Annotated in this window: 49 protein-coding genes and 1 pseudogene (1 of these 50 running past the window's edge); 20 read left to right on the top strand and 30 right to left on the bottom strand. The window is 63.4% G+C overall.

Annotation, left to right across the window (positions count from 1 at the left end):
- From JMY28_RS27480 to JMY28_RS27465, 4 genes are all read left to right on the top strand, one after another.
- A protein-coding gene (locus JMY28_RS27480) for a putative bifunctional diguanylate cyclase/phosphodiesterase (protein WP_201699053.1) crosses the window boundary here: on the top strand, nt 1-999 show its 3' portion. 954 nt of this gene lie to the left of the window's left edge; only the last 999 of its 1953 coding nucleotides appear in the window; its start codon lies beyond the left edge, outside the window; the stop codon is at nt 997-999.
- A 43-nt stretch (nt 1000-1042) separates the two neighbouring features.
- Nucleotides 1043-1912 (top strand): flagellar motor stator protein MotA, encoded by an 870-nt coding sequence (gene motA / locus JMY28_RS27475; RefSeq protein WP_201699052.1) that lies wholly within the window; start codon nt 1043-1045, stop codon nt 1910-1912.
- Between the two features lie 10 nt (nt 1913-1922).
- Complete coding sequence (motB, locus tag JMY28_RS27470; RefSeq protein WP_201699051.1) at nt 1923-2861, top strand: flagellar motor protein MotB; 939 nt, start codon at nt 1923-1925, stop codon at nt 2859-2861.
- A gap of 154 nt (nt 2862-3015) precedes the next feature.
- Nucleotides 3016-3474 (top strand): PRC-barrel domain-containing protein, encoded by a 459-nt coding sequence (locus tag JMY28_RS27465; RefSeq protein WP_236597067.1) that lies wholly within the window; start codon nt 3016-3018, stop codon nt 3472-3474.
- An 81-nt stretch (nt 3475-3555) separates the two neighbouring features.
- Here JMY28_RS27465 and JMY28_RS27460 read toward each other — a convergent pair whose 3' ends face one another.
- On the bottom strand, nt 3556-4680 hold the full coding sequence (locus tag JMY28_RS27460; RefSeq protein ID WP_201699050.1) for an aromatic ring-hydroxylating dioxygenase subunit alpha: 1125 nt from the start codon (nt 4678-4680) through the stop codon (nt 3556-3558).
- Nucleotides 4681-4818: 138 nt separating this feature from the next.
- On the opposite strand from JMY28_RS27460, the gene JMY28_RS27455 reads away from it, so the two are divergent.
- Together JMY28_RS27455 and JMY28_RS27450 are read left to right on the top strand one after the other, a co-directional pair.
- Nucleotides 4819-5670 carry an intradiol ring-cleavage dioxygenase gene (locus JMY28_RS27455; RefSeq protein ID WP_201699049.1) on the top strand — a complete coding sequence of 284 codons (852 nt, stop codon included), beginning with the start codon at nt 4819-4821 and terminating at the stop codon, nt 5668-5670.
- 371 nt (nt 5671-6041) lie between these two features.
- A complete protein-coding gene (locus tag JMY28_RS27450) occupies nt 6042-6311 on the top strand; it encodes a hypothetical protein (protein ID WP_201699048.1) in 270 nt (89 codons plus the stop codon).
- A gap of 21 nt (nt 6312-6332) precedes the next feature.
- Here the strand turns inward: JMY28_RS27450 and JMY28_RS27445 are convergent, their stop codons facing one another.
- Nucleotides 6333-7295 carry a 2-hydroxyacid dehydrogenase gene (locus JMY28_RS27445; RefSeq protein WP_201699047.1) on the bottom strand — a complete coding sequence of 321 codons (963 nt, stop codon included), beginning with the start codon at nt 7293-7295 and terminating at the stop codon, nt 6333-6335.
- A gap of 283 nt (nt 7296-7578) precedes the next feature.
- Here JMY28_RS27445 and JMY28_RS27440 point away from each other — a divergent pair, with 283 nt between their 5' ends.
- The 5 genes from JMY28_RS27440 to JMY28_RS27420 all read left to right on the top strand — a co-directional run bounded on the left by JMY28_RS27440 (nt 7579) and on the right by JMY28_RS27420 (nt 12890).
- The gene (locus JMY28_RS27440) at nt 7579-8337 is read left to right on the top strand and encodes an SDR family oxidoreductase (RefSeq protein WP_201699046.1); all 759 of its coding nucleotides are present in this window, start codon (nt 7579-7581) and stop codon (nt 8335-8337) included.
- A gap of 71 nt (nt 8338-8408) precedes the next feature.
- Complete coding sequence (locus tag JMY28_RS27435; protein WP_201699045.1) at nt 8409-9728, top strand: MFS transporter; 1320 nt, start codon at nt 8409-8411, stop codon at nt 9726-9728.
- Nucleotides 9729-9757: 29 nt separating this feature from the next.
- Nucleotides 9758-10150: a VOC family protein gene (locus JMY28_RS27430; RefSeq protein WP_201699044.1), complete on the top strand. Its 393-nt coding sequence runs from the start codon at nt 9758-9760 to the stop codon at nt 10148-10150.
- 59 nt (nt 10151-10209) lie between these two features.
- Entirely contained in the window at nt 10210-11472 is a 1263-nt protein-coding gene (locus JMY28_RS27425) for a citrate synthase (RefSeq protein WP_201699043.1), read from the top strand.
- 254 nt (nt 11473-11726) lie between these two features.
- Nucleotides 11727-12890 carry a DegT/DnrJ/EryC1/StrS family aminotransferase gene (locus tag JMY28_RS27420; protein ID WP_407945547.1) on the top strand — a complete coding sequence of 388 codons (1164 nt, stop codon included), beginning with the start codon at nt 11727-11729 and terminating at the stop codon, nt 12888-12890.
- A 28-nt stretch (nt 12891-12918) separates the two neighbouring features.
- On the opposite strand, the gene JMY28_RS39450 is transcribed toward JMY28_RS27420, so the two are convergent.
- The 4 genes from JMY28_RS39450 to JMY28_RS27400 all read right to left on the bottom strand — a co-directional run bounded on the left by JMY28_RS39450 (nt 12919) and on the right by JMY28_RS27400 (nt 18479).
- Nucleotides 12919-14451 carry a methyl-accepting chemotaxis protein gene (locus JMY28_RS39450; RefSeq protein WP_201699042.1) on the bottom strand — a complete coding sequence of 511 codons (1533 nt, stop codon included), beginning with the start codon at nt 14449-14451 and terminating at the stop codon, nt 12919-12921.
- A 194-nt stretch (nt 14452-14645) separates the two neighbouring features.
- Nucleotides 14646-15782 (bottom strand): lactonase family protein, encoded by a 1137-nt coding sequence (locus JMY28_RS27410; protein ID WP_201699041.1) that lies wholly within the window; start codon nt 15780-15782, stop codon nt 14646-14648.
- 363 nt (nt 15783-16145) lie between these two features.
- Entirely contained in the window at nt 16146-17078 is a 933-nt protein-coding gene (locus JMY28_RS27405; RefSeq protein ID WP_201699040.1) for a helix-turn-helix domain-containing protein, read from the bottom strand.
- A 375-nt stretch (nt 17079-17453) separates the two neighbouring features.
- Nucleotides 17454-18479: a porin gene (locus JMY28_RS27400; protein WP_201699039.1), complete on the bottom strand. Its 1026-nt coding sequence runs from the start codon at nt 18477-18479 to the stop codon at nt 17454-17456.
- An 812-nt stretch (nt 18480-19291) separates the two neighbouring features.
- Between JMY28_RS27400 and JMY28_RS27395 the strand changes: the two genes are divergently transcribed.
- The 3 genes from JMY28_RS27395 (at nt 19292) to JMY28_RS27385 (ending at nt 23282) form a co-directional block, all read left to right on the top strand.
- Nucleotides 19292-20248 carry a hypothetical protein gene (locus JMY28_RS27395; protein WP_201699038.1) on the top strand — a complete coding sequence of 319 codons (957 nt, stop codon included), beginning with the start codon at nt 19292-19294 and terminating at the stop codon, nt 20246-20248.
- Between the two features lie 197 nt (nt 20249-20445).
- On the top strand, nt 20446-21882 hold the full coding sequence (locus JMY28_RS27390) for an aldehyde dehydrogenase (NADP(+)) (protein ID WP_201699037.1): 1437 nt from the start codon (nt 20446-20448) through the stop codon (nt 21880-21882).
- Between the two features lie 125 nt (nt 21883-22007).
- Nucleotides 22008-23282: an MFS transporter gene (locus tag JMY28_RS27385; RefSeq protein ID WP_201699036.1), complete on the top strand. Its 1275-nt coding sequence runs from the start codon at nt 22008-22010 to the stop codon at nt 23280-23282.
- A gap of 56 nt (nt 23283-23338) precedes the next feature.
- On the opposite strand, the gene JMY28_RS27380 is transcribed toward JMY28_RS27385, so the two are convergent.
- The 9 genes from JMY28_RS27380 to JMY28_RS27340 form a co-directional block, all read right to left on the bottom strand.
- Nucleotides 23339-25240 (bottom strand): hypothetical protein, encoded by a 1902-nt coding sequence (locus JMY28_RS27380; protein WP_236597066.1) that lies wholly within the window; start codon nt 25238-25240, stop codon nt 23339-23341.
- A gap of 116 nt (nt 25241-25356) precedes the next feature.
- On the bottom strand, nt 25357-26250 hold the full coding sequence (locus JMY28_RS27375) for a type 2 periplasmic-binding domain-containing protein (protein ID WP_201699035.1): 894 nt from the start codon (nt 26248-26250) through the stop codon (nt 25357-25359).
- Between the two features lie 55 nt (nt 26251-26305).
- The gene (locus tag JMY28_RS27370) at nt 26306-27850 is read right to left on the bottom strand and encodes an acetolactate synthase large subunit (RefSeq protein ID WP_201699034.1); all 1545 of its coding nucleotides are present in this window, start codon (nt 27848-27850) and stop codon (nt 26306-26308) included.
- A complete protein-coding gene (locus tag JMY28_RS27365) occupies nt 27851-28708 on the bottom strand; it encodes an HpcH/HpaI aldolase family protein (protein ID WP_201699033.1) in 858 nt (285 codons plus the stop codon).
- A 35-nt stretch (nt 28709-28743) separates the two neighbouring features.
- A complete protein-coding gene (locus JMY28_RS27360; protein WP_201699032.1) occupies nt 28744-29727 on the bottom strand; it encodes a DODA-type extradiol aromatic ring-opening family dioxygenase in 984 nt (327 codons plus the stop codon).
- A gap of 209 nt (nt 29728-29936) precedes the next feature.
- Nucleotides 29937-31217, bottom strand: coding sequence for an MFS transporter (locus tag JMY28_RS27355; protein ID WP_201699031.1), 1281 nt, complete (start codon nt 31215-31217; stop codon nt 29937-29939).
- A gap of 86 nt (nt 31218-31303) precedes the next feature.
- Nucleotides 31304-32155, bottom strand: coding sequence for an amidohydrolase family protein (locus JMY28_RS27350; protein ID WP_201699030.1), 852 nt, complete (start codon nt 32153-32155; stop codon nt 31304-31306).
- A gap of 57 nt (nt 32156-32212) precedes the next feature.
- Entirely contained in the window at nt 32213-33238 is a 1026-nt protein-coding gene (locus JMY28_RS27345; protein WP_201699029.1) for an amidohydrolase family protein, read from the bottom strand.
- A 16-nt stretch (nt 33239-33254) separates the two neighbouring features.
- Nucleotides 33255-34232 carry a PhnD/SsuA/transferrin family substrate-binding protein gene (locus JMY28_RS27340; protein WP_201699028.1) on the bottom strand — a complete coding sequence of 326 codons (978 nt, stop codon included), beginning with the start codon at nt 34230-34232 and terminating at the stop codon, nt 33255-33257.
- Nucleotides 34233-34565: 333 nt separating this feature from the next.
- On the opposite strand from JMY28_RS27340, the gene JMY28_RS39565 reads away from it, so the two are divergent.
- Entirely contained in the window at nt 34566-34865 is a 300-nt protein-coding gene (locus JMY28_RS39565; protein ID WP_407945550.1) for a Tar ligand binding domain-containing protein, read from the top strand.
- A pseudogene (locus JMY28_RS27335) lies at nt 34838-35827 on the top strand (methyl-accepting chemotaxis protein); the annotation flags it as partial. The gene JMY28_RS39565 and the pseudogene JMY28_RS27335, both read left to right, overlap by 28 nt.
- A gap of 54 nt (nt 35828-35881) precedes the next feature.
- Here the strand turns inward: JMY28_RS27335 and JMY28_RS27330 are convergent.
- The 3 genes from JMY28_RS27330 to JMY28_RS27320 all read right to left on the bottom strand — a co-directional run bounded on the left by JMY28_RS27330 (nt 35882) and on the right by JMY28_RS27320 (nt 39103).
- A complete protein-coding gene (locus JMY28_RS27330) occupies nt 35882-37435 on the bottom strand; it encodes a hypothetical protein (RefSeq protein WP_201699026.1) in 1554 nt (517 codons plus the stop codon).
- A 179-nt stretch (nt 37436-37614) separates the two neighbouring features.
- Complete coding sequence (locus JMY28_RS27325) at nt 37615-37914, bottom strand: hypothetical protein (RefSeq protein ID WP_201699025.1); 300 nt, start codon at nt 37912-37914, stop codon at nt 37615-37617.
- Between the two features lie 160 nt (nt 37915-38074).
- Nucleotides 38075-39103 (bottom strand): helix-turn-helix domain-containing protein, encoded by a 1029-nt coding sequence (locus JMY28_RS27320; protein ID WP_201699024.1) that lies wholly within the window; start codon nt 39101-39103, stop codon nt 38075-38077.
- A gap of 222 nt (nt 39104-39325) precedes the next feature.
- On the opposite strand from JMY28_RS27320, the gene JMY28_RS27315 reads away from it, so the two are divergent.
- The gene (locus tag JMY28_RS27315) at nt 39326-40462 is read left to right on the top strand and encodes a peptidyl-alpha-hydroxyglycine alpha-amidating lyase family protein (protein ID WP_201699023.1); all 1137 of its coding nucleotides are present in this window, start codon (nt 39326-39328) and stop codon (nt 40460-40462) included.
- 21 nt (nt 40463-40483) lie between these two features.
- Here the strand turns inward: JMY28_RS27315 and JMY28_RS27310 are convergent, their stop codons facing one another.
- The gene (locus JMY28_RS27310; RefSeq protein WP_201699022.1) at nt 40484-41239 is read right to left on the bottom strand and encodes a DeoR/GlpR family DNA-binding transcription regulator; all 756 of its coding nucleotides are present in this window, start codon (nt 41237-41239) and stop codon (nt 40484-40486) included.
- 91 nt (nt 41240-41330) lie between these two features.
- On the opposite strand from JMY28_RS27310, the gene JMY28_RS27305 reads away from it, so the two are divergent.
- Together JMY28_RS27305 and JMY28_RS27300 are read left to right on the top strand one after the other, a co-directional pair.
- Nucleotides 41331-41918 carry an NUDIX domain-containing protein gene (locus JMY28_RS27305; RefSeq protein ID WP_201699021.1) on the top strand — a complete coding sequence of 196 codons (588 nt, stop codon included), beginning with the start codon at nt 41331-41333 and terminating at the stop codon, nt 41916-41918.
- 35 nt (nt 41919-41953) lie between these two features.
- Entirely contained in the window at nt 41954-42250 is a 297-nt protein-coding gene (locus JMY28_RS27300; RefSeq protein WP_201699020.1) for a YciI family protein, read from the top strand.
- Between the two features lie 20 nt (nt 42251-42270).
- On the opposite strand, the gene JMY28_RS27295 is transcribed toward JMY28_RS27300, so the two are convergent.
- From JMY28_RS27295 to JMY28_RS27265, 7 genes are all read right to left on the bottom strand, one after another.
- Complete coding sequence (locus JMY28_RS27295; RefSeq protein ID WP_201699019.1) at nt 42271-43074, bottom strand: FRG domain-containing protein; 804 nt, start codon at nt 43072-43074, stop codon at nt 42271-42273.
- 123 nt (nt 43075-43197) lie between these two features.
- Complete coding sequence (locus JMY28_RS27290) at nt 43198-43713, bottom strand: pyridoxamine 5'-phosphate oxidase family protein (RefSeq protein WP_201699018.1); 516 nt, start codon at nt 43711-43713, stop codon at nt 43198-43200.
- Nucleotides 43714-43808: 95 nt separating this feature from the next.
- Nucleotides 43809-44660, bottom strand: a complete 852-nt coding sequence (locus JMY28_RS27285) for a carbohydrate ABC transporter permease (protein WP_028202354.1) — start codon at nt 44658-44660, stop codon at nt 43809-43811.
- 21 nt (nt 44661-44681) lie between these two features.
- Nucleotides 44682-45656: a carbohydrate ABC transporter permease gene (locus JMY28_RS27280; RefSeq protein WP_407945546.1), complete on the bottom strand. Its 975-nt coding sequence runs from the start codon at nt 45654-45656 to the stop codon at nt 44682-44684.
- Between the two features lie 127 nt (nt 45657-45783).
- Complete coding sequence (locus tag JMY28_RS27275; protein ID WP_201699017.1) at nt 45784-47046, bottom strand: ABC transporter substrate-binding protein; 1263 nt, start codon at nt 47044-47046, stop codon at nt 45784-45786.
- 64 nt (nt 47047-47110) lie between these two features.
- Nucleotides 47111-49117 carry a beta-galactosidase gene (locus JMY28_RS27270; protein ID WP_201699016.1) on the bottom strand — a complete coding sequence of 669 codons (2007 nt, stop codon included), beginning with the start codon at nt 49115-49117 and terminating at the stop codon, nt 47111-47113.
- A gap of 23 nt (nt 49118-49140) precedes the next feature.
- Nucleotides 49141-50313 (bottom strand): ABC transporter ATP-binding protein, encoded by a 1173-nt coding sequence (locus JMY28_RS27265; RefSeq protein ID WP_201699015.1) that lies wholly within the window; start codon nt 50311-50313, stop codon nt 49141-49143.
- A gap of 189 nt (nt 50314-50502) precedes the next feature.
- Between JMY28_RS27265 and JMY28_RS27260 the strand changes: the two genes are divergently transcribed.
- Complete coding sequence (locus tag JMY28_RS27260) at nt 50503-51534, top strand: LacI family DNA-binding transcriptional regulator (protein WP_201699014.1); 1032 nt, start codon at nt 50503-50505, stop codon at nt 51532-51534.
- Between the two features lie 207 nt (nt 51535-51741).
- On the opposite strand, the gene JMY28_RS27255 is transcribed toward JMY28_RS27260, so the two are convergent.
- The 4 genes from JMY28_RS27255 to JMY28_RS27240 form a co-directional block, all read right to left on the bottom strand.
- Nucleotides 51742-52455, bottom strand: a complete 714-nt coding sequence (locus JMY28_RS27255) for a hypothetical protein (RefSeq protein WP_201699013.1) — start codon at nt 52453-52455, stop codon at nt 51742-51744.
- Nucleotides 52455-53732: an SEL1-like repeat protein gene (locus tag JMY28_RS27250; protein ID WP_201699012.1), complete on the bottom strand. Its 1278-nt coding sequence runs from the start codon at nt 53730-53732 to the stop codon at nt 52455-52457. Before JMY28_RS27250 ends, JMY28_RS27255 begins: the two co-directional genes overlap by 1 nt.
- 3 nt (nt 53733-53735) lie before the next feature.
- A complete protein-coding gene (locus JMY28_RS27245; protein ID WP_201699011.1) occupies nt 53736-55694 on the bottom strand; it encodes a phospholipase D-like domain-containing protein in 1959 nt (652 codons plus the stop codon).
- A 2-nt stretch (nt 55695-55696) separates the two neighbouring features.
- On the bottom strand, nt 55697-57671 hold a 1975-nt coding region (locus JMY28_RS27240; RefSeq protein WP_201699010.1), incomplete at its 5' end, for a DUF2345 domain-containing protein.

Below are 57671 nucleotides of genomic sequence, written 5' to 3'. Positions count from 1 at the left end.
GCCGCCACGCGCGCGCCCATCGACATCGGCAAGCTGCGTATCAACGTGGACGCGAGCATTGGCATCGCGTGCTGCCCGCGCGACGGCGGCGACCCCGACGCGCTTCTGCGCGCCGCCGACATCGCCATGTATCGCGCCAAGTGCGAAGGCAAGGGCACCTACCGCTTCTTCGAGCAGAAGATGGACGACGAACTGCGCCTGCAGGCCTCGCTCGAATCGGACCTGCGACGCGCGCTCGCCGGCGGCGAGATCCGCCCGTTCTACCAGCCGCTCGTGCGCCTCGCCGACGGCCAGACCACGGGCTTCGAGATTCTCGCGCGCTGGCACCACGAGCAGCGCGGCTGGATCTCGCCCGAGGTGTTCGTGCCGCTCATCGAGCAGATGGGCATTTCGCCCGTGTTCACCGCTTCGATATTGCGGCGCGCGTGCCGCGACGCGCTGAGCTGGCCCGCGCGCTACCACCTCGCGCTCAATCTCTCGCCCGCGCAGTTCAAGGACACGCAACTCGCGGCGCTGCTTCTCACGATCCTCGCCGACGAGGGCATGCCGCCCGAGCGCATGGAGATCGAGATCACCGAATCGGCGCTCATGTCCGACTTCGACGCGGCGCGCGCCGTGCTCGCGGACTTCCGCAACGCGGGGCTGCGCATGTCGCTCGACGACTTCGGCACCGGCTATTCGAGCCTGCAGCATCTGCGCGAACTGAAGGTGGACAAGCTGAAGATCGACCGCTCCTTCGTGCTCTCCATGACTTCGTGCAACGAGAGCGCCAAGATTGTCGACGCGATCATTGCGCTCTCCACGAACCTCGGCATGAGCACGGTGGCCGAGGGCGTGGAGACCGCGGAGCTCGCGCGCACGCTGGCGGCCAAGGGCTGTGACTACGCGCAGGGCTATTTCTTCGGCAAAGCGATGGCGGCGCGTGAAATCGACGCCTTGCTGAACGTGGATCGTGCGGCGAACGAGGCGCGTCTGAAGCGTCTCGTCGAGCCGGCCTGAATAGATTGACTGGCATTACTTTGAGAACAAAAAGGTAGACATCATGTTTGTAGCAATTGGCTGGATCGTCGTGCTCGGATCGGTGATCGGGAGCTTCGTGGGCGTGGGGGGACATCTGCCCGCGCTCGTTCAACCGTTCGAACTCCTGTGTATTTTCGGCGCGGCGCTGGGCGCGTTCGTGGTGAGCAACCCCACGGCCACGCTCGGCAAAACGCTCAAGGCGCTGCCCACCTGCTTCAAGGGCGGCGGCTACACGAAGGCGCAATACCTGGAGCTGATCGCCCTTCTCTACGAGCTGCTGCAAAAGGCACGCAAGGAAGGCATGATGGCGCTCGAAGCCGACATCGAGTCGCCCGAGAACAGCCCGATTTTCCAGAAATACGCGCGCGTGCTGTCCGACCATCATCTGCTCGACTTTATCGTCGACTATCTGCGCATGATGTCGAACGGCAATGTGAACCCCATGGAAATGCAGGACCTCATGGACGAAGAACTCGACACGCACCACTCCGAAGTGTCGATTGCGCCCAACGCCATCCAGAAGATGGCCGACGGCCTGCCCGCCTTCGGCATCGTGGCGGCCGTGATGGGCGTGGTGCACACCATGGGCTCGGTGGGCAAGCCGCCTGCCGTGCTCGGCGAGATGATCGCGGGTGCGCTCGTGGGCACGTTCCTCGGCATTCTGCTCGCCTATGGCTTCGTCGGGCCGATTGCCGACCTGCTCAACGCCAAGGGCCGCGCCGCCAGCAAGCCGTTCCAGTGCGTGAAGGCCGTGCTGCTTGCCTCGCTGGCCGGGTATGCGCCGCCCGTGGCGGTGGAGTTCGGCCGCAAGGTGCTGTTCACGTCCGACCGCCCGAGCTTCCAGGAACTCGACGAAGCGGTCCGCGCCACCAAGACGCCGAAGGCCGCTTAGGAGTCCCGACATGGCCGAACGAACTCCAGGCTCGCGCGCCGCGCGCGACACCGAGGGCAGCAAGACCACGGTCGTGGTGCGCCGCGTAAAAAAAGGCGGTCACGAGGGTCACCACGGCGGGGCATGGAAGATCGCTTATGCCGACTTCGTGACCGCGATGATGGCGTTTTTCCTCTTGATGTGGCTGCTCGGCTCGACGTCGCAGTACGACCGCGACGGCATCGAGAAGTACTTCAACACGCCGCTCTCGGCCATGCTCGGCAGCAAACCCAACGCCGCGAATCCCAACCCGAGCGTGGTGCAAGGCGGTGGCCGCGACCTCTCCAGCAAGACGCCCGCCGTGGGCGGTTCGAACGCGCAGCCCACGCTCTCGCACGCCGTGCCCGTGGAAGCGGTCGACAAGTCGCGTCTTTCGCAGCTTAAGGAAAAACTCTCGGCGCTCATCGAACGCAAGCCTGAATTGCGCGCGTACCGCGACCAGATCCGCATGTCGATCACCGACGAAGGCCTGCGCATCGAGCTGGTCGACTCGCTCAAGCGCCCCATGTTCGCAACCGGCAGCGCGAAGCTCGAAGACTACGCGTACGAGATCCTCGTGCAGATCGGCAGCGCGCTCAACGACGTGGACAGCGGCGTGTCGATCGCGGGGCACACGGACTCGGTGCCCTACTCGGGGGGCCTGGCTGGCTATTCGAACTGGGAGCTTTCGAGCGAGCGCGCCAACGCCGCGCGCCGCGCGCTGGTGGCCGGCCATCTGAGCGAGGAGAAATTGCTCCAGGTGCGCGGTCTCGCCGACGTGCTGCCGCTCGATCACGACACGGCGGACAGCCCGCTGAATCGCCGCATCAGCATTCTGGTGATGAACAAGGCCGCCGAGCGCGCGTTCTTCGAGCAGGCGAAACGCTACGACGTCGACCCGCCGCAAAAGGCCGCCTCGCCCGCCTCATGAGGCTTTTGAAGCGGGCTGCCACGGCGCGGTACGCTGCTTGCTGTGTCTCCTGGCAGACGGCCAGAACCGCCGCGGCATCGCCTGCCGCCTGACACGGGAATCGTCGGGAGTCTGGCCGGACTCAATGTTGTTCCCCTCGTATATGGAGACCATCATGCCCACCTTCATTCCTCCGCCCATGCCGACCCGCAATGGCGCGCGCATCGTCGGCAAAGGCCGTGTCAGCGCCGCGGGGCCGGGCCCCGACGTGATGGCCGCGAGCACGCTCGATAGCGACCGCGTGCTGAGTTCGGACGGCCAGGAAGTCGGCAAGATCAAGGAAATCATGCTCGACGTACAGAGCGGCCGCGTGGCCTACGTGGTGATGTCGAGCGGCGGATTTCTCGGCATTGGCGACAAGCTGCTCGCGATCCCCTGGGGCGCGCTCATGCTCGACACGAGCCGCAAGTGCTTCCTGCTCAACGTGTCGTCCGAGCGCGTGAAGGAAGCGCCGGGCTTCGACCGGGACAGCTGGCCCTCCATGGCCGACGCGCACTGGGGCAGCACGTTGCACGCCTATTACGGCGCCGAGCCGTACTGGGCAGCGGTCGAGCCGGTGACGCCGCGCCATTGAGCTTCTTAAGCGTCTGGCACCGGGCTCCGAACGGCAGTCAGGCGTTCGGAGCCGCAAATCGCGTCGAGGGCACGTCGGCGATCAGCGCGGCGACGTCCCGGCGTTCGCGGCCACTTCGGGCGCCTCGGCAGTGCCAGTGGCCTCCAACGCCCAAGCGTTCACCGTGCGCCGCATCGGGCAAGCGATCACCGTGGCCACGTGGCTCGCCTGCGACGCCTCCGGCACGCGCGAGCCGCTCTCCGCCAGCGCCCGCACGCGTTGTCTGAACGCGATCTGCAAGGCATCTGACTTCACCGACACTTCGTTCTGCCAACTCTCGGGCACGCGAACCGGCCGAATGCGCCGGAGCACGGCGTGGTCTTCCTCGAAAATGCGGAGATTGCGCGCGCGAAAACGGCCGTCGAACAGCGCATTGCGCAGAAAGCTGCGGCCCATCATCCAGAACGTCTGCGTGCGCCCCTCGTCCACCGGCACATGCGCCGACGCGATATGGATGCGCCACCCATTGGCCAGCGTCAGTTCGAGCGTCGCGCACGGGCCGCTCAGGTGAAAGCCCGTTTGCGTGACTACGTCGACATATTCGCCCGTGGGCGTGCGGCGCAGCCAGCCCCGGCGCACGGGCCGCCGCATCACGAGCCGCGCGTGGCCGCTCCAGGCGTTGGCGCTTACGTTGACCGCGTCGATTTCGGGGCGCTCGGGCGCGCCGAACGAACTGCCGTGCACGAACGGCGCGTGCGCGAAATCGAGTCCGTTCTCGATCACGCGTTCCCAGTTCGCCTCCCACTCGTAGGTGCCGTACACGACGCGCACGGCCGGGTCGTCGGCCCAGCCGAGATCGGGCAGCGGCGGCCGCTCGGCTTCGGGCAGGTCGCCCACGAACGCCCAGATCCAGCCGTGACGCTCCACCACGGGATAGCTGTCCACGCGCGCTCGCGCCGGAATGCGCGCCTGTGGCTGCGCGGGAATGTGGGTGCAAACGCCGTCACCGCCATAGCGCCAGCCGTGGTACGGGCACTGGACCTCGCCGTTCACACGGCGCCCGGCCGCCAGCGATGCGCCGCGATGCACGCAGATATCGGACAGCAGTTGCGCGCGGCGCTGAGCATCGCGAAAGGCGACGAAGCGGTGGCCGAGCAGCGTGACCGGCAGCAACTGCTCGCGCAAGTCCGCGCCAGCGGCCACGACGTACCAAAGGTTTTTCAGCATGACGGATGGGAGCAGCGAATCGAATGCGCCAATTGGACCAGATTTTGGGTCCCGATGGCGACAGGCGCACAATACGTGCCGTTACGGCCCGACTGCGACGTGGCCCTCACCTGACAACCCTACAGGCAACACCTCCCCATGACCCAGTTCTTCAGCGAAGCCGCCTCCGCCGAGGCCGTCAATGCGCGTATCGGTGAAAACGCCGACGAGCGTCTGCGCGAGGTGATGAGCGCGCTCGTGCGTCACCTGCATGCGTTTGCGAAAGAAGTGCAACTGACCCAGCCGGAATGGGAAACCGCCATCGACTTCCTCACCACGGCCGGGCAGCTCTGCAGCGCCGAGCGCCAGGAGTTCATCCTGCTATCGGACACGCTAGGGTTTTCCATGCTCGTCGACGCCATCAACAACCGCCGCCCGCGCGCCGCCACCGAAAACACGGTGTTCGGCCCATTCCACGTGGCCGGCGCGCCCGAGCGCGAGATGGGCGCATGCATCACCGCCGACGGCCGGGGCGAGCCCTGCCTGTTCGAGGGCCGCGTGCTCGATCTCGAAGGCCGCCCGGTGGAGGGCGCGCGCATCGACGTATGGTCCGACAATGCCGACGGCTACTACGACGTGCAGCAGCCCGGCGTACAGCCCAAGTGGAACAACCGCGGCGTCTTCACGACCGGCGCGGACGGCGCGTACCGCTTCGTCGGCATCAAGCCGGTCTCGTACCCGATCCCGCACGACGGCCCAGTGGGCAAGATGCTCGCAAGCCTCGGCCGTCACCCCTACCGGCCCGCGCACATGCATTTCCTCATCACCGCGCCGGGCTTCCAGAAAGTGGTCACGCATACCTTCGTGGGCGACGATCCGTACCTGCAGTCGGACGCCGTGTTCGGCGTGAAAGCGTCGCTCGTCGCGCCGTACGAGCGCATAGCCGACGGCGTCACGCCGTGGCGCTCCACGTTCGATTTCGTGCTCATGCCGCTCGCGCTGAACGCCTGATCGGCCATATCCGCCTGATCCTCCAATGCGGCGAACTGGACGCGATATCGCGCCCTGCTCGCCGCATTGTCCGCCGCTCCCGGGTCATAGACTGGTCTCGCAGTCGAACGAACAACTGGGAACAACTTGGGGGCGGCGATGCGGGTCACGAACTGGATTCTGGTGCTGGAATGCGCGTATATGGAGTTTTCCAGCTGGCGCGGCAAGAACGTGTATCGCCGCACGGTGGCGTACGACAACGTGGTTTGGTGCTAGACCGAAGCCTCGAGCCATCGACGCAACGGCAATCCTCCACTACAGTCGAAGATTTTGAAGACGCGCGCTAGAGACGCCCGCCTCCCGTCATCGTTGCTGGAATCGAGGATTCGAACATGCTGTTCCCCGCTATTGCCACTGCCGCCTTGCTGATCGTGGTGTATGTCCACGTGAACATTCCGCGCTTCACGGAGCGAGGGCCGAAGCGCATCATCGCCCACGCCACGCTGTTGCTGGCTGGACTGTGCTTCGGCGTGATCGGCGCGATGATGTCCGGTACGATCGCGCCGCCGTGGACGGTGATTGCTTGCGGCATGGGCATCGTGCATCTGCCGACGCTCTGCGTGCTCGTGCTCAAGCGCTTCCGGCATTCGGGGCGCAGCTGATGTAAGCCGCGCCCACCTTCCTCAAACGCGATTCAACGCGGGCCGGCCGTCCAGCACGGCGGCCACATTATCCAGCGCGGTAAAGCCCATCTGGTCACGCGTTTCCACCGTGGCGCTCGCCATGTGCGGCGTGAGGAATACATTGTCGAGGCTGGCAAAGCGCTTGTCGACATTGGGCTCGTTGCGATACACGTCGAGGCCCGCGCCGAACAGGTGCCCCGAGGTCAGGGCGTCGTAAAGCGCATCTTCATCCACGAGGCCGCCGCGCGCCGCGTTGATGAATACCGCCCCCTTCGGCAAGCGCCCAAATTCCTTTTTCGTCATCAAGGGCGCGCCGCCGCCCGGCACGTGCAGCGTCAGCACTTCACAATGCGGCAGCATCTCCTCGAAGCTCGCGTACCAGGTCGCGCCGTTCTCCACGGAAGGCGCAGCACGGTTGATGTCGGTGTAGATCACGCGCATGCCGAAGCCGAGCGCGCGCCGGGCCACCGCCCGGCCAATGCGGCCAAAGCCCACGATGCCCAACGTCTTGCCATTCACGCGCGTGCCCAGCATGTCGGTCATGCCGAACGACTTGCCCCAGCCGCCGCGCATGATCCGTTCGTACTCCGATGCACGCCGGCACGCCGCCAGCACAAGCAACATCGAAAGGTCGGCTGTGCATTCGGTCAAGGCGTCGGGCGCGTTCGTCACCACGATGCCGCGCTCGCGCGCGGCGGCCACATCCAGGTGATCGACGCCCGCACTCGCGTTAGCGATGATTTTCACGCAATCAGGCAGCGCGGCAATGTGTTCCGCCTGCAAGCCCGACTTCTTGCCGACGAGCACCGCCGGCACGGCATGCTGCTTGCAAAAGTCGACCACCGACCACGCGTCCATATCGGCGTCGGTCACGAAGGCATGGAACTCGGCCACGGCGCGTTGCGCCACTGCGGCGGGCACTTTTCGCGCAATCAGAAGCTTCGTGCGTTGATTTTCCGGCATGGTGTTTTCCCCTTTGGGTATGGACGGACGTCGAGAGACTACGAAAGCGTCTGCCGGCCGGTCAATGTTGATTGGGTGAATCAAGTTCTGGCGCGTGCTGTGGCCCTGTATTCGCTTCAGCGCGTGTACGCGCCGCTCTGCGCTTCCCGCGCATCAGGAAAACCCTATCCGGCGCCCGGATATCAAGGGTCCAGATGTTGATTCAACGAATCAAGATTGCTGCGCGCCTCACGCGAATGCAATTCTTTTCCCGTGTTCAATGGAATCGGGAAGAGGACGCGCAATGTCTGCATCGAAAAAGTTCGCCGCCGTAACGGGCGCTGGCTCCGGCATCGGCCGCGCCACCGCCGTGGCGCTCGCCAACGCCGGCTTTGCCGTTGCGCTGATCGGCCGCCGGATCGAGCCGCTGCTGGAGACAAAGGAACTCATCGGCACCGAGGGCGGAGAGGCCCACGCGTTTTCCGCAGACGTGACCCATGCCGAATCGGTCGAACACGCGTTCGCGCAAATCGCCCAGACCTTCGGCCGCCTCGATGTGCTGTTCAACAATGCCGGCCGCAACGCGGGCGCCGTGCCGCTGGAGGACTACGAAGTCGACTTCTGGAACGATGTGGTCGCAACCAATCTCACCGGCGTGTTTCTGTGCGCGCGCGCCGCATACCGGATCATGAAAGCGCAGTCGCCGCAAGGCGGACGCATCATCAACAACGGCTCGATCTCCGCGCATTCGCCGCGCCCCCACACCATCGCCTACTCGGCCACGAAGCACGCCGTGACGGGCATCACCAAATCGATCGCGCTGGACGGCCGCGCATTCAACATCGCGTGCAGCCAGATCGACATCGGCAACGCGGCCACGTCGCTCACCGAGCGCATGAACAAAGGGGTGCTACAGGCAGACGGACGCCTTGCGTCCGAAGCGCGTATGGACGTCACGCACGTCGCGAATGCAGTCGTGCACATGGCGAGCCTGCCGCTCGAAGCCAACGTGCTCAACATGACGATCATGGCGAGCGCCATGCCGTTTGTCGGCCGGGGATAGCGCAACGCCCCGCCCGACTCGAACGCCCAACATAAAAAAAGCAGGCGTCAGAACCGATATTGGAGACACCGATGAAAGCCGTAGAGGAACAAGTTTTGCCCGTGCAAACTCCGCCCTACGCGGAAAGTGCAAAGCGCTCCAGGGTTCGGTACTTCATGCTCTCGATGCTGCTCATGGCGACCGTGCTCAACTTCGTCGACCGCTCGGCATTGGGCATCGTGGCGCCCGGCCTTTCGAAAGATCTCGCGCTCAACAAGATGCAGATGGGCGAGCTGTTCGCGGCGTTCGGCCTCGCCTATTCGATCGCACTCCTGCCGGGCGGCATTCTCACCGACGTGCTCGGCTCGCGCGTGGCCTATGCGCTCTCGCTCGTGGGCTGGTCGATCGCCACGCTCACGCAGGGCCTCGCGAGCGGCTATCACATGCTGCTCGGCTCGCGCCTCACCATGGGCGCGCTCGAAGCCCCGGCTTTCCCCTCGAACACGCGCGCCGTCACGTTGTGGTTTCCCGCGCAGGAACGCGGCTTTGCCACGAGCGTCTACGTGATGGGGCAATACGTGGGCACGCCCCTCTTCACCGGCTTGCTGCTGTGGATTTCCTCGGCCTACGGCTGGCGCACCGTGTTCTTCGTGACGGGCGGCTTCGGCATTCTCTTCAGCATGGTCTGGTATCGCATGTATCGCGATCCGCATGAGCATGGCTCGGTCAACGCCGCGGAACTTCAATACATCAACGAGGGCGCAACGCCTGCCGCGCGCAAGCCGCGCGCTAAGTTCGACTGGCGCATGGCGCTCAAGCTGCTCAGCTATCGCCAGATCCTCGCCATCTGCCTCGGCAAGTTCTGCAACAACACGCTGCTCGTATTCTTCACGACGTGGTTCATGACGTACCTGATCGAAGCGCGTCACATGTCGATGATCAAGGTGGGCATTTTTCAGGCCATGCCCTTCATTGGCGCGACGATCGGCATTCTCTCGGCGGGCTTTCTCTCGGACTTCTTCATCCGGCGCGGCGTGTCGATCTCGGCGGCGCGCAAGGCGCCGCTCATCATCGGCACGCTGCTGGGCGCCTCGATTGTGCTCGTGAATTTCGTCGAGTCGAACGAAGTCGTGATCGCCATTCTCACTGTGGCCTTCTTCGCGCAGGGCATTGGCTCCATGTCGTGGGCCGCCGTTTCCGAAATCGCGCCGCGTCAATACGTGGGCCTCACGAGCAGTATCACGAGCCTGGCTGCCAACATTGCAGGCGTCACCACGCCGCTCATGATCGGCTATATCACGCAACACACCGGGCACTTCTACTGGGCGCTCAACCTCATGGGCGCGATCTGCCTGCTGGGCACGCTCTCGTATTCGCTGCTGCTCGGCAAGCTCTCGCGCATCGAACTCTGACACTCGCACACACACGTGGTGAAAAACGCATGATCGAATTCAAGTGGGACCATCTCCAGCTCTGCTCGGCAAACGCAGAGGCCACCGCCGCATGGTTCGAGCGATGCCTGAATGCTGAAATCGTGCGCAGGCCGGGCCGCGTCGATCTGCGTATCGGCGAGATCAATCTCTTCATCACGCAATTGACGGGCGAGAGCGCCGCGCGGCAAACGCGTGAGGCACGCTCGCAAGGCATCGATCATTTCGGCGTGGTGGTGGACGATCTCGATGCAGCCTTCGCGCATCTCACGCGCCATGAAGCGGAAATCGTCGAACCTGTGAAGCAGATTCGTGCGGGCGTGCGCGCCTGCTTCGTGCGCGCGCCGGGCGAGATTCTCATCGAAGTGCTCGAGCGGCGGCCCGCGGAGATGACTTTTCGCTGAAAAACCGTCAATATTGCCGCTGAATCTCCGCGCTGCCCCGTCTCCCCGTCTGCCCCGCCATGCCAAACTGGATCACCCTGACTGAAGCCGCCCGACAACTCGGCGTACAGGCGCAGACCGTCTACGCATACGCAAGCCGCGGCAATATCGCGGTCATGCCCGATCCGCACGACCCGCGCAAGAGCCTCTACCGCGCCGAAGACGTCGCCAGCCTGTGCCGCAAGAAGCAGGTGGGCCGCAAGCGCGAGGCGCTCGCCGCGGGCACGATCTTCGGCGCCGAGCCGTGCATCTACAGCAGTATCACCACCTTCTCGAAGGGCCGCGCGTATTACCGGGGCCGCGACAGCATCGGCATGGCGCAGACGGCGACGCTCGAGAACGTGGCCACCCTCCTCTGGAACGCGCGCGCGGACGTGACGTTCGAAGCCGCCGACGTGCGCCTGCACGGCGGCGAGCGCGGCCGCGAATGTGCCTTCACTTCGCTCGCGGCCATCGCCGCGCGCGGCCATTCCACGCTTGGGCGCACCGACACGGCCTTGCACGTCGAGGCGGGCCGGCTCGTGGCGGTCATTGCCCATGCGTTCAGCGCGCGCTGTGAGGCATCGGCAAACGCCGCTCCGCCGCCCGTTCACGAGCGCCTCGCGCTAGGCTGGGGCCAGGGCAGCGAGGGTGCGGAACTGATCCGCCGCGCCATGGTGCTCGTGGCCGATCACGAGATCACGAGTTCGGCGTTCGCCGCACGCATTACGGCGTCCACAGGCGCGTCCTTGCCGGGCTGCCTGCTCACGGGGCTCGCCACGCTCTCCGGCCCGCTGCACGGCGACGCATCGGGCCGCGTGCGCGCGGTCTTCGACGACGTGGGCCGGCTCGGCGCGGAGCATGTCGTCGCCCATCATTTGCAGTCGGCCATTCCCATTCCGGGGTTTGGGCACCATCTCTATCCCGACGGCGACCCGCGCGCGGACGCCCTGCTGGAAGTGCTGGACCCACCCGCGGAGCTCGCCGCCTTCATCGAGAAAGTCGTGGCGCTAACGGGGCTCAAACCGAATATCGATGTGGCGCTCGCCACCCTCGCCGCGCAACTGAAGCTGCCGCGCGACGCCTCGTTCGCCCTCTTCGCCACCGCGCGCAGCGTGGGGCTGCTCGCGCATTGCATCGAGCAGCTCAGGGTGGGCAAGGTCATCCGCCCGCGCGGCCGCTACACCGGGCCCGCGCTCGAAGACGCCAACGCCAACGCCGCCGCGAGCGCGGACGAGAACGCCAAAACGCCCGACGCGGCGACGCTCGAAAAGAACCGCCTCTTCAAGTCCGTGGCGCGCTGAGGAACGCGCGAAGCGACAAATCGTCCTTCGAGCGCTCGCCCCTTGCCGCCTGGAATATTTAGCCATCCAAATCGATACTACGCTTTAGCGTATCCGATAAATCGCTACCTGGCTTTGGACGAAAGTGCGATTCGCTTGCACAATTTTCTGCGCGTACGATACGAGCGAAATAATCGATGGCACTGGCTCGCAACGGGTCACGACGTGCTGTATGCTCTGCGCCGCAACTTCGACCAGAAAAGATTAACGTGTCCATGGCCCAGTCAATCCCGCAGTCATCACTTCCGTTCCTGCCGTTCGTGCGCCCCGAAATCGACGAGGAAACCATCCAGGGCGTCGTCGATGTACTGCGCTCAGGGTGGATCACGACCGGCCCGCAGAACCAGGCGTTCGAGGCGGCGCTCTCCGAATACTGCGGCAGCCGTCCCGTGCGCACCTTCAACTCCGGCACGGCCACGCTCGAAATCGGGCTGCGCATTGCAGGCGTCGGTCCCGGCGACGAAGTCATCACGACGCCCGCATCATGGGTCGCGACCAGCAACGTGGTCTACGAAGTGGGTGCGACGCCGGTATTCGCCGACATCGATCCCGTCACCCGCAACATCGACCTGGACAAGCTCGAAGCCGCCATCACGCCGAAGACGAAGGCCATCATTCCGGTCTTTCTCTCGGGCCTGCCCGTCGACATGGATCGGCTTTACGCGATCGCCCGCCAGCACAAGCTGCGCGTGATCGAGGACGCCGCGCAGGCGTTCGGTGCGAGCTGGAACGGCAAGCGCATCGGCGCGATCGGCGACATCGTCTCGTTCAGCTTCCACGCCAACAAGAACCTCACGTCGATCGAAGGCGGCGCGCTCGTCCTCAACGACGAAGCCGAGGCCGTGCTCGCGCAGAAGTACCGCTTGCATGGGATCACGCGCACCGGCTTCGATGGCATGGACTGCGAGGTGCTCGGCGGCAAATACAATCTTTCGGATGTCGCGGCGCGCGTCGGACTCGGCCAGCTCAAGCACATCGAGCGCTTCACCCGCCAGCGCCACGCGCTCGCGCGGGCCTACTTCGCGGGTTTCGAGGGCGGCGCGGCGGTGAAGCTCGGCATGGGCCTGCCGCTCGCCGATTTCACCAACAGCAACTGGCACATGTTCCAGATCACGCTGCCGCTCGAGAAGCTCACGATCGACCGCGCGGGTTTCATGGGCGAGCTCAAGGAGCGCGGCATCGGCTCGGGAGCGCATTACCCAGCCATCCACCTTTTCACGCTGTACCGCGAGCGTGGTTTCAAGGCAGGCATGTTTCCGCACGCGGAGCGCTTTGGTGCGAGCACGGTCACGTTGCCGCTCTTCACGCAGATGACCGAAGCCGATGTGGCGCGCGTGTGCAGCGCGGTGAACGAAATCTGCGCGAAATTCACGAAATAAGCATATCTAAATAACGCGTGGTAACCCCTCAAATACGAAACTTCGTCACCGACTCGACGAGCCACGCCGCCTGCTGCCGCAAACTCTCGGCGGCGGCGGCGCTTTCTTCGACGAGCGCGGCATTCTGCTGAGTTGTCTGATCCATCTGGCCGACGGCTGCCACCACCTGTTCGACGCCAACGCTTTGCTCGGCGCTGGCCCGGCTGATCTCGCCAACGACGATCGTCACGCGATGAATCGCTTCGACGATCCGGCTCATCGTCGCCCCGGCCTCGCCGGCGAGCGATGAGCCCGACTCCACGCGCGCGACGCTGTCCACGATCAGCGCCTGGATTTCCTTCGCGGCCTGGGCGCTGCGCTGAGCGAGGCCGCGCACTTCGCTGGCGACAACCGCAAAGCCGCGGCCCTGCTCTCCCGCGCGCGCCGCTTCCACGGCAGCATTGAGCGCGAGAATATTGGTTTGCGCGGCGATGCCCTCGATGATGCCGATAATGTCCGCGATCTTGCGCGCGCTCCCATCGATGCCTTTCATGGTTTCGACGACCTGATTCACGACCTTGCCCCCCTGCGCCGCGATCGACGACGCTCCAGCGGCCAGCTCGCGCGCCTCGTGCGCGTTTTCGGCGTTCTGCCGTATGGTCGCGCTGAACTGCTCCATCGACGCTGCGGTTTCCTGCAACGCGCTAGCCTGCAATTCCGTGCGTTGGCTGAGATCGGCGTTGCCCGTAGCGATCTGCGTCGAGCCGGTCGCGATCGCCTCGCTGCCATTGCGCACCTGCTCGACGATCCCGGTGAGCGAGGTGGCCATCGTGCGCATCGCGGCCATCAGGCTATCGGTGTCGCCTGGCCGCACATGCAGGTCGATGTCGAGCCTGCCCGTGGCGATCTCACGTGCGGCGGCGCGCGCGTCGTCGGGCTCGCCGCCTAGCTTGCGCGTGATCGTGCGCGAGAACGCGACGGCGCCGGCAATGCCCGCCATCACGGTGAGCGTCATCGCGACGACGCTCGCAAGCATCGCGCGGCGCTGCAGGCTTTTCGCTCGCGCGGCCGCGGCGGCAGTTTGCTCGACGATTCTGGCGCCGGTCTCGCGCAGCAGGATCACCGGCTCGCGATCAAGGCCATCCATCGCGACGTCGCCGACCGCCGTGTCGTAACCCGAAGCCTTGAACCGGTCGATTGCCCGACGGTACGCGACGCCCATTTGCGCATGCAGTTCATTGAAGCGCTCGATCTTCGCGCGCGCCTCGCCAGGTGGCAGTTCGCGCGCGAGCGCCTGGGTCGTGCCCCGGCATGTCGCTTCGAACTTCTGGAACGCGGCCCAGTACTTGTCGAACTGGCCGGTATTCTTCCCGCGCAGCACGATGTCCTTGCCGTTCTGCACCTGGTTCTTGAACGCGACCATCGCCTCGGATACCTGGCGCGCCTGTGCGCCGTCGACGCCGATCAGTCTCGCGTACGCATCTGCCGCGCTGTTCATTTCGGCGATACCGAACACACCCGCCGCCGATGCGGCCAGCAGCGCGGCGCCCAACGCCAGCGGGAGTTGATGGACCAGCTTCATGAATCACCCCTTCGAATGGTGCAGAAAGCGGCGCACCGGCGCCAACGCCATGCGTTTGCCGTGCACCGTGTCTCCTGAGTTTATTTTTCTATTAGGAGTTCGAATAACATTGGATTCGCAGATACGCGAAACGAGACTGCGAATCCGCGTTTCTCGGCACGGGCGGCGCGTCACGCCGCCGGGCTACCCTCACGTCACTTTATGAATGCAATAGCGACCGGAGTCGGCACTTCGGCCGACTGCCCGGTATCCGACACCAGGCCCGTGGCAGTGTCGATGCCGAAGACGTTGACCTTGCCGCTGCGCTGATTGGCGACGAGCAGCCACTTGCCCGACGAATCGATCCCGAAGCCCCACGGCTTCTCGCCGCCCGACGACGTGCGTTGAATTTGCGCAAGCTCGCCCGACGCCTGGTCGACGCGGTACACGATCAGCGCGTTTTCCGCGCGATTCTCGACGTAGACGAAACGCCCGTCGGCGCTCACGGCCACTTCGGCTCCACTCTTCACGCCCTGGAATTCGGGGCTCGTGGTCTCCACCGTTTGCACGAGCGTCAACTGTCCTTGCGAGGCGTCCCAATGCAGCACCATGATCTGCGCGCTCAGTTCGGTCAGCAGATAAACGTACTTGCCGTTCGCGCCGAATGCCAGATGGCGCGGACCGCTGCCCGGCGGCACGACGAACTGGTAGGCGCTCGCGCCGTCCGCGGGCGTCAGCGTGCGCGTGGCGCGATCGAAGCCATACACGAAAACGCGATCCGCACCGAGATCCGGCACGAGCGCGTAGTGGCCCGAAGGATCGACGACAGCGTTGTGTGCATGCGCACTCGCCTGCCGGCGGGTCGGCCCAGAACCTGTCTCCTTGACCGTCGAGGTGCGAGCGCCGAGACTGCCGTCGTGATTCACGGCGACACTCGATACGGAACCGCCGCCATAGTTGGCCGCCAGCAGCGTCATCGAGGGCAGGTCCAGCGAGAGGTTCGTGGTCCCGCTGCCGCCCGTCGCGACTTCGTTGATTCTGGTGAGCGTGCCGCTCTCGCGATCGACGGCATAGGCGCTCACGCTGCCTTCGCGCGAGTTGTCGTCATCGACTGCGTAAAGCACCGGCAGCCGGGGGTTCGTCGTGACCCACGTCGAGCGCGGGCCCGCGCCCACCGGGCCGATCATCGTGAGCTTGCCGCTCGACGTATCGAAGCGCAGCGCCCGCATCTCGCGCTCCTGCGTGCCCACATAGACGAGTTCGGTTTGTGCACCGGCCGCCGGTGTCGTGGCGCTACTGGGCACACTGTGAAAGGCAGTCGATAGCGCGAGCGGAATCAACGCCGCCGTCATGCGGCGCCGCAGGGGAAAACGCTTGGGGAAGCAATGAACCATAGTCGGTGAACGGACGCAATATGAGTGTTATTGTGCGAGCCCCCCGGCACGCGGCCATGCTGCGCGCGGTGAACTGTGGCGGCGAGCGGCGTCTCCTGGCCGCTCACGCGTTCGCGACACCACGATGATGGCGTCAAGGGCGCCCGATGGTGACGGGCGCCGGCAAGGCGAGCGCGCAGACCAAGCGTAGCCGACCCGTGCGCGTGTGTCCCTGCACAAAAGAAGGGTTCGCCAGCACTTTTTTGATGTGCCCCCTTATTGCGCCGCGCATTGGGACGCAATAAGGGTGCAAGCCGGCGGTGGTGGTCGTGGCGGGGTTCGTTACTGCGTCTGGGCCCGGGCCGTGAGACGGAACTGGCTAGGCGTCTGGCCCACTTCCCGGCGGAAAAACCGCGTGAAATAAGCGGCATCCGCGAAACCGAGCCCGAAGGCAATCTGCTCGACCGACATTTCGCCGAAGATGAGATTGCGCTTCGCCTCGGTAATGATGCGCGCACGGATCATCTTCGTGGGGCTCTGCTCCCCCGCCGATGCGCACGCCGCGCGCAGTTGCACGAGGGACACCGCCATCATCGAGGCATAGTCCTGCAGCGCAAGGTCCTCGCGGTAGTGCTGGTCGATCAGCTTGCGAAACCGGTCGACGAGCCGGACATTGTTGTGCGTTTCGCCTTCGCTGCCGGGCTGGTCCAAACGCGCCTCACGCACGAGCATGAGCAGCAGCGTCGTGAGCAAGGCTTCAGTACCGATCACGTGGCCGACTGCATTGGACTCCGACTCATGTTTGAGGCTTTGCATCATGCTGTAGAAGTGCTCGCCGCCGTCGGCCATGTCGCCGAGCGGGATCATGCGCGGCGATGTCCACAGTTGAATGAAGTCTTGCAGTTTCCCGTTCACCTGCGCCAGATAAGCCACCTCGATCGTCACCACCCAGCGGTCCACGTCGATCTCGTAGTCGAGGCCATGCACGCATTCGGTCGGCAACAGCAAAGCGCACGGGGCTTCGAACGGGACTGCGCTGCCTTCGAGATTCATCACCCCGCGGCCACTGCGCACGAAGATGACCTGGCCATAGGCGGGATGCGCGTGCGGCTCGGTGCGCCAGCGGCCCCGGTCGGTCACGTGCCCGACGTGCACGAACCAGTTTTGTCTCTCGGGGCGTTCAACGTACAAGCGGACTTTGGGTACGGTGGTTCGCTTCAATCTAGCCTTGCCGTCGCGCTGGCGTTGATCGTTTGCCATGGCGGTGTGTGTCATAAAGTCTCCTTGGCGGCCGGGTCGGTGCGGTCGCCATTGAAATTCAGAGTTCGCGCCCTGGATTGCTGGCGCGAGTGTCCACCTGAATTTCATTTTTTTCTGGTCGAAGGTACGACGTCTTCGTCCGGTGCATGGAATGCGCAATATATCGCAAGCCAGGGTAAGCGCACAGAAGCACAACGATGATACGCGAACGCAGGGGCGCGTTCAGCACGGTCGACACACCGGAGGGGACGCTCGACCATTGTCGAGACAACAAGACACGCAACAGGCGTCTTGCGCAAAGGCGGAGATTTTTTCATACCTTCGGGCAAGCCGCGACCTGCTGCTTACCCGAACCCGGACGCGGGTGGGCGGCCACCCGCGCCGCCGTCATCAGAACGTGTGGACGAGGCCGAGCACCACACCGCGCGTGTTGGCGCCCGGCGCGCCGGCGATGCCGCCGTACGCGGTTCCGTTGAGCGTGAACTGGGCCTTGTTGCGGTTCTGGATGAAGCCGCCCGACGCATACAGCGTGGTCGCCTTCGAGAAGTAATACTCGTAATTCAAGCCGATCTGCTGAGCGTTGTTGCCATTCCCGGTGCGGTCGTGTGCATAGCCGTAAAGCAGCGCGACCTGACTGGCCGGATCGATGCGGTACGACGTGGAGGCTTCGTAGACGTCGCGCTTGACGCTGTTGTCGGTCTGCCGCTCCGTGTGATACGCGAGATAGAAGCGGGCCGCGCCGACGCCGAGCGACGTGCCGGCATTAAACACCTTCAGCGTCGACGTTCCTGCCGCATTGGCAGCCTGCTCATAGCCGGCGGCCGCGCGGAAAGTCCCGTTCGTATAGCGCACGGCCGCGTTATAGAACTGGAGTCCGTTGCTCGGCTTGGTTGTCGAGTCGCGCATCGCGACCATGAACTGCGCGGTCAGCCCATAAACTGTTGGGGTGAAATATGAAATTGCATTATTGACGCGAACGGTGAGGCTGTTGAAGTTGTTCATCGGCGACGCGATGCTCATGACCGCGAGAGGATCGAGCTCGGGGTTCATGAAAATGTACTGTGGCGTGTTTTGCAAGCCAAAGCGCGTTTCACCGAATGCGCCGGAAAACCCCACCCAGGCCTGGCGATTGAATGCTTCGGCCGCATTCGATGCGGCCCCCGTCACGCCGTTAAAACCCTGTTCGAGCTGGAAATTGACGTGGATGCCACCGCCAATGTCCTCGCTGCCTTTCAAGCCATACCGGCTCGCAAAGAGGCCACCCGAAACCGCGCGCACCACAGAACCTGAACCGGCGTTCTGATATTCGATTCCATTGTCGATGACGCCATACAGCGTGACGGACGACTGTGCATGCGCCACATTGATGCAACACGCGGATGCCACACCCGACAAGGAAATCACTAACCTTTTCATTCTGTCTCCGTGATGAAATTTTATTGGGTTAACCCCGCCTTTAATTGCACGGGTTAGAGAATCCGCACGTTTGCGAATTCAATAAAGTCATCTGATCAATTGTTCGTATACCTTATTGATTGAAACAACCGAAGGAATTAAACAAGCGAATTCGCGAGAGACACTCGCGCCGTCACCCTCGCCGAACGTGGCGTTGCATGCGACAGGCGTCGAGATAAGTCGGCAATAGGGCTTGATAGCACCGTGGGAGACCGGCGCGCGGCGATGGAAAGCCGACTGCATATCCGCGCAGCGGCGCGGTGCCAAAGAAGATACCAACAGCCAGAGGGTTCGTTCCGGTCAACGCTGTCTCCTTTTCCGACCTCGCCTCAAGATGACCAGGGAAGGCCAGAGGGTTCGTTCCGGTCAACGCTGTCTCCTTTTCCGACCTCGCCTCAAGATGACCAGGGAAGAACACTTGGGCCCTGGAGGCACGGTCTGTCTTATGGGTCAAGCGTAGAGGACGATGGCGCGCGCGTCCCTACACAAAATGCAGGTTCGCTTGCATTTTTTCGAGCCCGCGCCGGTTTCGCATACGGCTGCGCCGCCAAAAAAATTTCGGCATGTCAGCAAAAAGTGCCAGCGAATCTCATTTTTGTGTAAAGGCAAGCGTCGACGCGCCACTTAATATTCCTCACCACCGTAACAGCGTTTTCCTGGGCCGGATGGTTCGACCATGCAGCCAGGGCGGGCGGTGCGACCGAAGCGGCAGTCGCCATGCGACTACGCGACCAGGTCGAAGACATCAACATAAATAGAGTCTGGATGGAGACATGAAAAGCCTAACGCTAGCCTTGCGTGCGCCGGCCCTTGGCGCTGCCCTGTTTTGCTGCCTTTCGCAGTTCGCCCACGCCGAGGTCTTTACCGCACCGAACGCTTCCGCGCCGCCGCTGCGCCAGGAAGTCCCGAATGGCGCCGCGCCACCGCAGACCGTCGGCGAAGCCGATGAACCGCCCGCCATCTGGAATGACACGTTCATCGGCTATCGCTGGGGTACGGATTTTCACTACCCGGGCGTTGATTCGTCGGTGATGCAGAACATCGGCTACCTCACGACGATCGGCGGCTTCCGGTTTGGCAGCTACGCGTTCAACGTCGACTATCTCGTGTCCAACGCGGCCAACCCGGAATCGGGCGGTCCGCAAAGCGGCGGCGCACAGGAGGTTTATAGCGTCGGGCGCGTCCAGTTCAGCGCTGGCAAGATCTTCGGTCGCTATCTCGGCTTTGGCCCGATTCGCGACTACGGCTTGACCGTCGGCTATGAGTTCGGCGTGAAGAACGATGCGTACGCCGAGCGTGCGCGCATGCTCGTGGTCGGGCCAACGGTCGAGTTCGCGGTCCCGCATGGCTACTGGAACCTCACGGCCGGACTGCGCACGGAAAGCAATCACAACGGCATCACAGGCGTCGATGTGCGCTTCAATACCGCATGGCACCTGGAGAGTTCGTGGCTCTATCCGTTCCGCGTCGGCCCGGTGCCGCTCATGTTCCGCGGCTTCGCGAGTGTGACCGGACCCAAGGGGCGTGATGGCTTCGGCGTGGAAACCACGACCGAGTTCCTCACCCGCATGGCGCTGCTCGCCGACCTCGGCTCGTTCGCGGGACACCCGCGTGTTCTCTACGCCGGTGTGGGCTACGAGTACTGGTATCACATGTACGGCACGCCGACGCACGCGGCCCCGGGAACCATCACGTCAGTGCCGATGCTCCAGGCTGAAGTTCACTTTTGATTCGTTTGCCTCGCGAAAGCGGCCATGGGCGACCCGTTTTGCGGGTTGCCCATGGCCGCTTGATGCGTTTTAGGGCGTCGCTTTTTTGACTACCTGCACGGCCCTCTGAGGCGCCGTACGCATTGACACGACACATCGCCGCAGCCGGTTTCACTCGTCGCAGAGAAAGCGGGTTGTTCCCTTCATTTGGAGTACTGATGCAGATTCAAGACCATAGCGCCGCGCATATTCACACGACCGTCACGGCAGCAGCAAACATAGCCGACGACTGGGCCCAGTCATCCGCTCACACGCGCGCGACGCTGTTGCGCGCGCTGGCCCGCGCGCTCGACGCTGAGCGCGATGCGCTCGTGCGAACCGCCGATGAGGAAACGTCGCTCGGCAGCGCGCGACTCAATGGCGAAATCGACCGTACGCGCTTTCAGCTGAACGGCTTCGCCGATTACGTCGATGCAGGCCACGCGCTCGCCCTGACCGACGACCCGGCGATTGCCGAGGCGCCGCCCGCCGGGCGTCCTCACCTGAGCCGCGTGCGTATTCCGCTCGGCCCGGTTGCGATGTTCTCCGCCAGCAACTTTCCGTTCGCGTTTTCGGTGCTCGGTGGCGACACCGCATCCGCGCTAGCGGCGGGCTGCCCTGTCGTGGTCAAGGCCCATCCGGGTCACCCGAAGCTCTCGCGCAAGGTGTACGAACTCGCGCGCGCGGTCATCGCCGGGCAAGGACTCCCCGTCGCGCTGTTAGGCATGGTGGAGGGCGCGGGCATCGAGGTGGGCACTGAACTGGTCAATCATCCCGACATCGCGGCCGTGGCGTTCACCGGCTCGTTCAAGGGCGGCGCGGCGCTGTGGCGCCTCGCAAATGCTCGGGCACGGCCGATTCCGTTCTACGGCGAACTGGGCTCGATCAACCCCGTCGTCGCGCTGCCAGCCGCGCTCGCCACTCAGGCGCAAGCGCTCGCGCAAACGCTCGCTGCGTCGATCGAATTCGGCTGCGGCCAGGTGTGCACGAGCCCGGGCCTCGTCGTTCTGTTCGAAGGCGGGCATGCGCAACGCTTCGAAGATACCCTGCGCGACGAACTACGCGAAAAGCGGACACACCGCATGCTCACGCCCGCCATGAAGCGCAACTTCGACGCGGGCGCAACGCGCCTGCTCGGCACGCCCGGCGTGCAGACCCTGCTCGCCGGCAGTGCCGATCACGATGAAACGGCGCCGCCACGCCCCGTGCTCGCGCGCACGAGCGCGAAGCACTTTATCGCCACACCGGCGCTGCACGAAGAGATTTTCGGCCCCGCCTGCCTGATCGTGCGCGTGAGTTCGACCGATGAAATCGTCGACGTACTGGGCGCGATCGGCGGCAGCCTGACTGTGACGCTGTGGGGCGCGGGCGAGGACACGCCCGACGTGCGCCGCGTCGCACGCCGCGCCACGCAGATCGCGGGGCGCGTGCTCTTTAGCGGCGTGCCGACGGGTGTGGCCGTGACACGCAGTCAGCAGCATGGCGGTCCTTGGCCCGCTTCGACGCAACCCTTCACAACCTCGGTCGGCTACGAGGCGCTAGCGCGCTTCCTGCGGCCGGTCGCGCTGCAGAGCGCCCCCGCGTGGCTCAGCGCGCGAGCCGGACAGCCTTGCTGAGCACGCGCGACATGGCATTTGAAACCTGACTAACTGGACGAGCACGGCCGCCGCCAAACCTTCCAACGCAGCCGTGCGGCGACCGCGCTCCGTTCCCGAGATATCGCAAAGGAGGCGCTACGCCAATGGACACCTGTCAAGTCAAGCAGCCAGCAGCCGAGAATCCGTGGAGCATTCTGATACTGCTCTCACTCGGCCTGCTGATTTCGTTTGTCGATCGAACGAGCTTGTCCGCCGCGCTCGCGGACAAAGGTTTCGTGCATGAGTTTTCGCTGTCGAGCGTGCAGCGCGGCTGGCTCAATTCGGCCGTCTTCTGGTCCTATGGACTCGCACAGATGCCCATGGGCTGGCTCGTTGACCGCTACGGCGTGAAGCGGCCCTACTCGATCTGCTTCGTGATCTGGTGCCTCGCGGCAGCGGCCACCGGGCTCGTCACGACGCTTTCCGCGTTGATCGTCATGCGCCTGCTGATCGGTCTCGCCGAAGCCGTCGTCGTGCCCGCGACCTATCGCTACCTCGCGAACAACTTCGAGGAAACCCAGAAAGGCACCGCGCTAGGCATCTTTTCCATCGGCGGCAAGATGGGCCCCGCGCTCGGCGCGCCCATCGCGGCATGGATGATCGTCGCGTATTCGTGGAAGGCGATGTTCGTCGTGACAGGGCTCATCGGCCTCGTCTGGATGGTGCCCTGGCTCCTCATGGTCAGGAACGACTACCCTTCGCGCGACGAGCTGAAGGCGGCCGTGAGGCGCGCTTCGTCCGTCCCGCTCAGAAATCTGCTCGCGAGCCCCGTGGTTTGGGGCGGCCTCATCAACAACTTCTGCTACAGCTATTTCGCGTTCTATTGCATGACCTGGATGCCGGCCTATCTGGTCGAGCAGCGCGGCCTCTCGCTGGAAAAGTCCGGCGTCTATACGTTTTTCAGTTTCGCCGGCATCGCGATCGTCGCCGCGCTCGCAGGTTGGTTGGCAGACCGTATGATTGCGCGCGGCAAAGACGCCGTACTCGTGCGCAAAGCGTTTATCGTCGCTGGATTTATTGGCGGCACGACGGTGCTGCTCGGTGCATACGCACAATCGCCTGGCATGGCGCTCTTCTGGAACGTGCTCTCGCTCTCGCTCCTTGGCCTCGCGACCGCCAACAATCTGGCGCTATGCAAGCTCACGCTGATTCCGAAGCCCGCGGTCGGATTGAACACCGGGCTGCAGCAGGTCGCCACCAGTCTCGCGGGCGGTGTTTCCGCCAGCCTGTCTGGCTGGTTGCTCTATCTTGGCAAAGGCAATTACACATTTGCCATGATGGCCGTCTTCGTGTTCCTGCTGCTGGGGGCGACTAGCACGATGGTGCTGATGCAGCGGAAGTGGGCGCCCAGGGTCATTAACCTTGTTGCTGCCGAATAAAAAAAGCACCGCGCCCAAGCGCGGTGCCTTTGCCGTTTCGCCCTGCCCGGGCGGCGTTACTGCCTGGGAATATAGAGCGGCATCGAATCCTCCCAGAGCGTGTCGGTGATCGCATGCCGATCGCTGCCGTCCACATTCATCACCCAGTTCTGGCCGTCGGGCTGGAACGTATCGTCATAGAGCGAAAGCTCGTCGCGGAAACCATATTCGCCGGAGCTGTACGCAATGCGGCCGTCCCAGGTCCAGGTCGCGTGGGCCTGGTTCGAACCCTGGGGAGTCAGACGCTGCGCGTCCGAACCGTCCGGATTGATCGTATACACATCGTAGTGGAACTTGTTGGGGTCGTTCGGATTGACCTCCTTGCGCGTGAACACGATCTTCTTGCCGTCCGGCGACCAGCCGGGCAGATTGTCCGGCTCGGTGGTCAGGACCGTGGTCTTGTGCGTCTCGACGTCGAGAATTCGCAGCCCCTTGTCCGTATCGCTCCACACGCGGTAGACGATTCTCGTACCTTCCGGCGAATAGCTCGGGAAGCCCGCGTTCTCTTTGCCGTCGGTCAGAATCTCCGGCTTGCCGTTCATGCTGCCGTCGGCCTTGATCCGCATGATCTGGCCCGGCATGTGAGCGCGCGTGAAAAACCAGCCGCCCACGCCGAAGGCCACCCATTGCTTGTCCGGCGACCAGGTCGGCTGGAATGCGCCGGCCAGCCCCGTCTTGATCATCTTCGGATCGAGGCCGCTGGTAGCCGGATCGTAGATATGGCGCGCATCGCTGAAATCGGTATTCGCCACCACGATCGACGAGCCGACCGCCTTTTCCGTGTACACGAGCGACTTGCCGTCGCGCGAGAGTTGCGGGAACACATCGACGAAACGATAGTTCCATTGCGGGTCGAAACTGTAGAGCGGCGTGCCGTTCGGGTGGAACGGCTTACCGTACACCACCTTTTCGTAGACGACCTTCTTGCCGTCGGCGGAGTAATGCGGCGAGCGAATGCCGCTTCCCGCCGTAACACGCGACTCACCACCCGTCGTATAGAGGCCTTCCTGCTCGCCGTTCTTGATGTGATACGCGACGTCGGTCGCGCCCACGTATTGCGGGAACACCTTGAATCCCGGCGTGCTCGTCAGATCCTTGCGCTCGCCGGTGGCCACATCGACCTGCACGATCTGCGAACTGACCTTGCCGATCGCCTCGGGACGGTGCGCCCCCCAGGTCGATTCGACCGGCGTTTCGTAGAACACCACGTTCTTACCGTCCGCCGACCACGACGGCGAGCCCTCGGCGAAGCCTGCGCGCGCGGTAATCTGCTTGAAGCCCGTGCCGTCCGGATGAATCTCGTAGATGCTGCTTTCCTGGGTGCGCTCCCAGCCAACCGGCAGGTTGTGGCCGCGCCAGTCGGTACCGATATCGGACGACAGCGCAATCCACTTGCCATCCGGCGACCACGAAGGCCGGAAGAAACTGTGCGGCTTGCTGGGGTCGAACTTGATATCGCCGGTCACGTTATGCAGCGCGCCGGTCTTGATGTTGAGCGTCCAGATGTTGGTCGTGCCATAGCTGGACTTGCCACGACGCGACGACACGAACGCGATCACATTCGGATCGGCCGGATTGTAGACCGCGCCATCGCTGATGCCGACCCAGTCCGTCAAGCGTTGCAGCCCCGTGCCGTCCACACGCACGCGGTAGAGGCTCGCGTGACCGAGACCGTCGCGCTCCGAGGTGAATACGATCCATTTGCCGTCCGGCGAGAAGGACCCGTGATAGTCGAAACCATCGGACGGGATTAGCCGGCGCTCGTCGCTGCCGTCGGCATTGGCGACATAGAGTTCCGAAGTTGTCGGGCCGATGCGATAAATCAGCAAGTCGCCCTTGGTCGCAGTCTCAGCGCCCGCTCCCGGCACGAACGCGGCGACGGCGGCAAGGGTGAGGCAGGACAGGATGCTCTTTTTCATCTGAAGCGAGGGACGCACAATACTAGTCTCCAATTTTTATTTGCATCACAGCAATCTTTAAACCGCCGGTCCGGCATCGCGGCCGACGCACACTAACATCAACTGATCGACTGCGATCAACCGAGACTGCCGGTTATATCGTCGAATAGTTCATCCACGGAAAGCCGGTGCGGAATGATCTTCTGGTCGAGCGCCCAGTCGACTGCGAGCTGGATGCCCTTGCGGTTCGCTTCGAGCCCGATCGGCGGGAACACGGCCGGCACGCCGCCTTCCGTCTGCGCGCGGCTTTCCACGATCATGCGGTAAATCTCCCGCACGACGTCCGGACGCTCCTTCGACACCCGCTCGTGCACGACGAACATATGGTTGATCGGCACCACGCCTTCGCGCGCGAACCAGTTCTTCGCCGCCGCCTGCGCGTCGGGCACGAGCGTGCGCACGCGCGGGTCCTTCGGCATGTCCTCGCCAAGGAGCGCCGCGGCGAGCTCGCCGTCGAGCATCATCTGCGGAATCGACGAACCTGCGGGCAAACGCCGGCAGTTGTTCGGATCGCTGTATTCGGCGAGGTGGCCGTCGCCGAGCGTCATCCACGTGACCTTGTCGAGATCGACGCCATATTCGTGGCGCAAGATGCCGCGAATCCAGAGCGCCGTCGTCTGGCTATAGGTCCGCACGCCGACCTTCTTGCCCTCGATGTCCTTGGGGTCGAGATGCCCGAAGTCGATATTGAAGCCCGCGCAATGATGCTGGAAGCGGCCGGAGATCGGCGCAGGCAGCAGCACGTAGGGCTTGCCGTAAGCCTTGGCCTGCAAGAACGTGACGATCGCGAGCTCGCCCGCGTCGAAGGCGTTCTCGCGCACCATCGCTTTGAACCCGTTGTGGGCGGGCGTGGGCCCGCAAAAGTCGAGCGTGACGAGATCCGATTTTACCCGGCCGTCCCGCATGGCCTTTGTTACCGCATATTCGGCCAGATTGGTGCGCAGCGTCGGCACCCCGGTCAGCGTAGTCATTGATGCCACTCCTTGTGCATGATTGGCTGCTATTGCTTGCCCTGTTTCATCAGGATTACAGACGAACTTCGATCAGGCACGGACCCGGTTCGCGCACCGAGTCGGCCATCGCCTTGTGGAACGCCTCGGCCGTGTCCACCGCGACCGAGCGCACGCCCATGCTTTTGGCCATTGCCTGCCAGTCGATACGCGGACGATCGATGTCGATCATGGAGAGCGCGCGCTCGCCCGGCGTGCCCGCGCCCATGTTCGCGTACTCGGCCTTGAGAATCGCGTAACTGTTGTTCGCGAAGATGATCGTCGTGACGTTCAGGTTCTCGCGCGCCTGGGTCCACAGCGACTGGATCGTGTACATCGCGCTGCCGTCGCCGACCATGCAGAACACGCGCCGGTCGGGGCACGCGAGCGCAGCACCGGTGGCCACAGGCGTTGCATAGCCGATCGAGCCGCCCATGTTGTTGATGAGGTCGTGGGGCGCGGCGCCCATCGTGTAGCCCATCGTTTCGCGGCCCGTCGTGAGCGATTCGTCGACCACGATGCAGTTCTCGGGCAATGCAGCGGCGAGCGCATGCGCGATGCTCACTGGATTGAGCGCGCCGGTCGGCGCGGCTGTTTCGACGCGCGGCTGCACAAACGGCGCCGTCGCGTTGGCGCCGAGCGCTTCGAGCAGCATCTCGAACGCCAGCGCGCTGTCCTCGTCGGCCTCGACGAGGGGATGCACGAGCGTGCCTTCCTCCTTGAGCAGACTCGGCTTGTCGGGATAACTGAAGAATGCGACTGGCTCGCTCGTCTCGACAGTAATGATGTGCTTGAAGTCCTTCAAGAACGCGCGCGCGGGCGCTACCGCATACGGAATGCGCGCGAGCGGCACGCGCCCGGCACCACGCTCGATGCGCGCCGTGAAGAAGTGCGAGCCCAGGCGCGCGCCAGTGGCAGCCGCCACCTTGCCCGCGCGTTCGAGCGCGAGACCCCGCGTTGCCTTGTTGCCGAGAATGATCAGCGCGGGTTCGCCCGAGCGCAGCACACGCGCCACGTGCTCGACTCGCGCGGCATCGGGCGTCCGGCGCGCGGCCGCTTCGCGCTGCGGCATGACCGTCGTGCCGGCTTCGCGCCACGACGTGTCGCCGGGCAGGATCAGCGTCGCGATCTGGCCCGGATGCTCCGAGGCCTTGTCGACGGCTTTCGCGGCGTCCCATGCGATCGCGCTCGCGGAGTCGGCGCGGCGCACCCAGTGGCTCAGCGGCCGCGCGAGTCCTTCGATATCCGAAGTCAGCGGCGGATCGTACTTCAAATGCGAGGTCGAATGTTCGCCGATGATGTTGACCATGCCCGACGACGCGCGCTTCGCGTTATGGATGTTCGCGAGCCCGTTGGCGAGACCCGGCCCCAGATGCAGCAGCGTGGAGGCCGGCGTGTCCTTCATGCGATACCAGCCGTCCGCGGCGCCCGTCGCCACGCCCTCGAAGAGGCACAGCACGCTACGCATCTTCGGGTTTTCGAGCGCGGCGAGAAAGTGCATTTCCGACGTGCCCGGATTGGCGAAACAGATGTCGACGCCCCGATCGACGAGCGTAGCAACGAGGCTTTCTGCACCGTTCATTTAGTACCCTGCCATCTCGCGCGCGAGGCCCACGACGCCGTAGCTGCGCTGCGGCGCCGACATCAGCATGCGATACCCTTCCTCGATCAGGCGCTTGTGATTCTTGGCCGTCACGTGCGGATGGCCGACCACGACGTTGTGCTTGTGGCAGGTCTCGACGATCTTGCGCATCGCGTCGATCACGATGGGGTTTTCGTAGTCGCGCGGGCAGCCCAGTTCCTGGCTCAGGTCGCCTTCGCCGATCAGGATGAAGCCGATGCCCGGCACATTCGCGAGAATGTCGTCCAGGTTCTCGATCGCCTGGGTGCTCTCGCACATCAGCCCGACGAGAATTTCGCCCTGTGGCGCAAGCGGCCACACATCGGCCTTCTTGTAGTAGTCGGCCATCGTCAAGCCCCAGTAGCGCGAGGCGTTGGCCGGGCCGTCGCCGCGCACGCCCTTCGGTTCGTAGAGCGACGCGCCCTTCGGACGCGCATAACGACACGAGGCCACGGCGTTATAGGCTTGCTCGACCGTTGCGACATGCGGCCAGATCACGCCGTAAGCGCCGCGATCGAGCACCTGCTTGGCAAACGACTGGTTCATTTCCACGCCGTTGGCGGGAATGCGCGCGATCGGCGTCACGCGCGGGGCGACCGAGCCCGACTCGGCAATCTGCTTGCGGCTCAGCATGTATTGCAGCGCGTCGCCGAGCGCAGCCACGTCATAGGGGTTGTGCTCCATCTCGAAGACAATGCCTTCATACGGGGCGTCGCTCATTTCGATGGCGTTTTGCTTGTCGAGCTTCGAGAAGGCGGTGAAGGCCGGCTTGCCGGATTCGAATGCGCGAATGATGCTGTTCAGACGGGTGTCGCTCATAATCTTTTCTCTCGTTGAATTGGGTCGAATCCGGCTCAGTCGGCTTTCCAGTACATGAAGCCCATGCCCTCGCCGGTTCCAGCGGGCGTGCGCCAGCACGGCACGTAGTCGACAAGCGTCATCTCGGCGCCGGTTTGCTGCAGCGCCTTCATCACGCTCGCATAGAGCTTGATTTCCGAGGTGCCCGACTGGTAGGAGCGGTCGTCCACGGCGGCGAGGCCGTCGTAGTCGTACTCGGCCAGCATTTTCATGATGCGGTGATCGAATTCTTCGTCGTTGACGAAATGAGACAGACCGCCTGACGCGAAGATGCCGACACGCACGTCCTCGGGCCACGCCTCTATCGCATCGCGCAGCACTTCGCCGAACTCGATGCAGCGCGGCATGGAGGGCTGTGTCGGCGGATAGAAGCAGTTCATGATGACCGGCACATGCGGCGGCGGATTGTCGCCCATGATCTGGTGATAGACGAAGCTATAGGCGTGCGGCACCACCGGGTACTCGGGCAACGGCTTCATCCACACGTTATCGGGCCACGCGAACAGGTCCGTCAGGTCGAAGCCTTCGTTCTGGAAACGCTCGACCAGATACTTCGCGAGCTTTGGGTGGCACTTGTGCGTGACGTGATGGTCAGGCGCGTAGACTGCGCGCTGCGGCGGCCCGTTGTGGACTTCCTCACCGGTGTAGATTGCGATCGACGGCGAGAAGTCGGTGAAGATTTCCTTCTGGTCTTTGCCGAGGATGATCGCGACATCGATGCGGGCTTCGCGGTAGGCGGCGGCCATCTTGTCGAGCGCCGCACGGCAGCGGGCGGCGCGCGCGGTGCGCTCCTCCATCGTCAGGAAGGGTTCGAACGCCGCCTGGCGATGCGCTTCGAGCTCCGGATAGGTCCACGTGCGATTGCGGAACCACAGTTCCGGGTTGTTCCGGTCCCGCTCGCCGTTCTTTAGCCAGTCCTCAGGCGCCTGCCCGAGCATGCCGCTGTGCGGCACCGCCATTCCGAATACGATCTTCGCCATGTGTGATTTCCAGTCAATTACTACCGGCCGTGCCGGTTGCCTAAAATTGGGTGCGTCCTGAAGCTTGTTGAGAGCGCCGTGACGGGTCGCTTCGACCGCTCACAACGCCTGCTAATTAATTCGGAATACAGATCAAATCGGACAGATGCTTCGATTTCACTCGTCTTCGATTTCCCGATGCGGCCGGTGTCCAGGCCGCATCGGAGTGTTCAGGCCTCCTGAAGCGACGCTTTCGGGTCGGAGACCTTCGGCGCCCATTCCGGACGGAACAGCACCGCGGTCGCCGTCGCACCGATGAGCAGGAAGACGAGAATCACCATCATCGGCAGTACGTAGTTGTGGCTCACGTGCAGCAACCAGCCCGAGAGGCTCGCGGCAACGCCACCCGCAAGGCTCGTCGCGACCTGCTGCACGCCGGTCACGAGGCCGATTGCCTGTTTTGGAATCAGCGTGAGACGCGAGAGCACGAGGTTGTTCGCCGTCGTCAAGCCGAGCAGCGAGAGCGACAGCACGTTCCAGAACAGCGCGCCTTCGAGCGAATGGGCATACGCACCGAGCAGCACCGTGCAACCGCCCACGAAGCCCGCGATCGTGAACGACTTGCGCACGAGGATCGCGTTGTAGCCCGCCGCGACGATCCGGTCTGCCGCCCATCCCGCCACGGCCGCGACGATTGCGATGCCGGCGAAGCTGAAGAACGTATAGACACCCGAGCGCTCGAGCGACAGGCCACGCTGCTCGACCAGATAAGAGGGCATCCATGTCATGCAGTAGAACGTAAAGTAGCCGTAGCAAAAATTCGTGATCATGCCGCCCCAGACAACCGGGCTCGACAGGATGCTCGAGAGCGACACTGTGCGGGCGTTGCTGCTCGCTTTCTTCAGGGCGGCGCGCGACGGGAAGTCGTTACGCACCAGCAGCAGCCACGGCACGAGCCAGAGGAGACCGACCAGCCCCGTCACGATGAACATCATCTGCCACGAATAGTTGACGATGAACCAGGCACCGACCGGCGCGCCGAATGCCGGACCGAACTTGTTGCCCATGGCGAGGATGCCCACGGCGAGCCCGTTCTGGCTTTCGTCGAAGTTGTTGCGAATCCAACGATAGCTCGCCGGAATCACGATCGCCTCGGTCACGCCGACAATCAGGCGCATCAGGATCAGACTTTCGAGCGCCGTGACTGCACCCATCAGCGTCGTGGCAATACACCAGAGCGCAAAGCAGACTGCATAGGGCCATTTCACACCGTAGCGATCCGCTACCCAGCCCATCGGCACCTGGAACACGCCATAGGACCAGAAGAACGCCGCGTTGATCCAGCCGCGATCGACGCTGCTCAGATCGAATCCGTGAATGAAGCCCGGGTCCGCCAGCGCGCTGGAAATGCTCGTGCGGTCGACGAACGAAATCAGGACGCCGAGTGCCAGAAGCGCGAGGACGCTCCATCGGCCTGCCGTCGCATTTCGCTCTGGTTGAGTTGTCTCCATCTGCTTCTTCTTTCTCGATCAAACTCTCTGTTACCCGGCCACCGCGGCACACGCATGCGCCGCGGTGGCTGCCCGGATGTCTCGCCTCAGGCCAGCGCCGGATAAAGCGCGAGCGCCGTCTTGCCGAAGATCCACTCGCGGTCCTGCTCGCTCAAGCTTTGCAGCCCGGCCTGCGCCGTCGCGAGAATCTCCGAGAGCTTGCCCGGCGAGGTCGGGAAATTCGACCCCCATGCCATGCGCTTCGCACCGAACGCCTCGACCACGCGCGGGAAGAACGTCTCTGCGCTCGCCTTCTCCTTCTTCACGTCGCCGAAAATGCGCGGCGTGAGTTTCAGGTAGATGTTCTCGAGCGATGCGAGCTCGAACAGGCTCTGCGCCTTCGCGTACGGCGCGCCGTCCGCGACTTCGGGACGGCCGAGGTGATCCAGAATGATACGCACAGACGGGAAGCGGCGGGCGAGCGTCGTGATCTGCGGCAGGCCGACCGGGCCGGTCTGGATGCACATCGGCAAATCGAGTTCGGCGCACAACTCCCAGGCGGGGAACGAGCGCACGTCGTCGAGCTCGCTCGGATCGAACTCCTTGGTGCTGCCGCCCGTGAACAGACGCAGGCCGGCGAGACCACGCTCGGTCCACTCACGGATGCGCTGCGGCGCATCCGGTTGCAGCACGTCCACCGAGCCGACCGCGACGAGCCGGTGGGCGTACTTCGCGCATCCGTCCACGACATAGCTGTTGTCGAAACCGTAGGTGGTCGACGAATGCACCACCGCGGCCTTGGCGACGCCCGCCTCGTCCATCGCGGCGATCAGCGTTTCGACCGTGGTCGGACGCTCTTTCGACCACTCCGAGCGCTTGCCGAACAGCGGCGCGGGCGGATAGCGCGTTTCGTCGTCCGAGATGATGTGAGGATGAATATCAACGATTTGAGAAGCCATGCGTGCCTCTGTACTTGTATGTTGCTGCGCGGCTCGCGCCGCGCTGGTTAATCACGCTCAGTTGCCGCGCGCCTTCAGGCGGGCGTCGAGGCGCGGATACACGCGGCGTGCGTTGCCCTCGAAGATCTTGTAGCGGTCTTCGTCGGTGAGCGCCGGGCACGCGTCGATATAGCGCTTCGTGTCGTCGAAGTACTGGCCCGTGATCGGGTCCTTGCCGCGCACAGCGCCGATCATTTCGGAGCCGAACAGCACGTTGTCTGACGGGATCACCTTCGTGAGCAACTCGACACCGGGTTGGTGATAAACACACGAGTCGAAGAAAATATTGTTCAGCAGTCCTTCAAGCGGCCGCTCGCGCATTTCCAGCGACATGCCGCGATAGCGGCCCCAGTGATAAGGCACCGCGCCGCCACCGTGCGGAATCACGAGACGCAGCGTCGGGAAGTCCTTGAACAGGTCCGACTGCAGGATCTGCATGAAAACCGAAGTGTCCGCATTCAGATAATGCGCGCCCGTGCCGTGAAAGCACGGATTGCACGAGGCGGCCACATGGATCATCGCGGGCACGTCGAGATCGACGAGCGCTTCGTAAAGCGGATACCACTCGCGATCGGTCACCGGCGTGCCGGTCCAGAAGCCGCCCGACGGGTCCGGATTGAGGTTGCAGCCGACGAAGCCCATCTCCTCCACACAGCGGCGCAGCTCGGCCACGCTGTTCTTCGGCGCGACGCCCGGCGACTGCGGCAACTGGCACACCGGCGCGAAGTTATCCGGGTAGAGCTCGGTCACGCGGTACACGAGGTTGTTCGACACTTCGGCCCATTCCAGGCTCGTGCGTTCGTTGCCGAGGTGATGGCTCATCAGGCCTGCGATCGGCGAGAAAAGCGTGAGGTCGCTGCCGCGCTCGCGTTGCAGTTTGAGCTGGCCGTTGCCGATCGCGTCGCGAATCTGGTCGTCGCTCACATGGGCGCCGTCGAGCGACGGCACGTTGGCCGGGTCGTTGGCAAATTCAACCTGCTTCGCGCGCCAGTTGCGAAACGATGCAGGCACGGTCGTGAAGTGGCCGTGGCAATCGATAATCATGATGTCTCCGTTCGTATCAGCGGGCCAGCGGGTCGACGAAAAGCTCGTCGATTGCCATGCGGCGCGGCGTGAGGCCCTGCTTGAACGCGGTCTGCTCGAGCGCCTCGATCGTCTTCAGGTTTTCCGCGAGACCGTACGGCAGCGGGTCGTCGCCGACGATCTTGCGCAGCGCGAGATACTTCTTGTCGCCTGCGGTCGTCGCTTCACCCGCGTCGAGACGGGCGAGCCACTGCTTCTTCGCTTGCGCGAAGGCGTCGTAAATCGACTTCGCGATCCACGGATGCTCGGCGAGCACCGAGTCCTTCACGACGATCGTGCCGTGCATCGGGTAGATGCCGGTGCGCGCATAGTATTGCGCTTCGAGTTCGGCCGCGTTGGGCAGCAGATCGGGGTAGTCCGCCTCGACTTCCTTCCAGCCGCCCGTGGGGGCGCCGGTGCGGCCGATGCCGGCTGCGGCGGCAAAACCGCCCACCAGTTCGCCGCTCGCCATCATGTCCGCGAGCGACTTGCCGGCCGCTGCGTGAATCACGTTCGACGGCAGCTTGAGTTGCGTAACGTGCTCTTCGTCGTCGACGACCCAGGTCACCTTCGACGAATCGAGCCCGAACTCGTCGATCAGCACCTGGCGCGTCCACACGCCCGTCGTGACTGAGTAAGCGCGCACGCCAACCTTCTTGCCTTCGAGATCCTTCGGATGACGAATGCCAGCCTCCGGACGTACCAGCAGCCCGCTATGGTGGAAACGGCGCACCACGAAAATCGGCAGTGCGACGAATGGCGCGCCGTAAGCCCGGGCGATGATGTAGGTCGTCGGCGCCAGTTCGCACACGTCAAATTCGACGTCGCGCACCATGCGGCGGAACGCGCCGATTTGCGGTTGAACGGTGACGAATTCTGCATCCACGCCCTCGATGGGAATGGAACCATTGCGAATGGCCGACGTGTGCGGATGCTCAGCGATTGCGATCTTGAGCGGGACTTTCTTGGTCAACATCCTCTCCTTTGGATTGCGCGGCGCGGCTTACCTGACGTATTTCGCTGCGCCGGACGTATCGTCTCGATGGAGTGAGAATATGGGAGGCGGCCAGCGTCGTCCCTATACAAAACGCACATTCACTGGCACTTTTGTCGACGCCGGTCTGCTTGAAACCTGTTCGCTGGAAGACGTTCCGGCTCACACGCGCAACCGATGAACAGCCGACCACCGATACGCTCACGGCGCATGCGAGCGCCTGATTGCGCCCGGGAAAACCACGATTGCGCAAAGGCTCCGCACCACCCTTCAGTTCCCTTGCCGGACGCCGTAAACATGTCCTGAGCGTGTTCAGTGCTTCGCCGTCTCGCGCGCGAGGCCACCGCCGTTTTTCTGCAACATCGCCCCTCGCGTTCTGGAGCCATCCTCGTGTTTGCACGACTCTCTATCTCTGTTCGTCTGCGCATCGCGGTCGGGGTGCTGGCCTTGCTGATCGTGGCGGCCGGCGTTTCCGGCCTTGCGGGCATGTCGCGCACCAATACCGCGCTCGGCTATGCCTACTCGAACCAGCTCGCCGCCGCCATCAACGCTCGACCGCATCCTCCTGCACCCCGACGCGCCCGACGTGGCTGCGCGCCGGCAGCATCGCGCTGATCGTGCTCGGACTCGCCGTGGCGCTCGTGTGCGCCGTGGGCCTGCATCGCGCAATCGCAGCGCCGCTCGAAAACGTTCAGGGCGCGCTCCAGCGCATTGCGGACGGTGACCTGACCGCTAACCTCGAAACGCGTTCCAGCGATGAAATGGGCCGCCTCGTGACGAGCCTGAAGGCGATGCAGGATGCGCTCGCGCACACGGTGCGCAAGGTGAGCCATAGCTCCGAGTCCATTTCCACGGCGACACGGCAGATCGCCGCCGGCAACGACGACCTTTCGCAGCGCACCGAGGAACAGGCGGCCTCGCTGCAGGAAACGGCCGCGAGCATGGAGCAGCTCACGGCCACCGTGAAGCAGAACGCCGAGAACGCGCGCAGCGCGCAAACACTCGCCAACAGCGCGCAGGACGTCGCCGATCGCGGCTCGCAGGTCGTGAGCAACGCCGTGCAGACGATGGAGCGCATCGACGGCAGCTCGCAGAAGATCGCCGACATCACCGGCATCATCGAAGGCATTGCTTTCCAGACCAATATTCTCGCGCTCAATGCGGCGGTGGAAGCCGCGCGCGCGGGCGAACAAGGCCGCGGCTTCGCCGTTGTCGCGAGCGAAGTGCGCTCGCTTGCGCAGCGTTCGGCGGCGGCCGCGAAAGAGATCAAGACGCTGATCGCCGAATCGGTCGAACACGTATCCTCGGGCTCGGAGTATGTGCGCTCGGCCGGCGAGACGATGAACGAGATTGGCGAGTCCATCGGTCGTGTGACGACCATCATGCATGAGATCGCGAACGCGTCCGAAGAGCAGCGCGACGGCATCGAGCAGGTGAATCTCGCGGTCTCGCAGATGGACCAGGTCTCGCAGCAGAACGCTGCACTGGTGGAAGAAGCGGCCGCGGCCGCCATGGCGCTCAGCGAGCAGGCCGATGCGCTGCGCGATGCCGTTGGGGCGTTCAGGCTCGCGCGCTGAGCGCAACAGGCGCCAGCGGCGCTCGATCGAGGCGCTGCCGGCGAACCGGCCGCCTCAATTCGCCGCGTTGTTTAGCAAGATCATTGCGTGGATCGTTGAAAGCGCCTGCTGCCATGCGGCGGTGTCGCGCGTGGCGTCGCCGTTGTCAATGAGCGGTTCGAGCATCGAAAGCAGGTCCACTGAACGCGATGTTTCTCTCGGCGTGTTCACATCGGAAACGAGCGACCCTCGTTCGTACTTCGAATCACGCGTATTCTGCTCCGACGACTGGGTCAGCGTTGCATTCAACAGCACGCCGCGCGCCGTCGCCATCTGTACCGCGCTCCCGGCGCTATCGTCGATCCGCACGTAATCGTAGTTCTGCGAATTTTTTGACGACGTGAGGACAGGCTTGCCCCCACCCTGTAACGCCTGATGGTAGCTCGCGCTCAAATGCGATTGCTGGGTCTGCGAGATCTTGCCCTCGCGCGCCGAACCTTCGAGTTCGGTGCTTTGCGCAACCTGATACGAGAATGAATCGACTTCGCCTGGCCGCATGGGATTGGGCGAAGTGCTCGTATCCGTGATCGATGCGCTGAAATCGGCGAGACCCGTGAGCATGGCCTGATCCGATTGCTGCAGCGCAGGCGAGTACGCGGCTCCCGGCAACGTCTCGCCTGAAGGCGTGCCGTAGTCCTCGTTCATCTGCGCGAAGCCGTCTTCGAACATCGACATCAGCGCGGCATTGCCATGGCCGCGCGAATTCGCGTGGTCGAACTGCTGCAGATAGCTCGCGACGGAAGCCGCGCGCTGCGCGCTCGTTCCCCAAAGCGCGGAATGACTCGTGTCGACCTTGACGTTCATCGTGCCGGCGGCGCTCGTGACGCTCAGGCTTCGCGCCGAGCTGTCCTGCGCGTAGCTCGCCGAAATATTCTCGTCCCCGTCGCCAGTGACGGTGTAGTGAAAATTCACCGCAGCGAGCGCCGACGTGTCGAACTGCGCGAGGCCGCTCAGGTCGAGCTTGGGCGGCACGGCACTCAGGCCGTCGATGGCCTGCTGGAAACCGTCCGAGAGCTTCGCCAGCGCGTTGCGTTCGCTCTCGCTGAGCGCCCCGCTGCTCTTGATGCTCACCGAGAGGCCGCCATCTTCGCTGCCCAGTGCGATTTCGACCGTCACGCCGCTCTTCGTGCGAATCGTCAGGCCGATCTGGCCACTCGGGCTACCTGCGCCCTGTCCCACTGGCGCAAGGCCGGTTGTGGACGAGATGCTGATCGATTGTGCATAGTCGCTGCCCGTGGTCTTGAAACGATCGAGCAACGCGCTGCCAAGCCCGGCGAAATGGCCCGCCATCGTCTGCGCGGCGTAGTTGCCCATCATTCTGAGCGACACGGCGTCACTGTTCTCGCTCGCCCAGCTCAACACAGGCGCCGTGGCGGTGAGCGTGCCTTCCGGCGTATAGGTTTGAAGCACAGCCAGGCCGCTCGCCGAAGGAATCGTGACGATGGCCGAGGGCGACAGCGACGCGAGACTGGACACATCGGTGTCAGCCTCAGCGGTGGGATTCACGCGGCTCACGAGGGGCGTGAGCGCGAGGGTCGTGGCAGCATTCAGGGACGATAGCGTGGTCATGGCTCGATGCGTTCTTGTTCGCTCTTGTTATTCGCCAGGCAGTTCGCAAAAAGGCGCTGCACGCCAGCATGCCGGCGTGGCCAACTGCTTTACCGCTCTATCGTCACGCATTACGAAATCTTTAGGATGACCTTACATTTCACCCTGCGGCGACGTTCCTGCGCCTAGCCATGCGCGGCTCAGCTCGCGCAGGCCAGTTCCCGCGTCCGGCGGGACGCATCGAAGTTGCGGGCTTTCATGGCGGCCGCAGCGCAGCCACGCCTTTCCAGCCGCTCGGCCAGCAGCCAGCAAAACGCGTCCAGCGCGGCCCTGCCGTGCGTTGCAATGAATTCGTGCATGACTTCGTGCACGGCGCTTTCCTGTGTCGCTGCCGAAAGCATGCTGGAAATATGCGACGCACCGCGCGCAAGGTCGAGCGAATACGCCGCTTCGTAGTAGTACAGGCCGCCTTGACGCGGCTTTTTGTGGGTCTTCTTCATGTTTCCCCCGTTTGCCTGGATCTCGCAGGCGCCTGCATCTTTGCAGGTGGCGCATGACGCGGCAATGAATCGGCGGTGCCTGAAGCCAAATCTGTCGTTACGTCTCAAATACTTGTTGTTTTGTCTCACACGCGGCTTGCACGATTCGCGCGACTCATGCTCAACGCATCAAGGCCATCCAGTAGCGCCAGTCGTCGACCCCGGACTCTTTCGCGAGTTCGGTATCGCCATTGAGCGCCAGCATGCGTACCGCTCGCGGCGAGAGCCCAATCGAGCGGCGAAATGCGCGCGTGAAATTCGCGGCATCGGTGAATCCGTGCGCGACGGCGATATCGGCAATCGACATGCTGCGTCGCGCCGGGTCGGCGAGCATCGCGCGGCAGCGCCGCAAGCGGCGCTCGCGCACGTAGGTCGCGAAACCGCCCTCCTGCTCGAAGAGACGGTACAGCGTGGCGCGCGACATGCCGAATGCATGCGCAACCAGGTCCGCGTTGAGTTGCGGATCGGTCAGGCGCTTCTCCACATACCGGCATATCGATACGAACGCGCATTGCTGAAGCGCCGGCGTGTGTTCCGGGCTCACGCTCGCGTTGAGCGCGCTGGCCGCGAGTTGAAGCGTTGCAGGCATGACGGCCTGGGCGTTGGCGAGCGTCATCTGCGGGGCGTGCCGGTAGAGCGCGCCCAGATGCTCGCGGAGCAGCGCAACCGTGGGATCGGCGCCGCGAATCACACGCATGCTCTGCTGGTCGGGCGCAGTCAGCAATGGCGCGAGCAAGCGCCGTGGCACCGCCAGATTCAGGAACTCGCTTTGTGTGGTTTCGGTCGCGAGGGGTTGGGCCGCGTCCACGATGAACATGTCGCCCGGTTGCGTACACCCCTCCGGACCGCCGTCGCGCACCCGGCAATGGCCGCCTAGATAGAACTGCAGAACATATTGATCGTGGCCGTCACGCCCGATCTTGGCATTTGAGCGGTCGTAGCGCTGCGCGCCCGTGCGTATCGAGCCCAGCACCACGTCGCCGAACAGGTAGCCGCTCACAGTGGAGCCAAAGCCGGCATCGCGCGATTCGGCGGTCTGCGTGTCGAAGATGACGCTCACCGCCTCGCGCCACGCGGAGAACTGCTGGTCGCGAGGCAAGACGCTGGTATCGAACGCGGAATGAGGCAAGGAGTTTGGCGTTGGGCTCATGGGCCACCTTGGTATGCAAAACGACTACGTGATGGGGATCCTCCACTCGACTACTGCGCTATCGGTTGCGCTCGCATATTCTTTAGGGTGTGCGCGGCAATGTTTGTGTTCCGTTCGGGGAACGCGCCTTGCTGCGCGCAGCGCGGGCAGCCGTTTGATGCGCCGCACGGGTTGCAATGCACAACGCTCGCCACCGTCTTCGGTGAAGAGGAGGAAGGTCCAATGAGCCCGCTTCATTCCGTTGGCTGCCCGTGCTGTGGCGGCCTTTTGCAGGGTGCATTCACGCGTCGCCAGTTCCTCGCGGCAACCGCCGCGCTCGCCGCGGCGCCGGCTTTCGGCCAGACGCAAACGGTTCCGTCCATCGCTTACGAATCCATTGCCAATCCAGTGCGGCTGCCAGTGGATATGTATTTCGGGGAATGCTCCGGCGTCGCCGTGAATTCACACGGGCACATTTTCGTACTTTCGCGCGGTAATAGCACGGGGCCGGCCTATGGCGCCGCCGCCGCGCAATTGCTCGAGTTTTCGGCCGATGGACGATTCGTCAGGGAAATCGGCCACAACCTGTACGCGTGGTCGTTTGCGCACACCGTGAAGATCGATCGCCAGGACAACATCTGGGTGACGGACAAGGGTTCGGACATGATCATCAAGTTCACGCCGGACGGCCGCGTGGCGATGGTGTTCGGCCGCAAGCAGGAAGCGGCGGACGAAGAGACGGGACCGCTCAAGCATCCGAACCCGCCTTTGCCGGCCGAGCCCGGACGCTTTCGCCAGGTCACCGATGTCGCCTGGGACACCGCCGGCAACACATACATCAGCGACGGTTATATCAACTCGCGTGTGGCGAAAGTCGACAAGGACGGCAACTGGCTCAAGTCATGGGGCGATCGCGGCACTGGCCCCGGACAGTTTCATACGCCGCACAGCATCGCGGTTGATGCGCAGGACCGGATTTATGTCGCAGACCGAAGCAACCGGCGTATTCAGGTGTTCGACACGGATGGCAAGTTCCTGAAACAGTTCACGATCGACGTTCCGGTGCCAGCGGGCGCGCGGCCCGCTATCGGCAATGTGCCGGACGAGGCGACGATCGCCGCGGGTACCCTCGCACCGGGATCGCCTTGGGCGATCTGCATCTCGCCTGGTCCGGATCAGGTGCTGTACAGCTCCGACGCTTACCCTGGGCGCATCTACAAGTTGAGCCTCGATGGCGAGTTGCTCGGTGTATTGGGCGAATCGGGCAAGCAGTTGAAGCAATTCGGCTGGATCCACGAAATGGCGTGTCCCGCGAAGAACGTGCTCTTCGTCGCCGAACTGCTGAACTGGCGCGTGCAGAAACTGGTGCTTCACGCCTAGCGTGACGGCGCGCTCATGAACTCAAGCGCGCACCACCGTCACGCCTGCCGCCTCGATCGGTTCGGTCAGCTTCGCATCCGTCGAGCGCTCGACAACGATAGTCTGCGCCATGCCGATCGGACCGATGCAGTATGGCGAAGCGGCGTTGAGCTTCGCCGCCGAAGCCAAAACGACCGTCTCCGCAGCGCGCGCGGCCAGTGCGCGCTTTACGTAGGATTCCTCGAAATCTCCTGTACTGAGCCCCGCCTGCGCGTGAACGCCCGTCACGCCCATGAAGTACAGGTCCGCGTGAATGTGCGCAATCGCCTCCACGGCCGCCGCGCCCACCGTGACCACCGAGTGCTTGTACAGCTTCCCGCCGATCAGCACGACCTCGATGGTGGGATGCTCCGCGAGCGCGACCGCGACGCCGGGGCTATGCGTAACGACGGTCGCCCGCAGGTCGCGCGGCAAACACTCGACTAGAAGCGCCGAAGTCGTCCCGCCATCGACGATCGCCACCTGCCCCGGCGCGATCATGCCCGCGGCCTTTTGCGCAATGCGCCGCTTGGCCGCCACCTCCATACCGCGCCGCTCGGCAATGGGCGCCACCGCCGGCGAAGCCGGCAGCGCGCCGCCGTGCACGCGCTGCAACAGGCCTTCGGCCGCCAGTTCGCGCAGATCGCGCCGCACCGTGTCCTCGGAAACGCCGAACTTCGCGCTCAGTTCGCCGGCAAGCACCTGGCCTTCGCGCTTGAGCGCTTCGAGTATCGCTTTCTTTCGTTGATCTGTGAGCATGGGGTGGCACGAATCGATTGCACGAATTTTCTTGATTTTGCACGAAACTGCACGATACCATGAATGGCGAAGTTGACCCAAGGAGAATGAGATGACTGCAACGAAAGACCGCGTGCGAATGATCGAAACCACCGTGCTGTCCGACGACTGGTATGTGCTGCGCAAGGTGACCTTCGACTTCCTGCGCAGCAATGGCACGTGGCAACGCCAGAGCCGCGAAACCTACGATCGCGGCAATGGCGCGACCATCCTGCTGCACGACCCGCGAAGCGGCAACGTCGTGCTCACGCGGCAATTTCGCATGCCGACGTTCGTCAACGGGCACGACGGCATGATGATCGAGGCGCCGGGCGGCCTGCTCGACGACGCCGCGCCCGACGCGCGCATTCGCGCCGAAGTCGAGGAAGAAACGGGCTACCGCGTGCGCAACCTGCGCAAGGTATTCGAGGCGTACATGAGCCCGGGCTCCGTGACCGAGAAGCTTTACTTCTACCTGGGCGAATACGACCCTGCGCAGCGCCCCGGCGCGGGTGGCGGAGTCGAAGAGGAAGGCGAGGATCTGGAAGTCGTCGAAGTGCCGCTTGACGAAGCGCTAAACATGATCGAGCGCGGCGAGATCGTGGACGGCAAGACGATCATGCTCTTGCAGCATGCGGCCTTGCGTGGCCTCACGCGCTAACATAGGCGCTCTCGCCCGCTTTCTATCGACCGCCCATGTACATCGTTTCGCTGATCTATACTGCCTCGCTCGAGCGCATCGACGACGCCCTTCCCGCACATCGCGCCTACCTCGATGCGCAGTTCGAAGCGGGCAATTTCGTTGCCGCCGGCCCGAAAATGCCGCGCAACGGCGGCGTGATCATCGCTTCGCACATGCCGCGCGAGCGGCTCGATACGCTGCTCGCCGCCGATCCCTTTGCGCAGCAAGGCGTCGCCAGCTACGAAGTGACGGAATTCAAGGCTACGCGACTCGCGCCCGGCCTCAATCTGCCGCGGCCCGAAACGCCGTGAATCTGGCCGATGCGGGTTCTTCAGCTCGTTGAGCCCGCAACCGGCACCACCATGCCCGACCATACGATCTCCAGCTCCACCGCAATGGATCGTGCGAGCCCGTCGAGCCCAGGAAACAGCGACGCATTCGTAATGTTCATGCGGTAGAGCCACTTCATCGCGTCCATGCGGATACGCTCGGGCAGCACGATTTTGTGCAGCAGTTCCTCGTGGCTCTCGTAGCCTTCGAGAATCGCCTGCAACGGCTTGTCGATCACGCCCGGCACGACGAAGGTGCCCGACTGCGCGACGAGCCGGTCGTCCATCTCCGTGGGCTCGCCCGACCAGAGAATTTCGTTCGTGTTGCTAAAGAAGTAGCGTTCGAAGTTGTCGTGCGCGCGCGGGTCGATCACGTCGCGCGTGAGCGTGGGATTCGTCTTGGGCAGCGCGCGGCTGTTCCAGAGCGCAGGCGTGTTCAGCGCGTAGACGGCCGCGTCGCCGGTGGCGCGCTCCAGCGCGAAAAAGGCCGCGACGAACGGGCTCTTGGTGAAATCGAGCAGCCGCGTGGGCGCGCCGTGGTGCTGCATGAGCGCGAGGCAGCGCAAGTCGTCCTTGAGCAGGTCCGGATGCGCGAGGAAGTTGTGCGCTTTGCGGCGAAACACCCGAATGGCGCGCTCCTCGCGCTGGCGCCATTGCAGCCGGTCGCCCACGTAGTCGCGCATGTAGCGCGTGAGCGAGCTTTCGAGGTGCCACTGCGCGTTCTGCTGGCCGCGAAACGCCCAGCCGTCGAGCTGCGTGGTCAGCGCCATGAACTGCTGCCAGTCTGTGAGTACCGTGGTCTGCATCGTGGTTCCGGTAGCGTTTGTTTCTGCGTGGCGTCGAGCCCAAGAAGCGCGCGTCCCGCCGAACACGCTAGCACATCGACAATGACAACATCACGAAGCTTTCGCCACGCGCGTCATGCAAGCTCAGGCGAATGCACGCAGCATCGCGATCTGCTCGCGCCAGCGCGCCAGTACGCGCTCGGGCTCGTAGAGCCGGAACGTCACGCCGCTCAGCACCTCGGCATATTTCGCGCGATGCTCGGTGACAGACTCGATTTCCACGCGAAATACGCTCAGTTCGAGCGCCGTTTGCCGCTGCGCCACAGCGTGAGCGCGTGCGCGTATCTCGACCAGCGCGCCGTCACGCGCCAGCGAAAGCGTGAGGCGCCCTTCGCGCACGAGGTTGGCTGTGGTGCTGGACTGCGGCCAGACGGCAATGAGCAGCGTAGTGGCGTTCACGGCCAGGATCTCGCCCGCGCTCAGTTGCGCGCCGTGCGGCCAGCCGTCCTCGCTTACGGTCGAAAGGCGAACCGCATCGGCTACGCGCGCTTCGAGGTGATCGCCGTCGAATTCGCGCACGAGCGCTGCGGGCAGTTGCACGGCGGGTTTGGGCTGCGTCGCGGGCTGCATCGGCCGCGGGGCCGGTTCGTTTTGCTGCATGGGGCATTCCTTGCGGGCGTGACTTGCGTCGGGTCTCTCCAAATTGGACCGTAGCGCCGCGTCGAAGTCAAATCGCCCCGCCTTGCATTAACCGTTCAGCCCTTGGTCGCGCCGAACGTGAGCCCCGCCACGAAGTGCTTTTGCATCGCGAAGAACATCATCACCGAAGGCAGCGCCGCCAGCACCGAGCCCGCCGAAACGAGGTTCCATGCCGTCGTCCACTGCCCCTTGAGGGCCGCAACACCCACGGTGATCGGCGCGGCGTCGTCGCCCTGGGTCAGGCACAGCGCCCAGAAGTAGTCGTTCCAGACGAACGTGAACACGAGAATGGCAAGCGCAGCGAGCGCCGGGCGAATGAGCGGCAGCACGATGCGCACGAACACAGTCCATTCGTTCGCGCCCTCGATACGCGCGGCCTCGACGAGTTCGAACGGCAGTTGCTTGATGAAATTGCGCAGGAAGAGCGCGCAAAACCCGGTCTGAAACGAAAGATGAAACAGAATCAGGCCGCCCACGGTGTTGTAGAGACCGAGCTTGAGTGTGAGGTCACGCACCGGAATCATCAGCACCTGGATCGGTACGAAGTTACCCGCAACGAAGGTCGCGAACAGCGCCGAATTGCCCGGAAAGCGGTAGATAGCGAGCGCATAGCCCGCCAGCGCCGCGAGCGCGATGGCCCCCGCCACGGCGGGCAGCGTGATCTGCACGCTGTTCCAGAAGTAATGGAGCATGGGCGAAGTCGTGAGCGCGTCGCGATAGTTCTCGATCATCGCGAAGTGCTTCGGCCAGCCCCAGTAGTTGCCTTCGCTCAGTTCTTCGGTGGAACGTACCGAGGTGACCAGAACGGCAATGAGCGGCAGGAGCCAGATAACGAGCGCCACGGGCAGCGAGAGTTTGTACAGACGGCGCGACGCGGGCTTCCATTTGTCGACCGGAATCGGAAACATGTGCGGCTCCTCGTAGCGGATTCAGTGCTCGCTGCGCAGCAAGCGGCGCAGGTGATAGACGATGTAGAGCAGCATGATCGCGAACAGCACGACGGCAATCGCGGCCGAATAACCGAGCCGATAGTATTTGATTGCCTGGTCGTACATGTAGTACGCGAGCACTGTCGAGCTTTCGAACGGGCCGCCGCCCGTCATCACCGAGATGAGGTCGAAACTACGCAGCGCGCCAATGACCGTGACTACCACCGCCATGAACGTGACGGGGCGAAGTTGCGGCAGAATCACGTGCCAAAGCATGGTCCAGCCCTTCGCGCCTTCCATGCGCGCGGCCTCGATCTGCTCGCTGTTGAGCGTGGTGAGGCCGGTGAGATAGAGGATCATGCAGTACGCGGTTTGCGGCCATAGCGCCGCAAATATGATGCCGGGCGTGGCGTAGTTCGGGTCGCCGAGCACGGGAATGCCGCGGCCGAGTATGAGCGCGAGCAGGCCGAACGTGGGGTCGTAGAACCACGAGTAGATGAGGCCGACCACCACGCCCGAAAGCACGAACGGCGCGAAGAACAGCGACTTGACGATGCGGATGCCGCCCACGGCCTGGTTGAGGTACAGCGCGATCGCGAGGCCCATGGGCGGCGCGAGCAGGAACAGCACCAGCCAGATCACGTTGTTCTTGAGCGCCGTGTAGAACGTGGGCGAGTGGAACAACTCGACATAATTCGCGAGGCCCACGAAACTCGCTTCGCTCATGCCGTCCCAGTTGTAGAGCGACAGGCGAAGCGTGGAGAGAATCGGCCAGATCACGTAGACCGCGAACATGATGCACGCGGGCGCGAGAAAGAGGCACGCGGCACGGCGCTGTCGCCGCGCGGTGGGCGACGTGCGGCGGCGCGGCTGAATGCCCCGCCCGCTTGCGTGCGGCATGCCGCCGTTCTCGCCACCAGCCGGCGCGGCGCCTTCCACACGATGCGCAACGGTGTGAGTCACTGCCTGTCTCACGGCAAAAACCTCCTCCTGACGATCCAGAGTGTGTGCGGAGCACTGACTCTGGTCCCATACAAAGCTGTCGACGTGCACGAAGGGCAGGCGGCGCGAGCATGCACCGCCCGTCCCTTCTTCGAACTCCTTACTTCTTGTAGATCCGCTGACGCGTCTGCTCCAACTGCGCGAGAATCGAATCAAGCTTCGTCGGATCGGACACGAACTGCTGCATGCCCTTCATGCCTTCGTCAGCCATTTCCTTCGTCATGTCGCGATCATAGAACTGTGCAATGCCGCCCTTCGTGTTCGAAAGAATCTGGAAGCCGATCTTCGAAATCGGGTCCTCAGGCTCCGGCGACTTGCTGTTGGCCGACAGCGAACCCAGCCCCTTGGCAAGTTGCTCGCCAATTTCGGGCGTCTCCGCGAACGCGAGGAACGCACGCGCATCGGCCTTGTTCTTCGCCTTGCCCGGAATATGCAGCGATTCGACCGGACCATCTTCGGCGGTCGGCACGTTCGGGTCGATGATCGGGAACTGGAAGTAACCCATCTGCTGCTTGACCGTCGGACTGAAGCCGCCCGTAATGAAGGTGCCCATCAGCATCATCGCGGCCTTGCCCTGGAACAGGAACGGCTGCGCCGCATCCAGATCGTACGAAAGCGAATTGGGAATGAAGTCGCCGTCGTCGAGCAGTTGTTTCCACGTGACGTAGACCTTCTTCACGCGCGGATCGGTGTACGGGACTTCGCCCGCCATGAGCTTCTGGTGGAACGCGTTGCCGTTCAGGCGCAGGTCAAGATAGTCGAACCACCCAGCAAGCGTCCACGCGTCGCGGCCAGCCACGGCAATCGGCGCGATGCCGGCGGCCTTGAGCTTCTTGCAGGCATCGAGGAATTCATTCCACGTCTTCGGCTCGCTCTTGATGCCCACCTTGTCGAACAGGTCCTTGCGATAGAACATGCCCCACGAGTAGTACACCGTGGGCGCGGCGTACTGCTTGCCCTGGTACGACGAGGCCTCCTTCGTCGAGGCGTACATGCTGTCCCAGTTGTTCTTCTTCCAGTCGTCCGAAAGGTCCGCGAAAAGGCCGCGCTTCGCGTAATAGGCCATGCGCTCGCCGTCGTGCCAGTTCACGATGTCGGGCGGCGCGGTCGTGAGCCAGTTCGGCAATTGCACCTTGTAGGCTTCCTCGTCGACGAACGACACCTTCACGTCGGTGCCGGGATGCGTCTTCTTGAACTCGTCGATCACCTGTTCCCACACGGCGCGCTGGCTTGCGCCCTTGTAGGCAATGTTCATTTCGAGCGTGCCGGCCTGCGCCGCGCTTGCGAATGTGCCCGCAAGCGCGCCCGCAGCCAGCGTCGCCGCAACGAGCAGGGTGCGTGGTCTGAAGGTCTTGCCGATCATGCGTGTCTCCTTGGTTATACGTCGTTGTCGGTGCTGCATCGGAAGGAACTGCGCAATGCGTCTGTTACGAACGGTAGGCGCTCACGCCCTGCGGTTCTATCGTACGCGAGCCGATCACGATTGCCTCGTCGGGAATATCCGCAGAAAGCGTGTGAGTGCCCGGCCCATAGTTGAATACCCAGGTGAAGCCGCCACGCCGGCTCACGCGTATCGCGTCGCCAAGCGGCTGCGGCGCGAGGCCCGCTTCGCGCGCCACGCGCGCAAAGAGCGCCTGCGTGCTCGCCTCGTCGAACAGGCTGGCAAGGTAGTGAACCGCGCCGCTCTTCACATAAGCGGGATGACCATCGCTGAACGTCGCGCGCACTTCCGGCACGGCCCATTCGTTTTCGCCGGCGATCGCCACGACGGCCCCTAGTTCGATCAGATCGCGCCAGTGGCGCGCGTGGCCTTCGTGCGCGCCGTCGATGTCGAAGCGCACCGGCTCGCTGATGTTGGGCCGCAACGACTCCACGCGCCACACGCGCAGCGGCAGCAGCGCCGCGAGCGGCCCCGGCGGCAGATTGGCGGGAATCTGCAGATCGACCGTTTTCGAGCCGGTGCGCGGCCCGATCACCACTTGCGCGCCCGAATTGACGAGGCCCTGCGCAAAGTCGTCGGGAACGATGGGCAGCGGCGGCACGACCACGAGACGGTAACCGTCGAGCGGCGCGTGCACCGAGACGATATCCACGTCGAAGCCGAGCGCGCGCAGCGCCGAGTAGTACTCCACAGCGAAGCGTGGATAGTGGAAATCCGCGCCCTGCGGATGAATCTCGAAGAGCCACTTCGCCTCGTAGTCGAGCACGAGCGCAACGGGCGTCTTCACGTCGAAGTCGCGGCCGTCCTTTGCCTTTGCCAGCACCGCCTCGATTTCCTCGGCCACGCGCGCCGCCTCCGCACTGCCGAGGTCGGGGCGGTTGTCGGGCGTATTCAGGCCCGCGTGCATCTGCTCCTGCGCGAACGGCGCCTGACGCCAGCGGAAATACGACACACAGCCCGCGCCATGCGCGAACGCTTCCCAACTCCAGAGGCGCACCATGCCGGGTAGCGGCGCGGGGTTCCACTGCGCCCAGTTCACGGGGCCCGGCTGCTGCTCCATGACCCAGAACGGCAGCTTCGACATGCCGCGATACACGTCGTGATTGAACGAGGCGAAGTCCGGGTGACCCGTGCGCAGATAGCGCGCCTTGACCTCCGGCGCGAACCACTGCTGGTCGAGCGCGCCGAGCGGATAGCTGTCCCACGTCGCGACGTCGAGATCGGCGGCGACCTTGTAGTGATCGAACTCCATGAAGAGCTGCATGAAGTTGTGCGCGATGGGCCGTCCCGGCGAATGCGCGCGCAGGATATCGACCTGCATGCGGTTGTAGCGCTGCACCTCATCGGAGGCGAAGCGCTGATAGTCGAGCCGGTGCGACGGATGCGCCTCGGTCACGGTGCCGACGGGCGCGTCGATTTCGTCGAAGCTGCGGTACTCCATGCTCCAGAACACGGTGCCCCAGGCGGTATTGAGCGCGTCGATACTGCCGTAGCGCGCCTTGAGCCATCCGCGAAAACGCTGCACCGCCGCAGGCGAGTAGCTGACCACCGTTTGATGGCAACCGTACTCGTTATCGGTTTGCCAGTAGGCGACGGCGGGATGCTGGCCATAACGCACCGCGACCGCCTCGCAGATGCGCCGCGAAGCCTCGAAATACGCCGCCGACGAAAAATCGTAGTGCCGCCGCGAACCGAACCCGCGCACGCGCCCATCGGCGCCCACGGGCAGGATGTCCGGATGCTGGTCGATCAGCCACTTGGGCGGCGTGGCCGTGGGCGTGCACATCACCACCTGCAGGCCGGCGGCGCCCAGCGTGTCGATGGCGCGATCGAGCCAGCCCCAGTCGAATTCACCGGGCGTGGGCTCGATGCGGCTCCATGCGAACTCGGCGATACGCACCTGCGCGATACCCAGCGCCTTCATGCGCGCGGCGTCGTCTTTCCACATGGCCTCCGGCCAGTGCTCCGGGTAATAGCAGACTCCAAGACGCATCCCTGTGTCCTCGTTTGTTGTTGTCATGCAGGTTGATCGGCGATGGCGAGCGGCGTGACGGTGAAGCCGTCCTCCGCAAACAGATGGCAGGCGCTGGCGCTCGCACGGAACCGCGCGGAGTCGCCGCTACCCAGCCGTGAGTCGCCGGGCGCCTTGGCCACGAGCACCGCCCCGCCCGGCTGATCGAAGTGCACATAGCTGTGCTCGCCAAGTTCCTCGACTAGCGTGATGGCACGTGCAATCGTCAAGGTATCCTGAGCATTGCCCGGCGTGCGCGGCGCAACACCTTCCACCACCAGTTCGAGATGCTCGGGCCGTACGCCGAACGTAACAGGTGCGCCTACGGCGAGCCGCGCGCCCTGCACGGGCAGCCGCACCGTTTCGCCGCTTTCGTCGAGCGTGATGCTCACGCCATTCGCCTCGATGGCCACCACGCGCGCCGGCAGAAAGTTCATGCGCGGCGAACCGATGAAGCCCGCCACGAAGCGGCTCGCGGGCCGGTGATAAAGCTCGAGCGGCGCGCCCACCTGGGCGATGCTGCCGTATCGTTCGGTATCCTTACCGCTATGCAGAAGGACGATTTTGTCGGCGAGCGTCATCGCCTCGATCTGGTCGTGCGTCACGTACACCACGCTCGCCTGCTCGAACTGCCGATGCAGGCGAGCAATCTCGATACGCGTCTGACCGCGCAAGGTTGCGTCGAGATTGGAAAGCGGCTCGTCAAAGAGGAACACGCCGGGCTCGCGTACGATCGCGCGGCCAATCGCCACGCGCTGTCGCTGCCCGCCCGAAAGCGCCTTGGGGTGGCGCTCGAGCAACGCCTCGAGCTGAAGAATGCGCGCGGCTTCGCGCACCTTGCGATCGATCTCGGCCTTCGGCGTTTTCGCAAGCTTCAGGCCAAACGCCATGTTCTCGTACACGGTCATGTGCGGGAACAGCGCGTAGCTCTGGAACACCATGGCCACGCCGCGCTGCGCGGCGGGCACGTCGTTCACGAGCTTGCCATCGATCGAAATATCGCCGTCGGTCAAGTCCTCCAGGCCCGCGATCATGCGCAACAGCGTGGACTTGCCGCAGCCCGAAGGGCCGAGAAATACACAGAACTCGTTCCTGCCGATCTCCAGATCGACGTTGCGAATCACCGGCGCATTCTCGCCATATGCCTTCTGAACGCCGCGTAACGAAATGCTCGCCATCGTCCCGTCTCCATGTTCTAATCGGCACGACACGGAGATTAAGCGCTTAATCAGCAGCCCATAAAAAAGTGACCGCTTACGCGATCTGGGCTGCCTTGTCTCCGATATTCGTTTGATTGTCGGGCCAATGTTGCAGCGCTCGTCACAATCATGCAAATGTTGAATCGCCTTCCCATATTTTGAGATTGCATGCCGACCCTGAACGAAGTCGCGCGCCACGCGGGCGTCACGCCGGCCACCGTCTCGAACGTATTGCGCGAGCGCGGGCGGGTGGGCGAAGCCACGCGCCAACGTGTGCTCGAAGCGATCGAGGCGCTCGGTTATCGCCCGCATTTGTCGGCGCGCGCGCTCGCCGAAGGGCGGCCGCCGACCATCGCGCTCATGGTGTCGAGCATCGCGAACCCGTTCTACCCGGAGTTCGCGCTTGCCGTGGAGAATGCGCTGCGGCGCAGCGGACGCTTCCTGATCATCTGCAATACGGACGGCGATCCGCAAACGGGCCGCGCCTACCTCGAACAGATTGCGGGCACGCTCTCGGCGGGCGTGCTCGTGATGAATGCCAATCTCGACTTTGCTGACCTGCGCGCCACCGTGCGGCGCGGCGCGCCGGTCGTGCTGTGCATGTGGGAGCGGCCGCTCGATCCGCCCGGGCTGCCGTGCGTGGCCGTGGATTTTCGGCGCGCGGGAGAGCTTGCCGCGCAACATCTGCTGACGCTCGGGCATCGGCGTGTGGGCGCGATCGTCGGCAGCAAGGTTTCCGGCATACACGCGGCGCGCTATGACGGCTTCGTCGCGGCCATGCAGGCGGCCGGGCTCGACGGTGCAGGCGCGCCCGTGCGTTATGCGCCCGATACGACGCAAGGCGGCTACGCGGCCACGAGCGAGTTGCTGGCGCGGCATCCCGACCTCACCGCAATCTTCGCGACCAACGACCTGCCCGCGCTCGGCGCGATGCAGGCCGCCGCCGATCTCGGGCTTCACGTGCCGCGCGAGCTCTCCGTGGTTGGGATCACCGATATTCAGCTTGCGCGCGAGTCGCGGCCCGCGCTCACGACCGTTGCGGTCGCAACGATCGAGGCGGCGGAGCTGGCTGTTGAGTTGCTGACGGAGTTGGTCGAAGCGCCGGATTCGGCGACCGGCGCGGCTGCACGTGTGTGTGTGGTCTCGGCGCCGCGGCTTGTCGTACGGGCTTCGACGGCGGGGCCGCGAGGGAAACGATAGCGAAAGAATTCGCATAACAAACCCGGCCCAGCGCAAAGAACCTGTAAGCAAACCTTAAAGGTTCCGTTAGAACCATCCGTTAAACACGATGGCGCTGCACCTGTGCACCTTCACGAAAAAAACAATCGAAGACGGCTGGAAGACATGACCTTACCCCTGCCAGTGGGTCGATGCTGCGCCAGACCGAGCCCCGGAATGATGTGGGAATCAATCCGGTGGAATCCAGTCCCAATCATCAGTGTCGCCAACCCGGCTAACATTCGCCCCTGCAGGCACTACCCGGCCATGCCATTGGCGCGGGGCGGATAGCCAGCACGAACGCAACTTCGGACCATCTTGCGTCAAGCCCATGTCTATTCCGAAACCTCCGACAGCACAACTCCAACCGTCAATGACCTGATCGCCGTCCAAATCGACATCGATTGCAGTGGAACCTTCATCAAACTTGAGTCCAGTTATACGGACGTCCCCCCACGAAACAGGTTGTGGGCTATGGATTTCGCGTAGCGCTCGTCGCGTATGCCGACCGGACAATACATGTTGGTCGAACACGCTGCCCGTCTGGTCATACCAGACAGTGCTGCCTGCCGGGAAAGTTGCGCCCGCGACTTTTAGCGGACCCTGCGTGGTTTCTTTCACCTGGACGGTCTGTTCGTCAAACACTTCCTCCCTGAGCAATATCATTCCGCCCCACAGTACAGGCGAGAAGAAGAACAGGGTCGTCACAACGATTCTGAGGACCACCTTCAGGCGGTGAGAAAGCAGGAAAACCCCCAGCGTCAACCCGGACCAGATTGCCAAGGCAATCCAAAAAGCAGTCAAGGCGAGTCCACCGAGGCTACCAACGTCGGCTCGACCGGTCAGCGGGTACAGTATTGGAGCAAGCGACGCAGCTTTCGTGATCTTCTTTGCCTCTCGCATCACACCAACCTTTCGTAGGACACAAGGGTCCACGTTTCCTCCCGCGTATGCCGGGGCCTACCCAGCAGCGCATCCACGAACGGTATCCCCCTGCTCCCCAGAAAGGAAAGATGGGGCATGACCTCACCCTTGCGGACGTAGCAGGTTGCTTCGGGTGTGGCTAACGCAATCCAGGGAATGGACCATGTGCCATCCTGCGGGCAAACCTCGCCCGTGCGCACTTCAGTGCCCAGCGGCACACGGTCATCTTTCGCGCTTTTGGCGGGCGCGAGCGGCAAACCCGTCGCGGGATCGAGGTTCTTCTCGCGCGCCAGTTTCGCAATGAGCGATTCGGCGGGCTTCGGCGGCGGCGTGACAGCGTCCTGCTCCTTCTGCCACTGGAACGAGCCGTCCCAGGGCGGCAGCTTCGCGGGCGGCAGCGGCACGATCAGGTCGATGTCCGGGACCTTGGGACTGAGGCCGTCGTTATTGTCGATAAACTCCCCGATGAGTTTGTAGCGGCGTGAACGTTCAGCATCTATAGCGAGTCCGAGGTAGTAGAGTTCGTCAGTAGGTGGAGCATCAAACCCGTGCTGTAACGCGAACGCCGATTGCGTATCACCCGCTTCCACGCCCTTCTGAAATGCCGCCACCGCTTCCGGATACAGCTTTTTACTTATTGCATCAAAGCCCAATGTATTCGCCGCTTCGCCATAACGTTGATCTGCTGCACACTCACGCATCTGCTTCGCGACCGCTGGGGCCTTGTCGAGTGGTGCCAAAAAATTACTTACGTATAGCTGTGCATCAGGACTACCGAGGTCTGCGGCCTTGCGGAAATATTGCAGCGCTTTCTCCTGGTCCTGCTTTACGCCATACCCGAGTTCGAGGTAATGCCCCATGTCGTAATAGCCAGCAGGAATACCTGCGGCAATCAACTGTTCCGCGAGATCAAGGGTTTCGTTCGGCGCAGCGGGCGACGACGCGAGTCCAGTCGAAACCAGTTGCTGAAGGTTATTGTTGGCCTTGTAGTGCCCCTGTGCCGCCGCAATCCGGTAATAGCGCGCCACGAGAGCATAGTCCTTGGGGCCGTCCTTCTTCTCCAGGTAGCGACCGTATTTGAAGAGTTCGTCGGCCTGCGGGTTGAGGCGCGGCAGATGATCGGCCTCGTGGGTGCAGGTGAAGGCAAGATTGGCGCGGACGGCGCTCCAGTCGGCTTGGGAAGGCACTGCGTTCTCCTTGTTCGAACAGGCACCTGCGAGCAGTGCAAACGCCACGATGAGGTTGGTACGGGACATGGCTCAGTCGTCCGTACTGCGTTTGGCAGACGTGTATGAAAAACCGATGAGTGAGGCGACGGGGGATTGTCCGTTAATTTTGTTAGCAGCATTCAGCTTGAGGATGGATGTCCACGCTTTGAAAGCCTCTACTGGCCTGTCCGAAGCACCATCCTTAAATCCCCCGGTATGCAGGCTCCACAACCGCCTGCGCAATGGCTGCGTAACAGCCATGTTCTCGTGACAGATATTCAACTCACTATCCACCGCCATACTGCGCAGATTGATGTTCGCGGAACCCAAAGTCATGAACACATCATCAACGATCATCAGCTTGGCATGCACATACACGTAGTCCCACTTATCAGGCGGCGAATCGGGCGCGACCAGCGTACAAACCCGCACCTTGAGCCCCGGAATTTCGACAGGCAGGATCGGTGTTTTCTTCTCGTCGTTGTTGTCCTGAATCTGCTGCTGAAGCGAAGCCACCTTTGCCTGGGTTTCTTGCTGATATTGCATGGCGCTGGCTTTGGCTTCCGGACTGTATGCGTTACTCACCTGTAAATTGGCTGCCGTTGCGTCCCGCTGTGCCGCCGTCAGTTGAGCCCGCAAGTCATCATTCTCTTCGAGTCGTGCAATCGTCGGGATGCTGTCTGCCTTGCCAAGCGCCTTTAGCATGTTGTACGTATTGACGGTCCCCGGACCGATGCCCTCGTCATTCGAATTGGTCACGACGAACAGATAGATCGATCCGTGCCTGGCCGGATCACGCCCAGCGCTGACCTGTGCGGCTGCCGCCTGCTTGATTTTCTCGGCCAGTTCGGGCCAGCGGAAATACTGGTTCTCGATATAGATGAACTTCGTGGCGTTGTTCACCGCCTGGAGGTACAGCCTTGCAATGTCGCGTTTGCCATGTTGCGACTGTGTACGAAGAACCTGTGCCATCACTGGCGTGTCAAAGTCACGACGCAAGGTCAACTGACATTCAACGGCGGCGCGTGACCGCGTGAGATTCTGGCCCGTTGCCTCATCCCACGCCTGACAGAAGTTTTCATTGAGATACGCGAGCACGGGGCCACTGACCCGGCTGGACATATCCTGTCGGGGATGAAGTCCGTTGCGCCCCATCTGGGCATGCATGCGGACATAGCTGTGATCGTCCTTATCCCAGTAGGTATCGAGCATGTTGTGGCCCATCACGAAGCCCACCGCGCGCTCGGGGATTTCATAGTCGACCAGCACCATCTTTTGATGATGGGTCGGAAAGACCTTCATGGCTGCGCGGCCAACGGTCCCGACGGCCTTCCCCTGACGAACGGCTTCGTTATGAAGCTTTATCCGATGGTCAATTTCATCCCGGTTGTCAAAGCTGAAGTCACGCGTAGCAAACTCGACATTCCGGAATACGTCCTTCCGGCTCGTAAAATCGACAGCCCTGTCGGTCACCGATCGATACCTTGCCTGAGTCACGTTGTTCAGATTTGCGCGTCGATACCATTCGATGTCGAATTCCCGTTCCCAGCCGGCCTGGTAGTCCTTAGAGATGAAACTCGACACCTTGGGCAATGAAACGAACCAGTCCGGCAATAGGGGTTTGATAGACGTGGCAAGGTTGTTACCCGGTGCTTCGTTCTCGCTCAACTCCGCGAGATGCAAGTCATCCTGCCAGCAGAGCAACCGAACCTTGATGCCATCTGCCCCAAGCTGCGCAAGGAGTTGCCCAATCGGAGCCGATGCGCTGCCACTACCCCGCTTGAAATACATCGACGGCTGAAAGCCCCAGCAGATGATATCGACCGAGCTTTTTGCGTTGAGCATGGCGTTATAAATCGTCCCAAATGCCTCCTCACCGTTTACGAGAGGCTTGAACGTCGCTTGAGCCGGGTTGTACTCGGTCTGTTGAACGAACCATGGCAGCGTGATCGTTGCGCTGCGGTTGCACGACAGAGCGATCGGTACGGTAATGGATTGCTGTTGTGCCATGGTCAGACGTCCGTATCAGGATTAAGAAGTTCGTTGTAGCTGCCCCGATGTTCGGCGCGATCCGTTGAGCCGGAACGCTCGCCAGGCGACCCTTCGTGAAACTGGAGACCAATGTTGGCGAGTGCGCCGTTACCCGCCTTGCCCCGGTACTGTCCAGCAACGGGGATCGTGTAGCTCGTGCCGTTGGCAAGCTTCAGCGTGTACCGCTTCGTCGTGGGGTGATGATCGATCTGGAGCAGCCCGGTTTCATCGAATACGCCCTGTTTGACCAAGGTGCCGCCCGCAAACAGGCTGTAAGGCATGTTCTCCGGAATCGCCGCGCGTGAAGCGGGCGAGGCTCCTGTGTAGAACGTAAGCGGCACGGTCGGCAGGCCGGAGAGCGCCGGATGATTCAGGTCCAGCGGCATGCTCAGAGTCGCCTTGCCCTGCTTCTGGATGGTGATGACCTTCAGGAACAAGTCGTTGGGACCGCCGAGCGTAATGCTGCCGTCCTTCATCTGGATGAATGCGCCGCCCGACTCGAGCATGAGTTCGGTCTTCGCGACAATGCGCGCCACGCCATTGACGCTCGCCACCGTCAGGTCCTTGTCCGAAGCGAACGACATGGGGCCGCCCTGAGCCTGAATTTCAACCGGTCCCTTCGCCGCAAAAATCTTCACGCCGAGCTTCTGCGCGAACAGCGATATCTTCTCGCCCGCTGCGACCGTGAAGCGTTTCAGCACGCTCCAGTCAGCGTTCTTCCCGGCCACCGTGCTGATGTCGCCCTGCGCCGCGAACTGGATGCCCTGGCCCGCCACGATCCCCGCCGAGGCGGGCGTGCCCATCAGCAGCCCCGGCTTCTTCAGACCGTCGAAATCCTCCTTCATCTGCTGCTGCGCGTCGGTGTCAGCAGGCTCGGCCTTCGCGCTGCTGGCGGACGCGGCCAGCGCCTTCGCGGTCGCCAGCGCGCTCTCAAGCTGCGCGATGATTTCCTGCATGTCGAGCTGCTTGCCCGTGGCAGCGGGCCGGTCGTAAGCCGTCAGAAGCAGGCCCTTGCCTGCGCGGTTGACGCCCCAGCCCGATGTCCGGACCTCATAGCCCTCACCGCGGTATTCGAGCTTCTGGTTGACGAGGTATCCGAGATTGAGCTGCGACTTGCCCGAGTGCTCGGTACTGAGCTTGATCCCCTCCTGGCCCGCCCAATCCTCCATGCGCAGCTTGTTGTTCGACTGCGTTCGGATCACGTTGCGCGAGAGCCAGCGCCGGTCGTTCGTGATGAGGTCGCGCGCCTGGCTGTGGTGATGGAAACCGACGATTTCCGGCTTGTCCGGGTCGCCATCCCGAAATGAGATCACGGCCTCGTCATTGTCCAGCGCGACGAAGTGCATACCGGTTTGCAGCTTGCCGGCAAAGGGCTTCGCGAGGCGCAGCGGCACGCTCTCGCCGCCTTTGGGCCAGGTGCCGAAGTCGGCGTCCAGACGAACGACGTAGTAGCCGACGGAATTGAGATAGCCGTAAGAATATTTGTCCGGGCTGCAAATTCGTGCTGAGAGCGTACCGGAGATGCGAGCCCATTTTTCCGGTTTGAGCTGGAGCCGGAAACGCCGGTCGGCTGGAATGGCCCTGAAGCGGTTCGTATAGCGCTGGTCGCGCGCACCGCTGTGCCTGACCTCGATCACAACCTGGCCTTTGGGCGCGTCGGGCAGGACAATATCTGTCTCCAGCACGCTTGCGCACTGCAATGCCAGTACGTTGCTCTCGCCCTCGTAGATGACCTGCCGCGCGATGGCCGCCTCGTGACGCAACTGCGCTTCCCACTTCGCCCCGGCCCGGTCGAGGTGGTGGGTGCCGTAGACATAGGGCTGGCCATACGTGGTCGGGTCCTGGGGCGCGACATTGGCGCTGTCCTTGAATCGCTCCCAGGCGCTTTCCGGGTTGTAGTCTGCAACCGTGTACGACTGCGGCACCGTTTCCGCGTGAGTCTTCAGTGCCGTGACC

The organism is Paraburkholderia hiiakae, from assembly GCF_904848665.1.
Classification (GTDB): Bacteria; Pseudomonadota; Gammaproteobacteria; order Burkholderiales; family Burkholderiaceae; genus Paraburkholderia; species Paraburkholderia hiiakae.
The sequence above is the reverse complement of the archived record's forward strand: the minus strand, read 5'-3'. Positions and strand labels throughout refer to the sequence as shown.

Excerpts from the sequence above, each read along its gene's own strand:
- motA (WP_201699052.1), top strand. The coding sequence starts at position 1,043 with ATGTTTGTAGCAATTGGCTGGATCGTCGTGCTCGGATCGGTGATCGGG.
- motB (WP_201699051.1), top strand. The coding sequence starts at position 1,923 with ATGGCCGAACGAACTCCAGGCTCGCGCGCCGCGCGCGACACCGAGGGC.
- JMY28_RS27465 (WP_236597067.1), top strand. The coding sequence starts at position 3,016 with ATGCCCACCTTCATTCCTCCGCCCATGCCGACCCGCAATGGCGCGCGC.
- JMY28_RS27460 (WP_201699050.1), bottom strand. The coding sequence starts at position 4,680 with ATGCTGAAAAACCTTTGGTACGTCGTGGCCGCTGGCGCGGACTTGCGC.
- JMY28_RS27455 (WP_201699049.1), top strand. The coding sequence starts at position 4,819 with ATGACCCAGTTCTTCAGCGAAGCCGCCTCCGCCGAGGCCGTCAATGCG.
- JMY28_RS27450 (WP_201699048.1), top strand. The coding sequence starts at position 6,042 with ATGCTGTTCCCCGCTATTGCCACTGCCGCCTTGCTGATCGTGGTGTAT.
- JMY28_RS27445 (WP_201699047.1), bottom strand. The coding sequence starts at position 7,295 with ATGCCGGAAAATCAACGCACGAAGCTTCTGATTGCGCGAAAAGTGCCC.
- JMY28_RS27440 (WP_201699046.1), top strand. The coding sequence starts at position 7,579 with ATGTCTGCATCGAAAAAGTTCGCCGCCGTAACGGGCGCTGGCTCCGGC.
- JMY28_RS27435 (WP_201699045.1), top strand. The coding sequence starts at position 8,409 with ATGAAAGCCGTAGAGGAACAAGTTTTGCCCGTGCAAACTCCGCCCTAC.
- JMY28_RS27430 (WP_201699044.1), top strand. The coding sequence starts at position 9,758 with ATGATCGAATTCAAGTGGGACCATCTCCAGCTCTGCTCGGCAAACGCA.
- JMY28_RS27425 (WP_201699043.1), top strand. The coding sequence starts at position 10,210 with ATGCCAAACTGGATCACCCTGACTGAAGCCGCCCGACAACTCGGCGTA.
- JMY28_RS27420 (WP_407945547.1), top strand. The coding sequence starts at position 11,727 with ATGGCCCAGTCAATCCCGCAGTCATCACTTCCGTTCCTGCCGTTCGTG.
- JMY28_RS39450 (WP_201699042.1), bottom strand. The coding sequence starts at position 14,451 with ATGAAGCTGGTCCATCAACTCCCGCTGGCGTTGGGCGCCGCGCTGCTG.
- JMY28_RS27410 (WP_201699041.1), bottom strand. The coding sequence starts at position 15,782 with ATGACGGCGGCGTTGATTCCGCTCGCGCTATCGACTGCCTTTCACAGT.
- JMY28_RS27405 (WP_201699040.1), bottom strand. The coding sequence starts at position 17,078 with ATGACACACACCGCCATGGCAAACGATCAACGCCAGCGCGACGGCAAG.
- JMY28_RS27400 (WP_201699039.1), bottom strand. The coding sequence starts at position 18,479 with ATGAAAAGGTTAGTGATTTCCTTGTCGGGTGTGGCATCCGCGTGTTGC.
- JMY28_RS27395 (WP_201699038.1), top strand. The coding sequence starts at position 19,292 with ATGAAAAGCCTAACGCTAGCCTTGCGTGCGCCGGCCCTTGGCGCTGCC.
- JMY28_RS27390 (WP_201699037.1), top strand. The coding sequence starts at position 20,446 with ATGCAGATTCAAGACCATAGCGCCGCGCATATTCACACGACCGTCACG.
- JMY28_RS27385 (WP_201699036.1), top strand. The coding sequence starts at position 22,008 with ATGGACACCTGTCAAGTCAAGCAGCCAGCAGCCGAGAATCCGTGGAGC.
- JMY28_RS27380 (WP_236597066.1), bottom strand. The coding sequence starts at position 25,240 with ATGAAAAAGAGCATCCTGTCCTGCCTCACCCTTGCCGCCGTCGCCGCG.
- JMY28_RS27375 (WP_201699035.1), bottom strand. The coding sequence starts at position 26,250 with ATGACTACGCTGACCGGGGTGCCGACGCTGCGCACCAATCTGGCCGAA.
- JMY28_RS27370 (WP_201699034.1), bottom strand. The coding sequence starts at position 27,850 with ATGAACGGTGCAGAAAGCCTCGTTGCTACGCTCGTCGATCGGGGCGTC.
- JMY28_RS27365 (WP_201699033.1), bottom strand. The coding sequence starts at position 28,708 with ATGAGCGACACCCGTCTGAACAGCATCATTCGCGCATTCGAATCCGGC.
- JMY28_RS27360 (WP_201699032.1), bottom strand. The coding sequence starts at position 29,727 with ATGGCGAAGATCGTATTCGGAATGGCGGTGCCGCACAGCGGCATGCTC.
- JMY28_RS27355 (WP_201699031.1), bottom strand. The coding sequence starts at position 31,217 with ATGGAGACAACTCAACCAGAGCGAAATGCGACGGCAGGCCGATGGAGC.
- JMY28_RS27350 (WP_201699030.1), bottom strand. The coding sequence starts at position 32,155 with ATGGCTTCTCAAATCGTTGATATTCATCCTCACATCATCTCGGACGAC.
- JMY28_RS27345 (WP_201699029.1), bottom strand. The coding sequence starts at position 33,238 with ATGATTATCGATTGCCACGGCCACTTCACGACCGTGCCTGCATCGTTT.
- JMY28_RS27340 (WP_201699028.1), bottom strand. The coding sequence starts at position 34,232 with ATGTTGACCAAGAAAGTCCCGCTCAAGATCGCAATCGCTGAGCATCCG.
- JMY28_RS27330 (WP_201699026.1), bottom strand. The coding sequence starts at position 37,435 with ATGACCACGCTATCGTCCCTGAATGCTGCCACGACCCTCGCGCTCACG.
- JMY28_RS27325 (WP_201699025.1), bottom strand. The coding sequence starts at position 37,914 with ATGAAGAAGACCCACAAAAAGCCGCGTCAAGGCGGCCTGTACTACTAC.
- JMY28_RS27320 (WP_201699024.1), bottom strand. The coding sequence starts at position 39,103 with ATGAGCCCAACGCCAAACTCCTTGCCTCATTCCGCGTTCGATACCAGC.
- JMY28_RS27315 (WP_201699023.1), top strand. The coding sequence starts at position 39,326 with ATGAGCCCGCTTCATTCCGTTGGCTGCCCGTGCTGTGGCGGCCTTTTG.
- JMY28_RS27310 (WP_201699022.1), bottom strand. The coding sequence starts at position 41,239 with ATGCTCACAGATCAACGAAAGAAAGCGATACTCGAAGCGCTCAAGCGC.
- JMY28_RS27305 (WP_201699021.1), top strand. The coding sequence starts at position 41,331 with ATGACTGCAACGAAAGACCGCGTGCGAATGATCGAAACCACCGTGCTG.
- JMY28_RS27300 (WP_201699020.1), top strand. The coding sequence starts at position 41,954 with ATGTACATCGTTTCGCTGATCTATACTGCCTCGCTCGAGCGCATCGAC.
- JMY28_RS27295 (WP_201699019.1), bottom strand. The coding sequence starts at position 43,074 with ATGCAGACCACGGTACTCACAGACTGGCAGCAGTTCATGGCGCTGACC.
- JMY28_RS27290 (WP_201699018.1), bottom strand. The coding sequence starts at position 43,713 with ATGCAGCAAAACGAACCGGCCCCGCGGCCGATGCAGCCCGCGACGCAG.
- JMY28_RS27285 (WP_028202354.1), bottom strand. The coding sequence starts at position 44,660 with ATGTTTCCGATTCCGGTCGACAAATGGAAGCCCGCGTCGCGCCGTCTG.
- JMY28_RS27275 (WP_201699017.1), bottom strand. The coding sequence starts at position 47,046 with ATGATCGGCAAGACCTTCAGACCACGCACCCTGCTCGTTGCGGCGACG.
- JMY28_RS27270 (WP_201699016.1), bottom strand. The coding sequence starts at position 49,117 with ATGCGTCTTGGAGTCTGCTATTACCCGGAGCACTGGCCGGAGGCCATG.
- JMY28_RS27265 (WP_201699015.1), bottom strand. The coding sequence starts at position 50,313 with ATGGCGAGCATTTCGTTACGCGGCGTTCAGAAGGCATATGGCGAGAAT.
- JMY28_RS27260 (WP_201699014.1), top strand. The coding sequence starts at position 50,503 with ATGCCGACCCTGAACGAAGTCGCGCGCCACGCGGGCGTCACGCCGGCC.
- JMY28_RS27255 (WP_201699013.1), bottom strand. The coding sequence starts at position 52,455 with ATGCGAGAGGCAAAGAAGATCACGAAAGCTGCGTCGCTTGCTCCAATA.
- JMY28_RS27250 (WP_201699012.1), bottom strand. The coding sequence starts at position 53,732 with ATGTCCCGTACCAACCTCATCGTGGCGTTTGCACTGCTCGCAGGTGCC.
- JMY28_RS27245 (WP_201699011.1), bottom strand. The coding sequence starts at position 55,694 with ATGGCACAACAGCAATCCATTACCGTACCGATCGCTCTGTCGTGCAAC.